The following is a 56777-nucleotide window of genomic DNA, read 5'->3' on the forward strand; positions in this document are numbered from 1 at the left end:
CTAACAATGAAAAAGAACATAACAAGGATTGTTTATGCTTTTAGAACTCTCACTTTTATTCATTGCTGGCGTAATTGGTGGGATCATTAACTCCATAGCGGGAGGCGGAAGCTTTATTACTTTTCCGGCTCTATTGGCAGTTGGTGTTCCTCCTATTATGGCTAACGCAACAAACACATATGCTTCATGTGCGGGTTACATTAGTGGAGCCGTCGGGTTCAGAGAAGAGATCATGAAGAACAAGCATGAACTGCTGTTCACAGTCTCATTCAGTTTAGTCGGCGGCGCTGTCGGAGCATATCTGTTGCTCAACACGCCAGAATCGCTATTTATGGAAGCCATCCCTTGGTTACTCTTATTTGCCACCGTGCTTTTTCTCACCGGTTCTCGTTTAACAATGCTAATCAAAACTGTCGCGAAAGAGCACAAACATGCTGGCATACTCGGAGCAATCGCGTTGGGTTTACTACTTGTTGGTGTCTCTGCTTACGGTGGTTTTTTCAACGCAGGTTTAGGGGTTATTGTTCTGAGTTATCTGGTAGTAGCTGGTCACCAAGACATTAATTTAATGAACGGTTTGAAATTGCTCGTATCTACGTGTGTTTCACTCATTGCTATCGTGATTTTTGTTGCCAATGGCTCCATTGATTGGCACACAGGTAGTGTTGTTTTGGTCGGTACGTTGGTAGGTGGGTATCTTGCAGCTCGTGTATCTCGTCAACTGAATCCCAATCATGTTAAAGGGTTTGTTGCTCTTTCTTCTATTCTCATCACTATCTACTTTTTCATTGATGTTTATGTTTAAGCAAAACTTGTACAAGTGGATAACACTCCTACAAAAACACCAGCGCGAAAGATTAATGCAGATAGCTTAACGATTTTTTGTGTCACTCCAGCGAGGTTAGGAATCTAATAGCACTACACTGAGCGGCTAATGAAACCATTTTGATCACAAAGTGCTCGGATAGAAGATCCTGTATCACGCTCCTTCGTCGCTGTACAGGATGACGAGAAATAGAAATATGCCACTCGCGGTTAAACGAGTGGCATTGATCGAGAAAGATGGCGTTTTACATCAATAATAAGAGAAAGTAACGCTTACTTAATCAGCCCTACTTCTTTGTAGTATTTGAGCGCACCTGGGTGAAGAGGCGCAGATAAACCGTCTTTTACCATTTCCTCTTTCTTCAAGTTTGCAAACGCTGGGTGGAGACGGCGGAAATCATCGAAGTTTTCAAATACCGCTTTAACCACGTTATAAACCACATCTTCTGGTACCGCAGTAGAAGAAACAAACGTCGCGCCCACACCAAAGGTTTGAACATCACTATCTGTGCCACGATACATACCACCTGGGACATTTGCGACACGATAGAAGCTGTTGTTTGCAACCAGTTTTTCTACATTAGGTCCAGCTACCGTTACGATATTACTATCACACGACGTAGTGGCTTCTTTAATCGCTCCACTTGGGTGACCAACGGTATAAATCATCGCATCAATTTTGTTATCACAAAGTGCTTTTGATTGCTCTGCTGCTTTTAACTCAGAGACAAGCTTAAAGTCGTCGTTACTCCAACCATACTGGTTCATTAGCACTTCCATAGTACCTCGCTGACCAGAACCAGGATTACCAATGTTAACGCGCTTACCTTTCAAATCATCAAAAGTTTTGATGTTCGCGTCTTTACGTGCAACGACAGTAAACGGTTCTGGATGAACGGAGAATACGGCGCGTAGCTCTTTAAAAGGCCCGCTTTCTTCAAACTTACTGGTTCCTTTGTAAGCATGATACTGCCAGTCTGATTGCGCGATACCGAGGTCCAATTCACCAGCACGAATAGTGTTGATGTTATAAATCGATCCCCCAGTACTTTCTACCGAACAACGGATACCGTGATCTTCTCGCGATTTGTTAACCAAGCGACAAATAGCGCCACCAGTCGGATAATAAACCCCTGTTACGCCACCGGTACCAATCGTGACAAACGTTTCCTCCGCAGACGCAGAAAAGCCTGTTGTGAGTGCCGCCAAAGAAGCCGCAAGTGCGATTTGCTTAAACTTAAACATTGAACATCCCTTTTACTTGTGTTGATGACCGTTTAAGTATAGCAACCGTTAACAATTTGATAACGTTTGAGTTCTCATCCTTGGAGGTTGATTTATAGATATATACTTTTTTATCAACTTAACCTGCTGATAAATAGCGTTTATACTTTTATCCCATAAAAAAAGCGTTGTATAAACAACGCTTTGTAGTTAGTGAAACGGATGGTTACACCGTTGGGACTGATGCTCGCCACGCTTGGTTCTGGCTATCTGAGATAGATCGGAACAAGTCACGTAGTTCTTTCAATAAGCCTTCTTGGAAACCAATGTTTTCATCGGCTTTCTGTTTGGCTGCTTGTGCGCGAGTCGCTTGTACTTCATCATCTTTGCTGCGCGCTTGCGCTTTGGTTTGCTCTACATTCGATGCTGAGTTTGCCATCTGGCCCAAAGCTTGAAGAATCGCGTTCTTCGCTTGGTTTGAGCTCATCAACTTATCGAACTTACGGCCACCACTTGTCAGCTGCGCTGTCGTGTCTGCGATATTGTCTTTCGCTAGTGAGTGCGCACGCTTAACCTGATCTTGCTGCGTTTTAGACAAGCTATTGTTATTTAATAACTCTTCTGCTTGATCGAAGCCAGCTTTTTGCGTTTTAAGTACATTATTGCTCGCCATTTCATTCTTGATTTCTTTCCCTGCTTTGAAAGAACCAAGGGCACCAATAATTGCGGTAGCACCCGCTAGTACACCCGAAACGACTGCCATCGCGATCATCGCGCTTGCCGAGTTGTTTAGTTCTGCCGCTTGGCTTTCTAAACTCGCGACGTTTGCTTCAACAGCAATTTCACGTTGTAGCACTTGTTGCTCACGGCTCAGCTTTGATACTTGATACAACAATGTTAATAGCGTCAACGATTGTGATACCGCATCTGATGGTGACTTGATCACCTCCTCACCGTTAAGCGCTTTCATCGTTGTGCTCATTAATGAGCTCACCGTCGGTGCAAGAGCGCTCATTAGGTTTGCAACAACTTGAGCTTGGTTACTCACTGTAGGAGCTTTAGGTGTCTCTAACTGGTAGCGTGCTGCACCAGAAACACCTGACTCACTTTGGCTTTTAACGGCGCCCGCTTCAAGCTTTGTTTCCGGTGCTTTTTCTGCTTTGTTGGTTTTAATGGTATCGCCTAAACCGTATAGTTCACCACGACCCGTTCCGCCTACTTTATCTAGCATAATAAACTCCTTATACCGTTGCAGGACGGCTTAACACCGTTTGCATAGTTTCACTTTTCGCTTGAATCATTTGCATGATGAGGCTCATCAGCTCTTGGAAGTCTTCCATCAACTTACCAATCTCTTCTTTGAGCTTATCAATGACAGCCTGGCTTAACGTCATTTTGGCTCGAAGGTCTGTGATATCAGCCTGAATCTCTGTCACGTGAGCATTGTTAGCAGCGTGGACACTGTCCGTTGCGCCTTTACCCACGTTGACGGCAAGATCGACGGTTTCTGCGCCATAACGAATCGCTTTCGCTGTTGTTGTCGCAGCTTTTGTGCCCATATCCGCCACTTTCGCCATGTTTGCAGCGGCTTTCGTAGCGATTTCCGTGACCTTTTGAGCTACCTTACCAGCACCTTTCGCTGCAAGTTTCGCGATACCGCCAGCTGCTGCACCACCAAACGTCACAACAGCTCCGATAACCGCGACGGCGATTTCTAATGCCATTACGACTTTGTTTAGCACATCGACATTTACGCCCGCTTCTTTTAGCGCATCTTGAACGGCTGGCTCTTGCAACGCCATGCTCACTGCTCCCATAACGCCACCAGCGATCATAAGTGCACCGGCTGCTGCACCAACACCCGTTGCCACCATTACGGCACCAACAACAATAGAAACCACCGCACTGATCCAACCAAAGATCTTCGCTGCTAAGCCTGATTTTTGGGCTTCTTTTGCAGCGGCTTCCGATTCTTTGATTTTGTCTTGGTTTTCCACCATCTCTTTTTCGTGTTTAGCTTTTGCGACCTTCACTTCCTGAATTTTCAGCTCGTTTTGAGCACTTTTCAGTTTATCCGTGATAGCAGCAAGCTCTACTTCAAAATCATCAGCAGATCCTGCGATGATTTTGACGGCAATCGAACCTGTTTGGTCTGCAACTGCATGGAGAGATTTTGCAATGGTATCGACGATCTTTTGCAGCTGTGCCATGGCTTTTAGCGTCAAATCATTCACTTTGTCACTAACAGCTGCGTTAGGTGCATCTAACTGAACTTTTACTTTTCCGGTGTTCAGTACATCTGCATCTTTACTCTTCACGTTTTCTACCGTCACAGAAGGCGTCGCTGTAGACGCCGTTTTCTGCACATTATCTAACGTGGCTTGGCCAGATTCAGGGCTATAAACCTGTGTCTGGATGCGGTCAAGTGCAATAGAACTCATAGTCTAATTACTCCTTTTTATTTCTCACCGCTTCTAACATGATGCCTGCACGCTCATGCAAATCTGCATATTGTGATTTTCCGGCAGACATCTCCTTCGCGCTATAAAACCCACTCTCTGCTTCTGTCAGTTGTTCCAGTTTCAGGTGACATTCAGCAGAGTGAAAAGGTGGGCGTGGATCATTTACGTCCACTAGCGCTGCGTAGCTGTAGGCGTCTATTGCCTGCAGATACTCACCCAACTCCTGACGAGCCGCGCCAAGGCCAATGAAAAATCGCGCCTGATAATGATCAAGCATGCTGAGTAATTGAAATACTTTCGCTGCTTGCTCAATCTTTCCCGATTGGAAAAAGTTGTAACCTACGGCATAAATGTGTTCGATGGTGTCCTGAGACACATCGTGCAACATTTTTAGCGTGCCTCCCTCTTCCAGAAAAGACAGCAGCTCTTCTGCTTGCATTTGGGATGGATCGGTCGCGTTTGTTTTAGTCATGGTTGGTTATCCTTAAATGGCTCGTAGGATTTCTTGTAAAATACTGTGGTACTTCTGAACAAACTTGTTCATCGCTTCAACGGTCGAGTTGTATTGAGAACTGGTGTCGTTCAGCTCAGTGGTTTTGATTTGCACTTCATCGTTAAGCAGCTTGGATTTAGCACTGACAGAACTAGAAAAATTAGACAGTTTTTTCGACTTCTCTTCGTCTTGGTACGACGCACCATCACCGATAGTAATACCTTGTGTTTGAAGGAAGTCTCGATGGTTGGTTATCTTATTATCCGTCAAATACTTGTACTCAGGTGAAGCTTCAAAATCCGTTTGATTGCTGTAGTTAAAGTCACTCGCTTTGAAGTTACTTTCTGGATATCCCGGTTTATAAACCCCATCAACACTTTGCGTAGAGTGAATTTTTGATTGCACAACACCAAAAACTTTAAGCTGTATTGTGAGATCCTCTAATGCCTCTTTCTGGTCATTACGTTTCTCTAAACGGTTAACACGACGCTCATTTAGTGCAAGCAGCACTTGCTCATCAAAACGGTCTCCAATGCTGGACTCAACAACGGCCAACAAATCACGAGCCGTTAGAGAGTGTTCTGCTCTCACCTCGCGATCCGCTTTCTCTTTGTCGGTGATATTGAGTAGACGCTCTTTCAATGCCCCTAAGTTTTTGCGCAATGCCTCGTATCGCTCAGTAAATGAAGCCCCGGTAGATTCACCTTTTACTATTTTTTCAAACTGTAATCGGATATCTCGTTCGGTGTTTTCTTTGATCAAATTAACTTGAGCTGCCGTTATTTGTGTCTTTTGGACATCGGCTATCGCGCTGTCCTGGTAAAAGTCGTCGATTTCTATATTTGTTAAACTCACCGCGAAGTTGGCGAACAGACTAGAAAGGGTCAAAGGCTCAGTTCCACCAATGACAGTATTAAGTGCTGCTTTTAGATTGTTCGTTCCACTCGCCTCACCATAAGCTGCGCTATATTGGCCTTTCACTTGAGCGGCCATTTCATCTAACGCTTCTTTAAGCTGCTGTTTAGAAATACCAGGAGTCCAGGTAATTCTGCTAGCTAGCGCACTTGCGTCATCGGTGCTTAAAGTAATACCGATGCCTTGAAAACTACTTTTTAATTGAGCTGAGACTTGAAGAGCGAAACTCTCTTTAGTCAACAGAAAATCCGAGCTCTTCAGTTGCGCGAGATTAGCGGAACCTAAGCTACTAAAGGCATTGCGAAGAAAAGAAATAGAAGCATCTCTCACTTCACGGGAGCCCATTTGATTAGCAAGCTCTGCAACAAAAAGAGAAATTTCTTTGGTGGCATTAGCCAGACCTGTCTCGGAGAGGTTGGCGATCTGCTCCGCTTGGTTACTCTGAGTGCCCAGATTAAATTGACTAACAAACTCAGTAGACAACGAGCTATCTACGTTTTCCGTCAGTAACTTACTAAACCAAGCCTGAAACTGATTTGATAGCGTTTGGTTTGTTTGAGCATTAAACTCGGCTGCGGTTAATTCGCCATCTGAGTTAGCACGTTGTAGCGACTTTATCCAAACAGATGCGGTGTCGGTCAATGATATACCAGCAAACGCGTTATTTTTCGCTTTTAGGCTTTCAAGTGTATCAACATAAAGCGCGATGCTTTGTGATTCCGTTTGTCCCGAGATAGTTGGCAATGAAGAGATTAGAGAGGCAAGTTGCTGAGTCTCTGCTTCACCCAGTACAGGGGGACATGCCTCTATCAAGTTTTGTTGGAAAGTGGGTAATGGTGCACTACTCGCAGCTGTGTCTGTTGCTCCTGTCGTAGAGCCAGTCGTTTTCATATTCGTCATTTCCAAACCTCTAAATCATCATGCCGCGCATCACTGTGGGACGCTTTCTGCGTTTACCTGACGTACCTTGTAGCTGAGTTTGTTGTTGCCGGCGGCGCTGGACTTCGTCTATTAGCTCTTGCTCTGCACGTTTCATGGTATCTACTGGTGCTTTTATGCCGCCAAGTAAAACATCACCCGCAACAGGACCAACACCTAAGCCTTCCAATAGCTCGTTAAAAATATCGGTTCTGTCTTCAGCTTTTCTAATGGCAAGCTCAGCGTTCTCAATCGCATCGGTAAACGGTTGCTTCATCTTGATTCCTATCTTAAAGCGGGTCATCTCATCGGTGCTGTCAGTAACAGTCGCGAGTTTTTACTTTTTCAACTTTTTCAAAGGTCTATAATCTGCTAGGCGTAAACAGTACCAGTCTTCTAGCTCATCATGGCTTGCACCGCATGCTTTTAGATAGAACTGTGCCAATCGCTGGCTGCTCATGTTGCTACCACGTAACACATCGACGTTGCCGCGAATGACCCAATCGGAGGGATAAAGTTGAATGGCATGTTCAGCCAAGAGAAATAAGCCGGAAAAGGGGTTACTCAACCCCAATTTTGGACGAACGCGTTTCAGAAGAACGATGATGATTTCACCGTCCTCCACCCGAAAAACGAGCTCTAAGCCCTCAACTTCAATTCGATAACCAAGTTGAATTTCACTTTGTTGCCAAAAGTATGGCGTCACTTCGATCCCCGCTTGCGCCAGCGAGAGTATTAGTTTTGTTTTCATTACATCCCCACCCTTCCAAGTGGCTGAATATTGATTTGCTGGGTTAGTTCTTGAAATGACAAAACGGGCAGATCGTAGTATTCCGATTCAATAAGCTTTCGCACATATCGGCGTACATCCATAGACACAACTAGCACAGGTTTATTCGGCATGCGGCTTAAGTCACCAATGGTCTGTTTCACATCACTGACAAATTGTTGCGTTACTGACGGGTCTAACGCCAAGTAACTCCCTGCTGAGGTTTGACGAATACCGCTGCGTATTGTGTCTTCGAGATTTTGATCCAATAAGTAAGCGGGCAACATGTTTTGTCCGCTTGCGTATTTGTAGCAAATGTAACGTTTTAAGCTGGAACGAATGTACTCCGTCAGCTGTACAACATCTTTCTCTTTTTGGCCCCACTCAACCATCGCTTCCAAGATCACGCGAAGGTTTCGGATAGAAATGTCTTCAGAAACCAAGCGTTGCAAGATTTCCGTCATTTTTTGCAACGGAACAATACGCTGGGCCTCTTTGACTAGCTCCGAATAACTGCCTTCCATCTGCTCCAACAGATAACGCGTCTCCTGAATACCAATAAAGTCTTGTGCGTACTCCTTGAGAACATGAGACAAGTGGTACGTTAAAATCCTGTCGGGTGTGAGAAAACCGACATGACTGGCTACGAGTTTTTGCTCATAACTCTGCGCCACCCAAATGCTAGAAATACCAGGTAGAAAATCTTCATCTTGCTCATAAGGCACGCCTAATAAATCGATCTGTTCATTCCCTTCTGTCACCAAGAGTTGGTCTTTAACAATTCGTCCTCGTGCAACCGGGACTTCTTGTAACTGAATTAAGTACTCGCCATTTTGCATCCCCTCGTTAAAGCGCAGGTGGATGCCTGGGAAAGGCACGCCTAGGTCAAGATATAGTGCGCGTCTAACCCTTGCTAGCTCTTCATTTAATGCGACCGCTTCCAAGCTTTCCTGAAGGCTCGCGTCAAGATCAATCAACAGCGGGACCGTCATGGCGAACTCTTCTTGCTCACCTAACTTACCTTTGCTGTTTCTAGAAGGCGTGGGTTTGCTTGGCTTCGCTGCTGGCGAACCGGCCCCTTGCGAAACAAAGCTTGATAAGTCGGTGCTATCTGATTCCGCTTGTTTTTTCTGTTGATAGAAAAGGAAGAAACCACCACCACCAACCACGGCGGCCAAGACCAGAAAAGTGATTTTTGGAAACCCAGGGATGAGTGCGAACAGCACCAAAAGCACACCACCAATAAGAAGTGCTCGTGGCTGAGCAATCACCTGCCCACCAATATCCGATCCAAGATCAGAAGAGTCTTCATGAGAAACACGCGTCACGATAATACCGGCGGTAATCGCGATAAAGAGTGCCGGGATCTGCGACACCAAACCATCACCAACGGTCAAAATCGCAAATAACTCAAGTGCTTCAGAAGCACTCATGCCTTTTTGCGTTACCCCGATCGTGACGCCACCTAAGATGTTGACCACAATGATGACCAGACCCGCAATGGAGTCGCCTTTAACGAACTTCATCGCGCCATCCATCGAGCCATACATTTGGCTTTCTTTTTCAATCAGTGATCGTCGGTGCCTAGCTTCGTGTACGTCAATTACTCCAGCACGCATGTCACCGTCAATACTCATCTGCTTACCAGGCATCGCATCGAGTGAGAAGCGCGCACTAACTTCTGCTACCCTTTCTGAGCCTTTGGTGATCACCATAAACTGAACAATGGTAATGATCAGGAACACAACAATACCGACCACTAAGTTACCGCCCACAACGAAGTTACCGAATGTATAAACGATTTGACCAGCATCGCCTTGTAGCAAGATCAAGCGGGTTGTCGTGATAGATAAAGACAGACGAAACAATGTCGTGATCAATAGCACCGCAGGAAATGCAGAGAACTCAAGTGGCGTGGTGATGTAAATCGCTAACATAAGCAGCACCACCGCAATGCTCATGTTGGTGCCAATCAGCACATCCACCAGTGCGGTAGGAAGTGGCAATATCATCATAAAGACGATCGCGAGTAACATCACCGCAAGCATGATGTCTTTGCGTTGCCCTACTTTGTTTAGAATATCGATCAACTTATTCATGTGATTCACTATTTAAAGATTGCAGATAGCGTCGGTGCGCTTGGCGTGCCCCATCGACGTCATTTTGTTTCCAACGCGCTTGGCTTAAACAAAACCAGAGTCCTGCCGAGTCAGGATGAAGGTCGGATTTTAATAAGTGCTCACACACCTCAATCGTCCGGGTATATCGACCACTTTGTAAACACGCCACAGCAAGTGTTTGCATCGCCTCTTTGTGATGCGGTTCTATTTCTAGAACCGCATCGAGAATAGAAATGGCATGCTCTGGCTTTTGGTATTGAACTTGTAGCGCAGCGTGAACAAGTAAGAGTTCAATGTCTTTGGATCTCAACATGTTGGTTAGACCTGGATAAGGAGATTGAGCGCCATAGTGAGGTAACGCTGATCAAGTTGTGTACTTTGTAGCGTTTCAGATGCTTTGATAAAAGAAGCGGAGCCTGAATCCTGTGCAAGAACTTGCAGCTGAGCTAACGTTTCATCAAATTGTTGACGGTATTTTTCTGGACGCAACAACTCTGAGTGCAGCAGCTTGGGCTTAGTTAACGCGATGAGATATTGGTCTGAAGGCCGGAGGTCATAGAGCTTCTCTAAATGAGTAGCGACCGCCTGACCATCAGGAAGCAATTGAAATCGCTCTGGGAAATCGGCCTTAACTTCACTATGAGTAACATGCGTAAAGGCTTCGATGCCTACGTTTAAAGTGCTGACTCGAGTCATGAGCCTGCCACATCGTTATGTAGACGAGCCAAAAGCGTAAACGCTTGCTCTAAGGTCGGAAGTGTTACTTCTTCTCCTTTTAGCCTTGCTGAAAAAACCAGAGTTTGTTCATCTAACAAGCCGGTTTTAATTTCGAAAGGCCAGCCTTGATCGGCATGACACAAACACAGTGCACTTTGAATAATGTCACTGGTTTGATGCCAAGATAACGCTCGAGACAACATCAAGAATAACTGCTCACCCTGTCGCTCAATATGCAGCGTACCACTTTGCTCAAAATCCAGCTGCACCCGTCCAGCTGATGAGAAATCGACGGCATCGAGCCCCATTCCTCGGCAAAATTCATCGACGGATGCATCAATCCAACTCATCTTCCCACGCTTCCTCTTCTTCTATATCAATGGCTTCGTCTAGCGCCTTTTGTACCGCTTGGATTAAATTCTGTCGTTGTTCTTCATCGGCGAATACGTCAATTGGGATTGCGCGAACTAACTTATGGAACTCTCGAAAAAAATCGATTTTTTGTTCTACCGCCGTCAATTCCATTGCGTTGGCGACTTTCCATATCTCATCACTGCTTACCCATCGCTGCTCTACCAACGCAATCACATCAGCCATCAAATTAGAAACTTGATAAGCCATAATTCGTCCTTTCCGGTTTAAACATTTGGAACAGCTGATTCACACGATCTTGCAACGTATTTAGAGTTTTGAGTTTTTGCATATCGGACATCAACCACTGCAACTTAACCGAATCGATACTGCTACCTTGAACACTAAGATCTGCACTCATGCCTTGCAGCATAAAGTCAACAGCAGTCGATACCTCCTGCTCACCAAAGCGCGCCACTACATCTTGATAAGCCGCGCCGAGCCCTTGATAACTATGAACGGTATCGCGGTAGAAGCCGCGCAGCTGATGCAAAGAGCTAAACTCTTGCTCTTGGCTGTATTCATCAGCAAAATTTGAGACACGGATTTCCGTATCAATTTGAGACCATGTATCTGGGTTTTGCTCGATTCTTAGAAGTGCTTGGTCAATCAGCGCTAGTAGGTGTTTACTTTCTGGACTCGCACTCAAAAACTTTTTAACGGCTTTTAGGGCGAGGTATTGATGGCTTTTCTCCTCGGAAAACCCATTCAAGTAGGCTTGTAATTGCGCGATGGTCGAGATATTTCCTCCCGCCATTTTTGTAGCCAAATCTTTGATCTTTTGATTCTTTTCAAGATCAGGGACTTTTCTTAAATAGTCCGAAACGAGTTCATGTGCTTCATTAACTCGAACACCACTGTCTTTCACTTTGCGCTTGGTCAGATCTTTCTCTGCTTTTTCGGAACCGAGTGAAGTGAGTTCTTCCATCGCATCAAAAAGTGATTGTGTGGCATTGTGAACACGGACGGTTTCACCGCGATAATTGCCTTTTTGTGAAACGTCGGGGCGAGACGATTCCAACCCGTTTTGGATAGACGCATCAAACTTTGGATTTGTTGCGATATGATTGTTGATAATACTCATTCACTTGCACTCCTTCCGCACAATACAGGCGAATTATAGGAAGTGCGCTTTTTTGAAGCTGTCAAAATCAGACGTGTTTTTTTAGTGCGCTTTCAGTTTTCTAAAAACTCCCGACTGATATTCACTATAAATTGATTCTTATACTTTCTATCCTCTCAGCATCAATCATTGCGCATATTTTTACCTTGAACGATTTCTCATACATCACTGATATCCAACAATCTGCGATTAAACAGACGCGTTTGATCCAAATTCGCGGGCGCGTTACACAAGTCACCGGCACCATTATCAAAGCTGTCGTCCCTGGCGTTCGTGTAGGTGAACTGTGTGAGTTGCGTAATCCCGATCAAACTCTGTCTTTGTTAGCGGAAGTGGTTGGCTTCCAGCAGCATCACGCTTTGCTCACCCCGTTAGGAAATATGTTTGGGATTTCCTCAAATACAGAAGTAAGCCCAATGGGCAAAATGCACGAAGTGGGTGTTGGCGACCACCTGTTAGGTACAACGCTTGACGGGCTTGGGCGTCCTTTCGATGGTACGCAAAGTCAGGAACCAAGTGCTTGGTATCCTGTTTATCGCGATGCGCCACCACCAATGCAACGTAAACTGATTGAAAAGCCAATCTCTCTTGGCGTTCGATCCATTGATGGGCTACTGACCTGTGGTGAAGGTCAGCGCATGGGTATTTTTGCAGCGGCTGGCGGGGGTAAAAGTACCCTACTGGCAAAACTGATTCGCTCCGCAGAAGTTGACGTGACCGTTCTCGCTTTGATTGGTGAACGTGGACGCGAAGTGCGCGAGTTTATTGAGCATGACCTAGGCGAAGAAGGAATGGCCAAATCGGTTTTAGTGGTCGCTACCTCTGATCGCCCAGCAATGGAGCGCGCCAAAGCCGCCTTTGTTGCCACTTCTATCGCAGAATATTTTCGTGACCAAGGTAAACGCGTGCTACTGCTGATGGATTCTGTAACGCGTTTCGCCCGCGCACAGAGGGAGATTGGACTAGCCGCAGGCGAGCCACCAACACGACGTGGCTATCCGCCTTCTGTTTTTGCCGCTTTGCCAAAGCTGATGGAACGAGCTGGACAATCAGACAAAGGATCAATTACGGCACTGTACACCGTGTTGGTGGAAGGTGACGACATGACGGAGCCTGTCGCGGATGAAACTCGCTCAATTTTAGACGGGCACATCATTCTCTCGCGCAAACTTGCGGCAATGAACCATTATCCCGCCATTGATGTACTTCGCTCAGCAAGCCGAGTGATGAATCAAATCGTTGAATCCGATCATCAGGCGTCTGCTGCTCATATTCGCGAAATGTTAGCTAAGTATGAAGAAGTTGAACTGCTAATCAAAATTGGCGAATACCAACATGGCGCAGATAGCCGAGCGGATATGGCCATTGCACAAAGTGATGATATACGCGCCTTTTTACGCCAAGGCACTCATGAACTAAGCGATCTTGATGGCGCTATCGCTCAACTTAAAGGGATGGCGAAACAATGATAGAACGCTTATTAGAAATCAAAAAAATTCGCGCTGACCGTGCGGATAAAGCCGTCAAGCGTCAAGAATACCGAGTGTCAAACGCCGCAGCACAGGTTCAAAAGGCCGAACGTTCTGTCGCGGACTATCACGTTTGGCGCCAGGAAGAAGAAGAGCGACGTTTTGCTAAAGCAAAACAACAAACGCTCGTTCTTAAAGAGCTGGAAACATTAAGACAAGAAATCGCGTTGTTAAGAGAGAGAGAAGCCGAACTTAAACAACGTGTGGCCGAGTCAAAAAAAGCGCTTGAAATCGAACGCTCGGCACTTAAAGAAAAGCAAAAAGAGGCGCGACAAGCCCATAAAACCAAAGAAAAATTCGTTCAGTTGCAGCAACAAGAAGTCGCGGAAAAATCGCGAGAAAGGCAATACCAAGAAGAACTCGAACAGGAAGAGTTTCGCACTGTCGACATTATCTAAAGGTTCACTATGCGCATTACCCCAACAACTGAAACATCGAATACGCTGCACAAATCAACGCCGGAACAAGCGCCTCTCGAGAAGGAGGCCGAGCTTCAATCACAATTCGAGCATGCAATGACGAAGAAGCCTAGCAAGGGAAAGGAGTCTATCGTTGGGAATCCCCAAAAAAATCATACTGGCGAAGAAGACATACCGCTAAGGCATAAGACATCTCAAGGTCTAGATAAGAAACTTAACCTATCGAACCAAGAAGCCAACGCTGACAAAAACATCTCCACTTTAAAAGGTCAAAGTGACGTCGTCAGTAAGAGAGATATAGAGAAATCGCAAGACGACGCAGCAAATAGCGAAGAAATAATTAGCAAAAACAATAAATTGCTTAAACATGATGGAAAAAGCGATGGCGACACAGTTCTAAGCTCCCCTTCTACCGAGCGTGTTGATCCTCACTTTCAAGCTCATTTGAAAGATGATAAACCGACGCCGATGGATAAACATACCTCGCCGGAGTATCTCTCTACGCTTGAATCTGGCTTGCTCCCCCAAAATGCGACAGCGACAGAGCTCGCTCAAGATGGGATTAACATTGTTGGCTTAACGAAAAGGCAAACTGAAAAAACGCACAATAAGCGTGCAACTCCGCCGCTACAGAATACAGGCAAACGATCAGACCAAACTGGTGGCCTGCCTGAAACCAAGCCTCTTGAAAAAATCGTGACGAAAAGCGCACTAGTCGCCGTTAAAACGGATGAAGAAAAAGTGCCTTCTCAACCCCTTGCAAGTGCGGTAACACAAGGCGATGTCATCCTAAAAAGTGTTGCTTCGCAGGCTCAACCAAGCCCAACGCGAGACGTAAACCAATTACTCCAGCAATTGGTGGATAAAATCTATGTTGCTCTGCCAACCGCATCGGACAACAAAGAGGTTCGGCTGTTTCTAAGTGAAGGACAATTAAAAGGTGGCGAAATCCACATCAAGTTGGACGCTCAAGGGTATAGCGTGACGATTCGACAAGAGCATGCCCTTTCCATTATTAGCCAGCAAGCTAGACAAGATCTTGCTGAACGGCTAAACCGATTCGGTGGTGAGCAGCCACTTCGCTTAGCGATCAGCGAACAAACTCAACAGCTCGATCAACAACAACATGAACAACAACACTCACGCCAACAACGCAGCGTGTATGAAGAATGGCAAGCGGAGAATGACCTATGACACCGTTAATAATACCCAAAGTGGATGCAGAAAGTATCGCGCTCAGCAATCAACTTTGTGCAAAACAGTGCCACTTCCAAGGGACTGATGGTCAGAGCGTATCGATTACTGTTGCTCAAATCCCTTCATTTGAAGGGTTCCGTTTAACCACGTTGATTGGAGGGCAAACCCTACAAGTAGACTTTTCTCGTGCGCAGCTCCAACATTGGCTGAAATCGACCTTAAATGCTACTGCGTTTGAGTCCCTGCCTAACTCCCTCCAGTTAGCACTTTTGAGCTCACAGATAGAACCGCATAGTGAGGCAATCAAAGCGTTATTTGGTCAGTTACCCATTCTTAGTCAACTACAGCCGTTCGAGGCGAGCCCGGCCCAAGAGCATACTTTAATGTTAACCCTCAATAAGCCTAACGGCTCTCTTTGTTTGTGGGTTAGCGAAGGATCAGACGTGTTGTTGGATGCGCTACCAAACAGCGCTGCTCTACAAGCTCGACACCTCGCTTTACCTGTGTGGTTAAGTCTTGGAAGGACCCATTTGACGTTAAGCGAATTTAATTCGATCGAGCTGGGAGATGTCATCTTTTTTGACGATGGTTACATCGCCAAGCAACAAGCCATTTTTCAAGTATCTAACCAGAATCTCTGGCGCTGCCAACTGGATGACCAAACTCTTCACATTATGGAAAAAGAAACCAATATGAATGACGTAAACACTTCAGAAATGTTAACCGACCACCAGCAACTGCCTGTGGAACTCACGTTTGATATCGGCCATCAAACCATCACGCTAGAGCAGCTTAACCAGCTTCAGCCAGGGTACGTATTCGAGCTAAACCAGCCTGTATCTAAGCCGGTAACATTGCGTGCCAACGGCAAAATCATTGGTGAGTGTGAACTGGTTAATGTTAACGAACATTTAGGTGTGCGCGTACTGGAGCTGTTCGGTGGCACGCAGGAGCCAGCATGATCCAGTTACCCGACGAGCTCAATCTCATTGTCAGCTTAGCACTGCTGGCACTGATCCCATTTATCGCCATGATGGCGACGTCGTTTGTGAAACTCGCCGTTGTATTCTCACTGTTGCGTAACGCTCTCGGTGTACAGCAAATTCCGCCGAATATGGCGCTTTACGGATTGGCTATTATTTTGTCAATTTTCATCATGGCTCCCGTCGGGTTTGAAACCTACGACTATGTAAAGCAGCATGATATCTCCCTTGAAGATTCTGCAAGTGTAGAAGGCCTCATTGAAAGCGGTTTACAGCCTTATCGAGAATTTTTGAAAAAGCATATTCGGGAAACCGAAGCCATATTCTTCACTGATGCTGCACGCACATTGTGGCCACAGAAGTACGTAGACCGTTTAGAGTCGGACAGCTTATTGCTCTTACTGCCCGCATTTACCGTCAGCGAGCTTACTCGCGCTTTTGAAATTGGCTTTCTGTTGTACTTACCGTTCATCGCTATTGACCTAATTGTGTCGAATATCCTACTCGCGATGGGGATGATGATGGTATCGCCAATGACGATTTCCCTCCCCTTCAAATTGTTGCTTTTTGTCTTGCTTGACGGCTGGACAAAGCTCACCCACGGCTTAGTGTTGAGTTACGGTTAATCACGGAGAAAGTATGCATTCTGCTGAAATCATTCATTTCACGACTCAAGCATTAACCCTAGTGTTGTACTTGTCATTACCGCCGATTTTAGTCGCAGCATTGGTTGGTACATTGGTGTCGCTTATTCAGGCGTTAACTCAGGTCCAAGAACAAACGTTAGGCTTTGTGGTCAAGCTTATCGCGGTCATTATTACGCTGTTCGTCACAACGCAATGGCTAGGGGCAGAGCTCCACGCCTTCGCCTCGCTTGCTATGGATAAAATTCCTCAAATACGATGAGTTATCACGACTTACACCAGGCTTTATTTTTGTACAGCCTGACGTTACCTCGGTTAATGGCATGCTTCATCTTTTTGCCTATTTTGAGCAAGCAAATGTTAGGCGGCACCATGGTGAGAAATGGTGTGCTTTGCTCACTCGCACTGTTTATATTTCCGATGATTAATCAGCAAACCTTGCCTGCAGAAACCGACGGCATTTGGCTGATAATGATTTTGGGTAAGGAGGTATTAATTGGGCTATTGATAGGGTTTGTTGCTGCTATCCCCTTTTGGGCGATAGAAGCGGCCGGTTTTCTGGTCGACAACCAACGTGGGGCTGCCATGGCAAGTATGTTTAACCCAACGCTAGGCTCACAATCCACACCAACAGCGGTATTACTAACCCAAACGCTGATTACCCTGTTCTTCTCTGGCGGTGGCTTTGTCACTTTTATCTATGCGTTATTCAAAAGCTATACATCTTGGCCGATCGTGGACTTTTTCCCAACCGTTAGCGACGCATGGGTTAGCTTCTTCTACGCGCAATTTGAACAGCTTATGTGGCTTGGTGTGTTGATGTCCGCTCCACTAGTGTTGGCAATGTTTCTTGCTGAGTTTGGTCTGGCGCTTATCAGTCGTTTTGCACCGCAATTGAATGTTTTTTTCCTTGCCATGCCAATAAAAAGTGCCATCGCGAGTGTTTTACTGATCGTGTATCTCGGAATAATGATGGATCACTTTGAAGTACAGTTTTACGGCATTACCCGATTCGCAGAACAACTCAATACCATTTGGCAATAACGCTTAGGATTCTTTATGAGTGCAGAAAAAACAGAGCAACCCACCGCAAAAAAGTTACGCGATGCTCGACAGAAAGGTCAGGTTGCCAAAAGCCAAGAAATCGTATCGTCTGCATTAATTTTGGCGCTCATAATTGTACTGTTTGCGTTCGCCGATTATTACATGTCGCACATCTCAGCGCTTATTCTCCTACCAAGTAAGCTTGCTTATCAGGGTTTCCAAGATGCGCTAGTCGATGTCGCTATCGCCATCGCAAAAGAAATTGCCTATCTACTCGCTCCGATTATTCTGGTTGCTGCACTCGTCGCCATCTTTTCCAATATGGGGCAGTTCGGGTTCCTATTTAGTGGTGAATCCGTTAAACCCGACATCAAAAAGATCAATCCCGTCGAAGGGGCCAAACGCATTTTTTCCCTTAAGAGTGTGATTGAGTTTATCAAGTCGATCCTTAAAGTCTCTCTTCTTTCCTGCATTATCTGGGTGACATTACGCGGTAACATCAACGCTTTAATGCAAATTCCAACTTGTGGGCTAGAATGTGTCCCGACCATTACTGGCGTCATGATTAAACAATTAATGATTATCTCTTCGGTAGGCTTCATCGTCATCGCTGCCGCAGATTTTGCGTACCAGAAGTTTGATCACACGAAAAAGCTCAAAATGAGCAAGGACGAAGTGAAGCGCGAATACAAAGAGATGGAAGGCAGTCCAGAAATAAAAAGCAAACGTCGTCAGTTACACCAAGAGCTACAAGCCTCTAATCAACGTGAAAACGTTAAACGTTCTAATGTATTAGTTACAAACCCAACACATATCGCGGTTGGCCTTTATTACAAGAAAGGCGAAACGCCCCTGCCCGTCATCACTTTGATGGAAACCGATGCGGTAGCCAAACGTATGGTCGCAATCGCTAAAGAGGAAGGCGTGCCTGTGATGCAAAAAGTCCCTCTTGCTCGTGCACTATACGCCGACGGTAACGTCGACCAGTACATCCCAAGCGATCTTATTGAGGCAACTGCGGAAGTGCTTCGTTGGTTGGCTTCGTTAGAGTCCGAGGCGGACTAACAAACCACATCCCATTCAAGATCTGGGCTTACAACTGCCCAGCTTTCAACCTCGATACTTTCAACGCTATAATGCGGTATCCTTTAACTGTATGTTGTTTTTATGAAATCTAGCTTAAGCATTCGCTCCTACACGAAACGTATGAGCCGACATACTCATAGTGATTATCATCAACTGGTGCTTCCTCTCCAGGGCAACATACATATTGATATGGATAGCTATGTCGGAAAGGTGGCGGTTGGCGACTGCATAGTCATCCCCAAAAGTTGTGCTCACGGGTTTAATGCCGAAGAGTCATCACGCTTTATTGTTGCGGATATGACCACTTTGCCCACTCATTTGATGGATAATAGTGTGGCTGTGTTTTCGATTAGCCCGCCTCTACTGAGCTTTATCCAGTTTGTCGAAAAGCAACTTGAGTATCAGGTTAATGATGAAATTGAAAACTCAATGGTTGCAACCTTCTATCTGTTGCTGGAGCAGCAAAAGCGGTCTCGCTCCGTGGATTTGCGTATTCGAGATGTACAGGTTGTGATCGCGGAGCAGCTTGATCAGCCACTCACCATTGCCTCATTAGCGAATGCCGCTTGCTTGAGTCCGACGCAGTTTAAAAAGCTTTTTAAAGAGCAGCTAAAAGTGAGCGTCCATAAGTACATTACACTACAACGTATGGAAAAAGCCAAAGCACTACTGACTCATACAGACCTTCCAGTTCAGTTGATAGCTGAACGAGTTGGTTATAGTGACCTTTCCGCGTTTAGTCGACGGTTTTCAATGCATTTTGGTATGTCTCCTAGAGAGTTTTCCCGATAGTCACTAAAATAGTCTTCTGGAACAAGTATTCCGTCTTTTCAGCACAAAAATCTCTATCGCTTTCTTTTATTCTTTCTACCCTAAAACAGCCATTCACTAGGTAGAAATTACAGTGTTAAAAAAACATTTCACCGACTATCAATTAGGAACTTTATCCATACTTTTTGCTTCAACCCTGTGGGGAACGACGGGCACCGCTGCCAGCTTGGCACCGGATGTCAGTGCTCTCGCCATTGGCGCATTTTCTATGGGTATTGGTGGGTTTATGCAAGCATGTCTATCTGCGAAGTCACTGAAGAGAGATTTTCGAAAAGTCGTACATAAGAAGAAAACGTTACTGATTAGTATTATCGCCTTAGCCACCTACCCACTGGCTTTTTATTCATCAATGCGATTCGCTGGTGTGGCTATTGGTACGGTTATTTCTATCTCCACTGCTCCTTTCTTTTCTGCTTTGTTAGAGTGTCTCTTTAGCCGAAATCAGACCATAACCAAGCGCTGGATGATGAGTTTCGCAATCGGGGTCATTGGCATTACCTTGTTGCTGGCTTCTGAGTCATCCGCAAATAGCTTATTTGATCAGGATATGAAGCATTGGGGTGTATTACTTGGCCTATTGGCAGGTTTGACGTACGCCATTTACTCATGGGGAGTAAAGGCTATGATTGACCACGGCATTGAATCGCAAACGGCCATGGGAAGTGTTTTTGGTATTGGTGGAGTTTTGCTTCTACCAACACTTTTCATCACGGGTGATAATCTATTTGCATCGTCAACTAATACGGCGGTCATGCTCTACATGGCCTTGATTCCAATGGGGTTAGGTTACGTCGCTTTTGGGTTTGGGCTACGGTTTGTTACAGCCAGTGGAGCTAGCATACTCACGCTATTTGAACCTGTTATCGCAGCAGCACTAGCAGTTGCGATTGTTGGGGAAGAAATTTCTTTCATTGGTTGGGTTGGTATAACGTTGACACTTGTGTGTTTGTTTCTTCAGTCGAAAAGTTAAATTAAACCGATATTAGCCAGCCCCAAAAAGGAACGCTGACGGTAGATAAAGTAAGGAGCAGCACCTACTCCCTACTTTACCATTTGAAATTACACCCAGCCTTCTGCCAAGTACATCAATCGCAATTGACTTGGTGAGCCTAGTTTTTCTAGCGCATCTAATTGGACGTCACTCAGGTTTGGGCATTTATCAAGATAAACTCGTCCGTTTGCTGCATCTAGGGGGAGCTTGTAGGTTAGCTTTTCGTTTATTTTACTTGCTTCCCCTTTATCAATCGCTCGAACAGCTGGCATGAGCCAATCCCAATCTTCTCCTAACAGTTTTTTAAACGCCCCGTTAGCAATAGACTCGGTTTTACTTGGTGCATCCTCTGGGCTTAGCTTCAAGATAGAGTCTACGTCAGGAACCAAGTGCTCACTTGGTTCTGAACCCAACATCTTTTTCAGTGTTAATCGAGCGGCTTCCATCTCTTGTGCCTCTTTAGGCGCTTGAGGAGAAGTCATTTCAGTATTCTCCTTAGGACCAAGGTACGCCATTAATGCGCGGACAGAAGCCGGATCTTGCATACTAAAGGTAAAGTCTCCTTTGGCATTAGAAACTTCAAGCCTTGGTAAAACACCAGACATCTCACCTTGCATGAGTTGTTCTTTGACTTCTGTATTTAGTCCGTATGCTCCAGCTTGGTTCGCAACAAAACCACCACCACTCATGATAGCAGTCGTTGCCGCAGAACCGATTGCCTCTTTTGCTATCGGTGTGACGCCCACCGTTGCTACAGAGCTAACACCGAACGTGCCCAGGCTCCCCGTCGCCATACCTAATGTAGCTCCAATGCCACCTTCAGCCGACAGTATCGCATGACCTTGAGCCAAGGTTTGCTGCATCGGCATAGAAAGACGTTGATCTCGCCCTGGCAGCTGTGAAATTTGTTCTAACTGATGATGGTAAGCCTCAGCATCACCATTTACGGCCGCTTTGTGCAGCTCTCGACCTGTAGAAATCAATAAGCCAACGCCAGGTAATGCCAAGTTAATAACGGCGTTAACACCAGAACCTTTTAGCTTTTCTTTGCCCATCTGCAGCAGTTCAGCAGCAAAGCCATCCATTTTTCCCGGATACTGGGCTTCTAAGCTCACCTGCATACGCGGATCTTTGCTGATCGCATCAAACGTATTTTTAAGCTGCTGGTACGTATCGCTGCTCACTTTTATTTCATCCAATAGGCTGACAACTTCTAAGATTTTACGCTCAGTAAGTGGCTCACCGCGATAGCCTGAAGGACTCACTAGGGAGTAAGCCAACAGCGCAACCTCAGGTTTTTCTTGCTTAAGTAGCGCTTGTTTTAAATCAAGGTGAGTTTTGATGTTTTCTTGGAAAAACTTAGTGTATTTGCTTCTCAATACGCCTTCGTGAATAGAAGCAAACTTGTGACCTTTGTGGAATGTGGAAGGTTCTTTTACTTCACCTCTTTTACTGATCACTCGGTCATCTTTTTGCGCAGCAACTGCACGAAACTGCTCTAGATCAGGTACTGGGCTTTGGCTGATTTTTTGTGTTGTATTAACCATTTTTCTCTCCTACACACGAAGTGATTGAACATGAGCTTGTTCATGATTAGAGGTGGTTGGAATCGCTTGATCCAACATTGCGAAACGCGCTTGCCACAGCTCGGCCTGTTCAATAACTTCGTGAAACCAAGCGGTAAGGTTCGTCGTATTTAGATGCTCAACGGGTTTACGTCCTGCTAAGACAAGCTGTCGACCGTTTGGAGCCAAAGCAAGTGCGAGGTTGCCACTACCAATTCCTTGATAGTTCGCATGAGCAAGAAGCTCTAAACCTTTTAGTCGTTGTTCACCGGATTTTTCTAACCCTCCGAACGTTACAGACAACATCAAATCATCCGTATCTGTCGCGATGAAATACAACATGTAGCGATCATCGACCAGTAGCTGACAACGTTCATTTTCTTCAAAATTCAGTTCGGGCAACTCATTGAGTTGGCAAAACTCCAAGAGCAGTTGTTGAATCGTGTTCATAACTTTTTCCTTTTGTTTCAATAACTCTATTGAACAACGATTGCAGATTGAACGATGTCGGTAATGGCTTTATTTTTGTCACTTTTTCGCCTTCATTGTGAGGTTTTCCGCAGAAATCTCGCTCTAAAATCGAGTTGCCAGAGTAATAAAAAAGAGCAGCTCAGAGCTGCTCTTTCAATAAAGGTTAGATGCTTAGCATGGTGTATTTGCTCACTTCTTTTGCAGAGTGACTAACCCAGTTTATGGCTATCAAAAATGACTTCTGTTGGCGGGAACATATTCGAAACAGGTGGTCGTTGTGCATCTCCAAACATTGGTGCACCGAATGCAGATGTCGCCCAAGGGTCAACAATTTTCACATCCTTACTCCACGTTGATGGATCTTTTATGTCGCTCCCCTCTTGTCGACCAACCAGTACATAAAGGTGTGTACCTGAATGACCCTTTTTAAACGCAACCACTTCTACTTTGGGTTCACTTTCAGGTGTTCCTGACATGCCTTGAATCATCTCAGCGGCGGCAGCAAAGGCAAATGTAGTACAGCAGCCGGCTTTCGCGGTTTGTACTGCCTTAGCAATGTTCTGTAGAGTGCTTAATTGCGGTGCGGTTCCTCTTTGTGCTGCAGCTTGAACTCCGTTTGCGGACATCGTCGCTCTGTGATCTTGCATGATTCGCGCTTGATCCGCGTGAAGCTCTTTTAGTCGTGGCTTTCCTTTTGTTTCATAAAACTGTGACCCCTTAACACCGAACGTATTTAAGTCCGTACAGGCAAAATCACCAAGCTTTTGAAGGTTGGCTTTATGTTCGTTGATAAGCGCGACACTCGATGAGGCTTTATTGGTTTTGGAAGAAGAGGCTGCCGTTTGTACAGTGGGCCAATTTGAGCTAGGACCAGACGACAATCTCTCAAGATTTTTCAGGCTCCCAAGCGTTAACTTGTTTTCACCGTTCAACACATTTTTCAGCATGAGCTTCGCAACATCTTTAGGAATACCCTGCTTAGTAAGCAGGTTCACTACAATATCTTTCGCTTTATTCTGGTGGCTAATACGCGCGCTGATACTTTTATTTTTTGGTGCGCCCTCTTTAACAAAAATATCTTTACCGTTGTGTGCTCGAACCTCTTTGTCGTCAGCTTGATTTTGTGTCGCCAAATGTGACGTTAACTGACTCAACGAGTGCATTTGCGATGTATTAATATTGACCATGTGTGATGCCTTAAACTTGAATAAATGCGTGTACGTCTGTTTGGCTAAAATCTACAACCGTGTTGTTTTGAAATAACTGTCCCCAAGTATCAACTAATTCGTTCAACTGAATGATTAAGTTAGCAATGTTGGTGAGTTCACTTCCAGTCGCGATAGCAACTTGAAGAACAACGTCTTTGCGTGTTGGATTCACACAAAACTGCACACCACCTGTTTCTCGATACAAAAAGTTGTATTCAAGTAAAACTTGAAGTTTATCTAGCGTAATATCATCTTGTTCTATAAGCAGGTTTTTGGAAATCAATAACTCGCCTTTTTCCTCTACGAGCAGAACATCGACACTGTTGTTTTCAGCAAAATGCAGTGACCACATTTGATCGTCATACGCTGTCACGCGCTCAAGGTTCAGCACTTCTCCTAGCTCAGAGAGAAGCATATTAATCTTTCCTGTATCCATGTTGTGTCCTGTCTAATTTATTATAACTAAGTGACATCGATATATTTATTGCAGCGAAGCCACTTGGGTATAACGGCTCATTTAAATAAGCGAATAAGGATAAAAGAGATTTTATGGCGAGATAGAAACCGACACTTTATTTCAACGTCTCATTTTTATTGCTATTAGCCGTTTTATTGAGAAGAAAAATTAAGGTTAAGCTGGAAAATAAAAGAGCGGCAATCGCCGCTCCAAAAATTAAATAGAAGTAAAAAATCACTTAATACCGTGAAGGCTATTTTCTGCATCCATAGCTAAAGGATTGAACGAGTCGTTACGAAGTTCTGCTATCGCGTATAGCATGCGACCCATGCGACCATTTCCATCGGTAAAGCCATGGTACCCGATAACTCCGGCGAACAAATGCTTACCTAAGTCTTTATCTTCTACAGGGTTCTCTTTCAAAAAGCCTTCAATGTGCTGCTTTAACATGCCCTCACCGCCAATACTTGAAGGCAAAGTGCCACCCGAAATATTTGGCCCTCGGTAATCACGCTCAACATTAGGCACCAATCGAGCGTGTAGCTCTTTTAGGTTTTCCATATTCAATAAATCTTTACCATTAGACGCGTACTCTTTAAGTAAAGACGTAATATTTTCGGCATCGTTTCCTTTAGAGTTAGAAGCATTAATGATCCACGCCGCAGCTCTTTCAACATTATTGGTTACGCCACTTTTGTTAAACGCATCCTCTGCCAGTCCTTCAGCGTATACACCTTGGCTTAGATCGGTGCTTGCTAGACCTTCGATATGACGTTGCGCCGATTTAAGATGCATCACCTCCATATCAAACACCGCTTGCATTTGATTAATGCTACCTGCCGGGTTTTTCTGCGCTGCAGATACACCACCGCCGTAGTCTTTTACTACACGTCCAGCAAGCGACTTCGCTGCACTTTCGCCAATCAGTGATGTGAGGTTTTTACCAGAATCGGTTTCTAACATTGCCTCTGTCATCGCTCGCTCTGCTAACTGGTTTAGCTCAGCAGAGTTCGACTGAACTGATTTACTGTCTAACTTCGCAAAGGCATTTAAGACATCTGATGCGGTTTTTATGCTTCCATCTTTGAAGAACATTTGTCCATGCTCAACAGAAGAAGCAGCTTGTAAACGCTGAGCTTGTCCTTGCTCATTATCAAATACGGCTTTTGTAAGGGCTTTCGCTACCGATTGTGGGCTACCTTCGCGAAACAGTTTTCCTGTCGCTTCAAAAAATCGCGCTACCGCACCATTCGTAGGATTGGTACGAGTAAATTCTTGGGTCGCTGCGTTGATTTGGTATTCTTTGCCACCAATACTCAGCTTACCTTCGTTAAGTATCTCGTTACGAGCTTGCGGCATGGCGGCCTGCAACGCGCTAACACTTCCAAAACTGATCATGTTTTAAACCCTTAATGTGGAAAAATGAGTGGTATTCGTTTCCGGTACTTCGGTTGTTTTGTTGGTTACTTCTTGTGTATTCGCACTTTTTAACCACTCGATGAAATTCGCAAATGACTCATCGAAAAAAGATGCAGTTAGCAGTTGCTGAGGCAGGTGTATGAAACCGATGTATCCGGTCTCTTCCTCCCAGCATACCGCTGGAGAACCTTGCGTTAAGGCATCTTTCATATGTTGATGCAAAATATCAGCACTCGGTTCATCACCTGAAATCAGCCCGATAAGCGTCACACGATCTTCTTGTGCACGAATTGTGATTGCTGTGTTTTGCTCAACGAGTAGATGGCAACAATCATCTTCATCAAAAACCAACGGCTCCAATTGGCAGCGGCTGGCAAAATCTGTCAGTAAAGAAGTTATAAATCCATTAGCCATTCGACTAAATAATCCTATTTTTGTTGTTTTAGAGGCGCTGCTTGGTTGCAACACTTATCAACTAAGCAGCTTTCTTAGGTGTATTCTTAAGGATTTATGGCAGTGAATATTTTAGAAATGGTCGGATTTTTTTTGTTTAAAGGCATTAAAATGAAAAAACTCAGCAAGTGCTGAGTTTTTAAGGTTTATTCATGAATCGTAGTTTTACGCTCGCTGAGCTGCTTCACCATAGCTTGCTTTAACGCATGCAGCTGTCCATCAATACTGGCGTCGATGATCCCAACTTCTGTTTCCAAAATGCAGCCTCCATTTTTCAAGCGCGCATCTGCTACCACGTCAACGTAACCGACTTCAGGGAAATCACTTAATACTCCAGCCACCTTTTCTCTCACCTCAACAACCTGCTCTGGGTGGACATGTAAAATGACCTGCTTTTGGTTACTCACCAGTTGCAACGCTTCTCGAACTACACTCACCGTGGTATCGACATCATCGAAGGTATCGATGATCTTGCGTACTGCTTCTAACACCACACCTGTCATTTTTTCTTCGACTTGCTGATAGTAGTCATTACAACGTGCTAAGGTTTCAACCATCGTTTGCGCATTTTCAATCTTGGCTTGTGCAAGGCCATCTTGATAACCACGTTGTTTTTCGGTTTCGTAGGCTTGCTGGGCATTAGCAATGATGCTTTCAGCTTTGGAGTTCGCGGCTTCAACTAAGTGTTGCGAATCCAGATAACTGGCATAATCTTTCGCTTTCAGCACCTTTAAGCCAGGTGCCAGCTGCAAATTGTCTGTTTTTATTTCAACAAATGAAACCATTGAGGAATAACCTGTTTTGCGATTTTTTTTGTGAGTCGATACGCCAGATCTCGTTGATCCGCTTCCAACCAGTTAGCTGTTTCCGCGTTTTCGCTAAGTTGCTTTTCTAATTTGAATTGCCAACGAAGAACAACATCTTCCGGTGAGTTAATCAAAATAAACCTCATCCAAAAATATCCCAGCGCCCTCATGCTTGCTTCAACAGACCTTTCATCCAGTAGTTCTGGTAACGAACGCTGCCAGCCTTGCGGCCAGCTGGATAACAGCATAGGCCCGTTTTGAATTAGGAACCGAGCGCCTTCCAAACCAAATACGTTGTTCAGAACCTGTTTAGGATGTTTTAAAACAACGCCTCGCATTGCCACACAATGTAAAGCTCCGCCCACCATCAATACGAGTTGGTTCAACGCATCCGCTGGGAGCAACGCCAAGCTATGGCAAGGTTTGTTAAAAGCCGTCTCAGGAACGGGAGATAACGCCCACTCATTTATGCACCATTGGTTAAACATGGGGTTATCTCTCCAGCCTTCGATATTTAGTAACCAAGGCTGCTTTTGCTCTATCCAACTTCTATGGATGTACTGGCAAGGCGCATAGTTAAACTGGTGTAGTACCTGCGCGAGTGGTGTTTCTGGTTTAACCACGCTTCGTGTTCCTACGACACCATGTAAAAGTAGCGATATTCGAGCCGATGAGTGCCGCTACCAAGAACACCAAAATGGCGATAAGATTATTCGCCGTCTCTTTGGTGACCTGAACCGACAAAATGCTTTTAAATTGATTGTTTTGAGTAGCAACTCGAACCTCTGATGAGGGTACCATCACTACGCTGATTCGATCGTAGTTCAGCCCCTCAATGCTATTGTTCACTAATAATTTGATCTGCGGAACATATGAATCAAGCGCAATATCTGCTGCGTGTTTAATAAATACGGAGGCAGAAGCTGGAGTTGGGCGCTCTCCTGGACGCAGATCTTGATCTTCCAAAACAACATGAACACGTGCCACTAGCACGCCATCAATCTGAGATAAGGTTGAGGAGAGCTCCTGAGATTTCGCGTATACCAAACGTGCTCGTTCTGCTAATGGTGACGAGATCAAATCGTCTTTGGGAAACACTTCTTTCAGTGTGGAAAACTGCTCTCTTGGATAACCTTTTCGCTTTAGCGCGTCTACCGCGAAGGCGATTTGAGAACTGTCTACCATTAACTTGACGGTGTTGTCTTTGTCAGGCTCTTTTGTTGCAACGACACCTTCGGATAGTAAGATCGACAACATCTCATTACCCTCTTTCTGAGTAACGTTGGTGTATAACTCGGTCTGACAACCTACCAGAAACAACGTGAGCATGATGAAAACTGCTCTCATTTTATTCATCATCACTATTGTGCCTTCAATAAGGTTTCTACGTTTTGTGTGGTTTTACCCACGGTTTTCGCGATCAGCTCTTCTTGAAAAGTAATGCGTGTCAGCGCCCACTGCATTTGCAGTAATTGCGCCGGATCATCACCCACCATCTTCATGTTGTCTTGCAGGTTACTTTTCGCGTTATCGATAGTGTTTTTCAACTCGCTGATGTTTTCTAGCAAACCTCCCTCCAGGCCATTATTCGCCTCGGGAACCGACATAGCTTGCTCAAAGCGTTCGCTTAAACCGTCTTCGACTTGCGCATCCTGCAACTTATCAATGTTGGTTTGCATCACCTCGGTGTACTGCGTGTTTATCATATGTACTCCTAAGATAAATCTAACTTGTGACTGTGAGTCATGATGTTTTTCACCATCGCATTTTTTTGGATCATGAAGCTAAGTTCATCACGAACCATGTCCAGTGTTGATGCCATATTAGGTAACGACTTCAACTCTGCCCAGCAATGCCATAAGGCTTGTTCTTTCTGGGCACCCAGTGGAAAATGCTGCGCTAGCATTGCTTTTAGTGCTGTTTTATCAGCAGGTGGTTCGGCAATAAGCTGTCCCGAAAAATTCCCTAGTAACTCCTGCTTCAACACCTTTAACAAATCAGATTGTGGCTGTTCGTTGCCTTTTGCACTCTTCGCCTCATGAAAGGCGTACCACATTGCCTCTCGTTTAACTTGAGGGTCGGAGAACGCTTCATTTAACGATGATAAGACACTTTGTTTACTGACAACCTCTGCGTCTTTTAATGATTCGTACCACGCTTTAATCTCCGCCAGTTTGGCTTCTGTTTTCTCTAGCGTCTCTTTTGGAGAAACATGTGAAACTTTCTCTTGCTTGTCACTTCGCTCCATGAGTGCTTTCATCTTGTCTTCATCGCTCCGCTCATAATGGCGCGACTCCGACTGACGCAAAGATTGGTGTTGAAGACTTAGGTTGCTTGAATCAATGATCATCCAAGATTCCTAATGTCCTGAGAAAAGCTCGCAGCAAATGCTTGGCTTTCTTCGCTTCCTTGTGACGCAAGTTCTACCCAGCTTTCCGCTTTGCTCAGTAAACCGGCTTTGGCAGAAGCAAGAGCCGCTAAGCTGATCAGATCTGGATAGGCGTTACAAAGTGGTTCGAGTAATTGATGAGCCTCTTCATACAAGCCTTTATTCATGAGGCTCATTGCACGAATCATCGCAACGGTCTCTTCAGAACCTGAGCTTGCTTCAAGGCCATCTGCAATCGTGTTGGCTTCTTGATGACGATGCATACCTGTTGCCATCAGCGCGATTTCAGCCAGCAGTTGGCGCGTTTCTCGTTCCATGCTTTACACCTTCTGGAGAATCGACTGCATCACATCTTTAATCGCACGAGTGGTGGTCGCATTGATATTGTAAACAACAGACCATTTGTTGATCGCGTGCTGAAGCTCGGCAAGCTTTGATGGATCATCGGCATTGGTTTCTAGGTTCTTGATGGCTGCCGTCACTTCTGTGTTGGCATCTTTCGCTTGTTGTTCTAACTTAGCTTTAACATCATCAAGGTTTACACTGTTACTAGCATCGTAAAATGACATAAGACTTCCTCGTATTTTTTAGTTAGCTTCGTATGATTCAACGACCGCATGGGCGGCTGTGTAAGCTTCATACTGTTTGAGTAGCAATTGGTACTGCTGTGGTGAGCACCCTAAATCCAACTGACGTTTCACCACCGCTTGTGCTTCTAAGAGCTTGCTCTTAATCTTGTGCACTTCCGCACCGTTTGTGTCGTTATTTAGAATTTGTTCAAGATTTGTCATTGTTCGTCTCGCCTTCATATCCAAGTTCTATTGTTATCACCCGCCCGCCTTTAACCAACTCAATACCAGCAGGTGTAACACTGGATATTCGGTAGCCCTGAGGCGTTCTTGCACCGACCATATAGCGAACGTTATCGGTCAGAATCACATATGGAACCTGGCCAAAGTTAACGCTACGAAACGGGAAATCGATGTTGGTGCCTTTACTCACCTTAGGTATGGATTTCAAAACTAAGTACGGCTTCTCACCATATTGTTCCCGGAAGTCTCGGGTCACACCGTAAAATCGAGTCGTTTCGATATCATCAAGCTCACCACGAACTTCGATGCGATCACCGCTGGTGACCAACTGGACTTTTTTCAGTAGCTCCGCATCCGTTAATAACGCTTTTAGCGTATCCATGTAGGCACCCGCTCGCTGCAGTTCAACCTTCCACGCAATAAGACCCGGCACGTCTCGCTCCAAGATTTGTTCAACTTGGTTCCAGCGGCTTGCATCATCGATATAGCCCGTCAGCAGCAGTGTGCCGGTCTCATCGCCATTTTCGACTTTCACTTGGTGATAGCCGAGGTTGCGCAAAATAAATCGAACCCCGCGACGGATTTCTTCCATCGTTCTTAAGTCACTTTTGTAATTGATGCCCAATACATCAATTCGACCAAGCAGATCGAGTTTCTGTGTTCGGTCTTCAACATAGCCCTCTAGGACTGCTTGGCGTGCGGCGGCATTCCATTCCACACGAACGTCGCTAAGTTTGAGCTCGCCTAAGATGTTGCGTACCAAAACAATGGGTTCTGCTTCTGTAACAATTTCATTGTTGCTTCCGTTAACTTGGCTGTACCACATACCAGCAAAAATGACACTCGGGACAAAACTACAAAGCAAAGCGATGAGCGTTGTTTTTTTCCAGCTAGAGCGTTGCACAGCAACCACAGGTGTATTCTGTTGGCTAGATTCGTCGCTGACGTTACTCACAATTAACGCATCTTCCGCGTATCCCAGAGCGAACTTCACAACGCCGACCGAGACAACAGCATGGCGTGACAACTCGATACCATCACCTGCAACAGCGATGTCTTCACTGTTAATATTTGCCTCTTCGCAGCCTCGTAAAATGACCGAGTCTTGCTGGCAAACGAGGGTGAAATGGTTCGCTTCGACCCCAGCATCAGACAGTACAAGATCAGCAATAAAGTCGTCACTGCCAAGCACGAGAGCACCTTCAGGTAAGGTGACTTCTACTCCGGTATGCACGCCTGATAAAATACGAATTTTCCATTGCTGCATCGCGGTTAAGACTCCTCTGAAGGGCGCACACACTCACTTTGTGAGTCATCACATTCCAATACTTTCACCCGCCAACCCTTTTGCCCTGTTGGTAATCGGCACTGCGTTAATTGAGACGACTTTTGCTGTGACAATAAGTCTTGTTGATAGCGCTCGGCTTGAACCCTCGATGTGCAGCTATATACTTCCACTACCGATTTAAATTCAGCGCTATTGTTGGAGATGTTGTTAAGCTTGCCGATACTTGGTCGCAAGTCATATTCGTTGCCAATCAACACACTATCGCCAATACCATCCACAACAATTCGAGGTTCTAAAATAAACATTCGTACTGTGCGGCGCTTAGTATTGGTATTACTTCTAAACAGCGCGCCTAAATATGGGATGTCTCCTAGCAATGGCACTTTACGTAACTGATGGCTCACTTCATCTCGGTACACACCACCGATAAGTAAGCTTTGCCCTTGTTTAACCGTCGCTAAGGTGCTGATTTCAGTTTTACGAACGGAAGGAAGATCATCGACGCCACCATCAGCGATCTTTGCACCGTCTTCGAGATGAAGGCTCAGGTTAATTTCAGGTCGTGCAGCAAATCTATCACCAACGATACGTGGGACAATTCTCAGTAACGTGCCATACGTGACCTCTTCCAGCGCTGCGGTTTCTTTACCAACCAGCTTGACGTAAAACGTGCTGCTGTTGTTCAGTACCGCTTCGACATTTTCCTGAGTTAACAATGTTGGTCTTGAAACCACTTGAGCACTGCCTTTGGATTCCAATAAACGAATTTGAGCCAGCAAGTAATTTAGGTTGGTTGAATCAAGCAAGGACTTAAAGTTCTGTCCACTGCCGAGCGTCACATCCCCCGAATTCACATCACCTGTTGTTTTGATATCGACAATGCGGTTGTTTCCGACAGACACTCCCGCTCGCCAATCCACGCCTAACTGACTTAAATCGTTGGCACTGATATCGACAATCGATAGCGCGACTTCAATTCTTGATTGCGGCTGGTCTAATTGCGCGACCAGTTTACGATAGAGCGGTAATCGTGCTTGAGTATCACGAACGATAATTGCATTAAGGCCCGGCTCTGCTTCAACTGTTGCGCCACCATGAACTGAGGCGGTTTTATTACTTTTTACAGGCTTATCTGAACTGGTAACTTCTTTGCTAGACGCACTCGTCACTTGAGTTTGAACACCAGACACGACCCGTTTTAACACCGATGCGATGCCAGGGACCGTAATTGTCTGATCTCGATATGCAATTTCTCTATCCGTTGCAGAAGCGTACTTCAAAGGAATTATCTCAACGAATAATTCGTCGGTTGAATTCGATTTCTGCAGCAAGCGCGTTTCCAATGCCTCCGCCGTTTGTACCACTAAGTCGACATAACGTGGAGGACCCGCAAGATAGACTAACCCTTTGCTCTCAGCGGCTCTCCAACCATAACGAGAATCCCAAACGCCGGTGGAAATTAACGTACTGCGTAGCTCTCTAGCCGTAAGTAATTCCAATTGAAGTAAACGTGAGCGAGTTTCTGTCGCCTTATAGACATGTAAGACGGCACCATCGAAATACCACATCAAGTTGTACACTTGCGATAAGTAATCGAGGAATTCCGCCGGATCTTCAGGGGTAAAACGCCCATTCACTCGATCGTTGACTTTGTCACTAACAGAAACCGAGACACGATAATTTGCACCGAAGTTATTCAACAACTCTTTTAATGAGTCGTTATCTGCATAGTAGCGGAACGGTTGTTCAGGCCAGTGTAAGTCTGTTGCTTGCGCATATCCCAAAGGAACAACACTCACTGCGCATAACAATGCCTTTGTTGCAGCACGTCTAATGTTGGGAAAGATTTTTTGCATCATGGTAACCACACTGTATGGTTGATTGTGTGGTTCACGCGTTCTTGTTCCAATAATGCAATGTAACGTTCACATAGATTGACGTGCTTAGAAAGTAAAGTAGAGAACCGTTCCACCGAACAGTCCTCAACCCTTACTTTACTTTGCAAAATCAATTGCTGATCATCATTGGTTGTCAGTACGCCGCCATCCTCACGAATGGTTTTTAATGAGAGCTGCATGCAACGTTGTAACGCTTGTTCTTGTTGATAATCTAGATGCTCTTTAAACTGGAAGGGTAACGTCGCTTCCCATAAAATCCATGACGCATGTTGCTTGATGGTCAGTGATAACTGGTCAACCTCGATGTTGTAAGAACCATTTTCTGAGGCAATAAAATCCCCTACCTTTAGCGCTTCCGCTAAAGATTTCATCATCTTATCTAACATTTAACGCCCTATTTAGATCTGGCTGAGGTGATTGCAAGCCTGGCCGCACTGACCACTTTGAGTATCAAAATAGTAGTGATCGATATCACCAACAGTTTGCATGTTCTTGAACCATTGCCATACTTTCGCAACCGCATTTTGGTCGTTGTAAACCACATCGCATGCATCCCAAACTTCGTTCAGCTCAGGGGCTTCAAGTCGCACTTCCGAACACCAATTTTTCCACTCAGAAATAAATTGTTCGGTTGTCGAGGTGTACTCCGCGAACCCTTTCAGCTCGTCTAAAGACGGTTGCCACTTGTCAATTAACGAACGATGACATTCAATCACTTGCAACTGTTGTTCGCTTAACGTCCCAAGTTGCTTTTTAAGTTGATGCTGCTGGCTCTTAATAAGATCGAGTTGCTGTTGAACAAAGACGGCACTGGTGTCTTCCCCTGATAGCTTCGACCAATATTCCTTCTGAATATCGAGTTGATTGATAAGTTGTTCAACTTTAATCGAAGCATGAAGAGCACTTTGATCGACTTGTCGGTTAATCCACTCGTTGAGTGATAAATGGAAACAAAGCATCAACGTTTTTGGGACAGCCAAATTAAAGCGAAAGCCCAGACGAGAGTTGATGTAGTCCAGCCTTTGTTCGAACGTTGTGATTGTGCTGCTATCACTGAGCTGCGATCCAATTTCCAAAAATAAACGCATGGCAAACCGGTCTATCGAAGCACCAAGTTTTTGATACGTTTTAACTAACTGGCTAGCGCATAGGCTATCGACGACATTTCTATCCAACAAGCGTTGAAGTAAAGATAACTGCTCATAATTTATGACGCCTTCACTCAACAATTGTCGGTGATTGACGTGCACAACATTGAGATCCTGCGTAGGTTTCGAGGCGCTTTCATAACGAGCTCCTCTTTGTAAAACAGTCACTTTCCGCTGTGTCACTATGCTGTCTGGAAAAAGCGAACGGCGTCGCCAATGCTGCTTTTTCATTTATGTTCGTCTCCGCACCCCTTTCGAACAATCCAGAAAGAAAGAGATGTAATAATTTTTAATCGTTCGTTGTTACACGATACATAATAGAATTTACACTGGTGAGTGACTTTCAAAATTAGTCAGAAAATTTTAGTCCCAAGTCATTTCATTTCGCGATAGCCACTTGATCGTCTCCCGAACGTACGCGGCTTGGGGTCGTTCCAAAACGACGACGGTAACTCTGCGTAAAGTAAGACTGACTGGAAAACCCTGCCTCCATCGCCACATCTACGATGCTCATCTTGCTCGTCAACAGCAGTTTATGAGCATGCAGTAGTCGACGCTCACTGATCCAAGCTCTTGGAGAAATGCCATAGTGCTCATTAAAAAGCTCTTTAAAAGTGGTTAAGCTGGCACCAAACTCCTGCGCGTAGTCTGTCAACTTCCATTCTTTTAAGTAATGCTGTTCCATAAATCGACGTAACCGTTCCGACGTACGGTTTGTTTGTTGTGACAGCAACGCATACAGTGATTCTCCTCCTTTGCTGTGTAGCAAGAGAATGAGTAGTTCTTCGTATTTTAGGCACATAATGGCATCAGGGTACGCTTGTTGCTCAAGCGTCTGCATGCTAGAAAGCACTTGTTCAACGAGTATGTTCAAACCAAAAGTAAACAAACCAGAACAAACTTTGTCTACCTTAGGCAGCATCATCAAGAGATCACTGTGTTTTTGCAGCAACTGACTAACGAGTTCATTGTCGTAGGCAATAATCGACGCTTTGTATGCCCCATCTAGCGGAGAGTACTCTAACAAGTAATCCCCTTGAGATAGAAATACCCCATTTTCTGCAGCAACATCGATTGTGCAATCACCTGTTTGAACTCGAAGCTGACCATTGTGAACGACAACAATGTGAGACTGGTCTGAGTGAAATACTTCGTCAGATTTTTCATAGCAGGAAAAACTACGAATTTTTCGTGAACTCGAGTCGACCCTTTCTGAGTTTAGTTGGCCTGACACATCCATTTTCTACCCTTCATTATTTTGAGTTTCTCAGTGCAAATGTTGAGAAACTTTCAAAGCACTACTTTGATTGTTGTTATTTCTAAGTACTGCTGTATGAATTAAAGAAGCAAAGAAAAGAGCATAGAAGTTCTATCACTTACCATACCCCCCGAATAATTAGCGAATAACCCAAGCATTACCTTTACCTAAAGGTAAAAGTTTGACTTAGTAAATTTCTGCTGTCCGTCTTTATTATTTTTATCAGATAGCGTTTATCATTAGCCAAAACTTAAATATCATTTCGTTATTTAAGTTTGGTTGTTTTGTTATACATTAGAATACAATTAAATAGATTTCGGCATCGTTTCGAGAGCAAAATTAAATTTCCAAAATCATAAAAATGTATGTTTTATAGCCTAAACGCCAAGCCAACGTGTTCAAGGAGCGAGATATAATCATAAAAAATACTGTTTTTGCAACAAGTATGAGTCTAAAAAACAACTGACCCGATGACTTCAAAGTCATGTAATTAATGTTTATAAAAGACAACAAATCTTTCACAACAGGAAAGATATAGTCTTTATTTTTATAAATTAGAAAATTCTAATAAAAATGTAGTACTTAAAATTTTATCTGTTTATTTTTGGAACAAGAATCAAGTTTTCTTGTTTATTTCCCTCTAAAAATAAATAGTTCTTTTCTTTTTCCGCAACGAGATCACCGTTTGAATAAAGCTTTCCAATAATCTTCATTTTTCCTTCACCAGCTTGAATTGGTGCAATTAAAAACGAATACTGCACAGGCAACTGAACGCCTTGGTAGCTCTGAGATGCCGATTTAAAACATTGATTATCAATAACTTTACATATTTCCACCTCAAGAGAAGTAATCGAAGGTGGAAAGTAGCCGTCGACAGAAACCCAACCATAGACTGATGCCTGACTCTGTGTATCAAAGCCATCCACCCCATTGACGGACACAGTCTGACTGCACCCACTCAGTATGAATAACCCAATAAAACCAGCCCATATAGAATTGTTCATTATGACCCCATAAACGTATTTTATATAATCTAGCTCATTTGAAATTCACACAATTCTTTATGTAAAAATATAAAAGATCAACTTATATTTATACTACAAGCGGACAATAAATCGCATTTTTCAACAACACGTAGTTAACATGGACTGTAATTTCAAAAACAGTTTCTGCTCTCTTTCATTCCTTCCTTAATTGAAGTTCATTAGAGAAAAGTGATATTCATATATATCATTGCCATCGAGATATGCATCTGAACACACTTACTTTTATCTTTCTATTTATCTCAACACATTTAAAAGCCAAAATATAATAACAACCGACTAATATTGATAAACATGAAGAGATACATCTAATATTTTCCTTGATAAAATTTCAAAAGGGACTATTCCTATGTCAGCACGCCAAACTATCGATGAGATTTTGCTAAAGTTTGCTCATCAAATAGGCTTGCCTGCACTGCATCTAACGGAAAATGAAGTAAGCTTAGCCTTTGATGATAATCTAAGGGTGCATATCATCTTTCATCCTGAATCGACAACTTTGCAGCTCGAAGCTGAGATTGTTGGCCTTCAAATTGTAAATTCCGATCTCTATCGCTCTTTCTTGGCCTTTAATTATCACTGGCCTGAGCACCAGTTATTTTTTAGTTTAGATAACCACCGACATGTCCTATGTTTAAACCGACTCATTAACATTAGGCGACTGGATTACGAATATTTTGAAACAGCTTTAGCAGAATTGCTGACGCACAGCGAGTCGTGGGAAGCGTTATTGTCTTCTCATGTAACCATTGATGAGGCACCACCGATGCCACAAACTTTAGACTTGAGAGTTTAGGTGTCTTTATGTCCAATGACATCCAATCCACATACACCAATTCATCGGTTCATGACGTTCAACAAGCGCAGCAAAGTGATGCAGTGCCGCAAGGAACGTTTCATGGCCGTAAAGTCACCCTACTCTCCTCATCAGAAAGCAGCATGACGCGAACAAGCTCTAAAAGAGAGCTTGGTGAATGTTTAAATCAATTTGCCAGTCTCGAATCTTGCAATCGCGTTTTGGACTTTGATCCGCAACTCAATATTGACAAGCAAAACGCCGCCGTAGAAAAGCTTATGGAACGAAAAGTGGCGATAATTCAACGTTCCTGATATCACAATATAAGCAGGTTAAACACCTAAGTTACCCTTTAGCCGACAAGCTCACGCTAATAAAAAACCCCGAAGATTCGGGGTTTTGATTCATACTGCTTTTTCTTTATTAATTACTTAGTTTCACTAGAAGAAGCCTAACGGGTCGATGCTGTAGCTAATCAGCAAGTTCTTCGTGTTCTGGTAGTGATCCAGCATCATCTTGTGCGTTTCGCGCCCGATACCCGATTTTTTGTAACCACCGAACGCTGCGTGTGCAGGGTAAGCGTGGTAACAGTTAATCCAGATTCGACCAGCTTCAATATTACGGCCCATACGATATGCGACGTTCGCATCACGTGTCCAAACACCTGCACCTAAGCCATATTCGGTGTCGTTTGCGATTTCCAACGCTTCAGCCTCATCTTTGAATTTGGTGATAGCAATCACTGGGCCAAAGATTTCTTCTTGGAAGATTCGCATCTTGTTGTGGCCTTCCAACATGGTTGGCTGAATGTAGTACCCCTGGTTGATAGACTCTGGCTGTTCTGACACTCCACCACCAAAGACCACTTTTGCGCCTTCTTCACGGCCGATTTCCAGGTAACTTAAAATCTTATCAAACTGTTCTTGAGAAGCCTGAGCACCGACTTGAGTATCGGTATCGAGCGGATTACCTTGTTTAATCAGATGTGCGCGTTCCGTCAGTTTCTCTACAAACTTGTCATAAATCGCTTCATGAACCAGTACGCGAGATGGACAGGTACAAACTTCACCTTGGTTGAAGAAACCAAGTAACGTACCTTCGATACACTTATCAAGATACTCATCTTCGTAATCGAAGATATCTGAGAAGTAGATGTTTGGAGATTTACCACCTAACTCAACTGTCGATGGGATCAAGTTGTCTGCTGCACATTTCAGAATGTGGTTGCCAACTTGCGTAGACCCGGTAAACGCGAGTTTCGCAATGCGGTTGCTGGTTGCTAATGCTTGACCCGCTTCAGAACCATATCCGTTTACAACGTTGATGACACCAGGAGGAAGAAGGTCACCGATTTTTTCCATCAGAACCAGAATGGATGTTGGGGTTTGCTCTGCTGGCTTCAATACCACACAGCAACCCGCCGCTAGTGCCGGTGCTAGTTTCCAAGCCGCCATCAACATTGGGAAGTTCCACGGAATAATTTGACCAACCACACCAATCGGTTCTGGGAAGTGGTAGCTTGCGGTGTGCTCATCCAGTTCTGCCGCACTGCCTTCTTGCGCGCGAATACAGCCAGCGAAGTAACGGAAGTGATCCACTACTAAAGGTAAATCTGCCGCCAAGGTTTCGCGAACTGGTTTGCCGTTTTCCCAAGTTTCTGCAACTGCAAGCTCTTCTAGATGCTGCTCAATACGGTCAGCAATTTTCAGCAAGATGTTCGAACGTTCTGTCACGCTGGTTTTGGCCCATTTTGCTCTGATGTTGTGCGCGGCATCCAGTGCTAAATTAATATCTTCCTCGCCAGAGCGAGCAACTTTACAATACGCTTGTCCGTTGATTGGTGAGATATTGTCAAAGTACTCACCACCCGTTGGTTTTACCCATTCCCCACCGATAAAGTTATCGTAATGCGATTTAAAGTTAACAATGGCATTTTCACTACCTGGCTGTGCATAGATCATAACTCTTCCTTTTGTTTCTCGTTCAATGTGTTATTGCAGTGTCGTATCGCACTGTTCACAAAGAGCATTACGCAAGTCACACGCCAACTACACCACACTTGTTGTTAATTAAATGTAAAACTATGATTACCAAGCGATAACAAACCAAGTGAGCGACGTTTGAGCGGATGTATGGTGTGAACACCAATGTTCAAGTGTTCCAAAATGGCACACCCTCACTGTGACAAAATGGTACAGTCATGGAACTTCAACATATTAGCGATAACAATTGGCTTTCAACTTCATGGGTCAGAAGTGAACAAGCGGGTTTAAAACAGCGTCGACGCCCTGAAGATATTCGAGTAACGACAGCAACGCTCCAAAATAGGCGTCACCAACTCAACTTTTTGCTAGAGGCAGTCACTCAATTTGCGCTCCCTTTGTTTAATCAGCTATTTGCTCATAGCGACAGTCGCTTAATTTTGACGGATTCAGATGGTGTCATCATCGGCAGTTGGGGACAGCCTAGATTTCGTGAGAAGTTGACGGAAATCTCGCTAAGCTCTGGAGCATGCTGGCAAGAAAAGGTCAAAGGCACCAACGCGATTGGTACAGCCTTGGTTGAAGCAAAGCCCGTTTCTGTTATTGGTGATCAGCACTTTATCCAACACCATCGTTTTATTAGCTGTTCGGCTAATCCTATTTTCGATCATCTTGGTAACCTCATTGGCGTATTAGATATTACGAGCGAGCAAAAGAGACATGACTTCTCAACGCAAGTACTAGTACAAAACATGGTCCAGCAAGTGGAGAATCAACTACTTAACTTGATTCCACAAGGGCATATTCGTGTGGATTTAGCGTGCGAAAAAGGTTTACTGAATAGTGGTTGGCAAGGAATTATCATTGCAAATGAAGACGGACAAGTTTTGGCTCACAATCAAGTAGCTTCTCAACTTTTTGCGCAAAAAAGTATCATTGGGCAATCCTTAGACGACATTCTATCCACTCGGGGAAATGAGCACCCTTTCGTTTTCAAAACAAAACCGCTTACCGATAAAGATAGCAAGGTCAAGTCTCGTGCTGTAGCGGCGTCCAATGATCTTCATTATGGCGACTCCGCTGTTGAGCACTGTTGGCAGCAAGCCAATCGCGTCATCGATAAAGACATCAGTTTGTTGATTCTCGGAGAGACTGGTGTTGGCAAAAACGAGTTTGTGAAAGCGCTCCATAAAAACAGCCAGAGAAAAACGGGACCGTTGGTTTCCGTCAACTGCGGAGCGCTACCAAAAGATCTGGTTGAATCTGAATTGTTTGGCTACGTAGCCGGTGCCTTTACTGGCGCAAACAGCAAAGGCTATCAGGGAAAAATTCGCCAAGCGCACAAAGGGATTTTGTTTCTGGATGAAATCGCGGATTTACCCTTGGAAGCTCAAAGCCGATTGCTCCATGTATTGCAAGATAAAACCGTGCTTCCCGTGGGTTCCAACCAAAGCATTCAAGTCGATACGCAAATCATTGCAGCCACGCATAAAGATCTGGAACATTTGGTCAGCGAAGGATTGTTCCGCCAAGATTTGTATTATCGCCTTAATGGCTTGATCATTGAGCTACCTCGCTTTGAGGAGCGTGAAGATAAACGACAACTGATTGAGAACATTCATCGGCGTCACGCCGAATCTGAACAACAGCTTTGCCCTCACCTACTTTCTCTGATGCTGTCTTACTCATGGCCAGGAAATTTGCGTGAACTCGATAGTTTAATCAAAGTATCCGCCTTAATGGCGCAAGGTGAAGAAATATTGGAACTCACACACGTCCCAGCCCACCTAAGTAAGAAACTCAGCCAAGCTCAAGAAGGAGTAGTATCCGCTGAACCAACTTCAGAACTGCGTGCAACCGTCGAAGATAAGTTGCTCAAAACATATCAAGCCAACCGGGGGAACATTAGCAAAACGTCTCGTATGCTTGGTGTGAGCCGAAATACCATTTACAGAAAATTGAAAAGCCTTGGCATATTAAGTTAATTCTACGACCTCAGATACAAAAAGAGCACCGTTGCGGTGCTCTTTCTCTTTGAAACCTAGCTTACAGGCCGCCTTGTTGTTGTGCCTGTTTTACTAATGCCTGACGTTGAGTTTCCTTCTCAGAGATCACTTGATTGTCCTTGTGCATTTCCTGTTCCAATTCTGCTGGAATGAAAACAAAGTACTTGTTAAGAGTCATCTTAGAACCTCAATTTGCTGTGTTAATTACCTTCTTGGTCGACGTAAACAAAACCAGAAAAACATGTTTTACTGGATCCTTGTTGCTAGTTTCAAAAAATAAAGGATGTTCATATAATAAACATCCTCCATGTGGGCGCTAATTATAGGCGTAGTTTAAAGGCTTACCTAGCACTCTTTTTCACCTTTTGTGCAATCTGAGTTTCGATCGAAAAACGGATTTAATTGCCCGTAATTACTAAGGTATTGTTAAAAAGAGAAAAAAGCTTTTACTGTAACTGACGACAGGGATGAGCTTACGAGTGTAGGTTCACTTGCAATTGTGTATCGTAGAGTTCGAATACGATAATAATAACGCTACATGCCCTTAATCTGCGTAGTTAAAAACTTTGAAGTGATAGACAACCGAAGTCATATCTGTGCAACTCAGTTTAACGATTTGTCTACCAGTTCAATATTTCACCTTTTTTGAGAAATCTTTAGCCACTTTTTTGTGTGAAACGTCCCAAAAGAGCAGACAATTAAAGTGTGGTATATGACCACAATTGTCTATTCCCACTTAGCTTCGGGAGGCGTTTATGAAAAGTAACAAACTTGGCCATGTGATGTCTTTCAGCAGGATGTTTTCCTTCATTGCATTCTTGACGGCCACATTCGCATGGATTCTCAGCATGTACGCCCTATTTACTGTTTCTTTAGTGGCTCTTGTGGTCAGTGCAATTCTCTACCTAAAAGACAGGTTTTATCAAAACAAGAAAACGACCACTGAAAAGAGCGCCTAGGCGCTCTTTTCTATTGGATGTCATTTCCGTGTGACTTGATATAGTTATCAATCCGTTCGAGTTCGTGAAAATAACCATACATACCAATACGATTAATTTCTGGTTCTATACAGTATTTTTCTTCTTTTACCATAGCTTCTACAAACATTCCGCTTGATGCAATTGTGAAAGGTGGACACGCTGAGTAACCATTACTTTCTGCAATATACTTCAATCGCCCAAATTCAAAAATTTGACCTGGAATAGCAACGATAAGGGACAAGACAATTGTTATAGTTATCACTTTAATCGGCACTTTGACTAACTGAGTCATTCGATCAAATAAAATATAGACCAATAATGTAGGGCATAAGAGTAAGCTTGCGATACTTAAAACATATGACGCATCAATGTAGAGCACTTGAAAACCACTACTGAGCTGAAGCGGTAGAGATTCGAAAACGAAATGATGATAAAGGCGATAGATAGAGTAAGTAATCAGTAATATGAACATAAGCAACACGAAAGCTGTGTGAAATGGATGCTTCTGTTGTGTCATTTCTATTACCTTATAGTTGAGGAGACGGCAGAGAGCTGCTTAGCTTCACTCTTCGAAGAGAAATATTAAACTGCTAGCAAATGCATGCTCTCCCATTTCTGAGAAGTGCGTGACGAATCAACGTTTAATGTAACTTTTAAATCTACCAATATCTTACAGACACAAAAAAGGATGCCACTTGGGCATCCCTTTATATCTTTATATTTAGTCGGTTTACTTAAAACGATTACACGTCGTAAGTTGTAGACGCTGTGTCGCCGCCTGTACCAGTCCAGTTAGTGTGGAAGAATTCACCACGTGGACGGTCAATGCGCTCATAAGTGTGAGCACCGAAGTAGTCACGTTGAGCTTGAAGCAGGTTCGCTGGTAGACGAGCTGTTGTGTAACCGTCTAGGAAAGATAGCGCAGAAATCGTACATGGCATTGGGATACCAGACTCTAGAGATTTCGCTGCTACTTTACGCCATGCTGCTAGGCTGCCTTGTAGGATGTTTTTGAAGTACTCATCAGAACCAAGGAATGCGATGTCTGGGTTCGCTTCGTACGCATCACGGATGTTGCCTAGGAACGCAGAGCGGATGATACAACCACCACGCCACATTAGTGCTACGTTACCGTAGTTTAGGTCCCAACCGTTCTCGTTCGATGCTTCGCGCATTAGCATGAAGCCTTGAGCGTAAGAGATGATCTTAGAAGCTAGTAGCGCTTGACGTAGTGCATCAACCCACTCTTGCTTGTCGCCTTCAACCGGAGTGATTGTCTTACCGAATAGAGATTCAGCTTCAACACGTTGGTCTTTCAGTGCAGATAGACAACGAGAGAATACAGACTCAGAGATAAGTGTTAGTGGAATACCTAGGTCTAGTGCGTTAATACCAGTCCATTTACCAGTACCTTTTTGGCCTGCTGTGTCTAGGATCTTCTCAACTAGAGGCTCACCGTCTTCATCTTTGTAGCCAAGGATGTCAGCCGTGATTTCAACAAGGTAGCTGTCTAGCTCAGTCTTGTTCCAATCAGCGAATACTGCTTGCATCTCGTCAGCAGACATACCAAGACCGTCTTTCATGAACTGGTAAGCTTCTGTGATAAGCTGCATGTCACCGTATTCGATGCCGTTGTGTACCATCTTAACGAAGTGACCAGCACCATCGTTACCAACCCAGTCACAACATGGCTCACCAGCGTCAGTTTTCGCAGCGATACCTTGGAAGATAGGCTTAACCGCTTCCCATGCTTCAGCAGCACCGCCAGGCATGATAGATGGACCGAAGCGCGCACCTTCTTCACCACCAGATACACCAGTACCGATGAAGTGGATACCTTTTTCACGTAGTGCAGCAACACGACGGTTTGTATCTGGGTAGTTAGTGTTACCACCGTCAATAATGATGTCGCCTTTGTCTAGCAGAGGTACTAGCGCTTCGATGAACTTGTCTACAACGTCACCAGCGCGAACCATCAACATTACTTTACGCGGCGTTTCTAGCTTCTCTACTAGTTCTTCTAGAGAGTATGCACCGATGATGTTCGTGCCTTTTGCTGGACCTTCCAGGAACTCGTCTACTTTAGCAGCAGTACGGTTGTGAGCAACCACTTTAAAACCGTGATCGTTCATGTTTAGGATAAGGTTTTGACCCATTACTGCTAGGCCAATTACACCGATATCACCTTTCATTGTTTCTCTCCAATTTTATTTCATCGACGAGCAGCGTCTTAAGCAATTTTTGCTGCCGCGTCTAAATCTAAATACCATTCCGTTAGGCCCGATTTCGCTTGAATCTTAGCCGCTGGGTATGGCAGTGCGTGTGCTGGTGAACTGTTAATTTCTTCAACAATGTCCGCTTTTCCTGCACCAAGCACTAAGTAACTAATGCGTTTCGCTGCTTCTAATACGCGTGCGGTTTTCGACACACGAAGTTGGCCCGATTCAGGATGCGACGCCACAAGAGATAGGTTCGCATCATCATAATTCGTTTGGCCAGGGAACAGAGAAGCTGTATGACCATCTGCACCAACGCCTAATAAGATCCAGTCAAACACAGGTGTGCCGTTTTCACTCGGGATCACCTCTGCCATCTCTTTTGCAAAGCGCTCGGCTTCTGCTTTAGGCTCATCTTCGCCACGGATGCGGTGAATGTTTTCTGCAGGAATATTTACTTGGCTAAACAACAATGTGTTCGCTTCACCGTAGTTGCTTTCTGCATCGTCAGGGGCAACACAACGTTCGTCACCCCACCAAAAGTGGAGGTTTTCCCATTGAATGGAGGTTGCGTAAGCCTCTGAAGCCAGTAGTTTAAACAGCATTTTAGGAGTGCTGCCGCCAGAAAGAGAGATGTGAACAGGTCTGCCCATTTCGCTAAACGCTTTCATATCGTTAGCTAGGCTTTCAACTACCTGTTCTGCTGTTTGGTAGATCTTATGGTTGATCATAGTTCACAGTAATCCGTATCTGTTAAGTTTTTACATGGGAAACGCCAAGCGCGACCATCACGCTGTAACAAGTCATCTGACTCTTTAGGTCCCCAAGTGCCGCATGCGTACCCGAAGAGGGATTGTGGATCTTGCTTAAAATCTAAGATTGGCTGTACGTATTGCCAACACGCTTCCACCGCATCACTACGTGCAAATAGCGTAGCATCACCATTCAAAGCATCAAGTAGAAGGCGCTCGTATGCCGTTAGCATTTGCGTTTCTTGCAGGTCAGCGTAATGGAAGTTCATTTTCACTTCTTTCGCTTCAAAGCCTGCGCCTGGCTCTTTCAAGCCAAAGCTCATTTGAATGCCTTCGTCTGGTTGAATACGAATGATCAGCTTGTTTTCTGGTGCGTTTTGACCAAACACAGGATGCGGTGTTTGTTTAAAGTGAATAACCACCTCAGTAACGCGTGTTGGAAGACGCTTACCAGTACGCACGTAAAATGGCACGCCATTCCAACGCCAGTTGTTGATGTACGCTTTCAAACCGATGTAAGTCTCTGTACGAGAATCGTCTGCAACTCCCGGCTCTTCACGGTAGCCGCGTAGGCTTTGCCCACGAACTTCAGACGCCGTGTATTGGCCTAATACTAGGTCATTGCGCAGAGCGTTTTCGTCTAATGGCTTTAAGCATTGAAGCACTTTTACCACTTCATCACGCATCGAGTCTGCATTGATTTGCGCTGGTGGTTCCATACCTACCATTGCTAATACTTGTAGCAAGTGGTTTTGGAACATGTCGCGCACAGCGCCAGAGTTGTCGTAGTAACCACCACGCTCCTCTACGCCAAGGAATTCTGCGCCTGTGATTTCAACGTAATCAATGAAGTTACGGTTCCAAAGCGGCTCAAACATCGCATTAGAGAAACGAAGCACAAGTAGGTTTTGTACCGTTTCTTTACCTAAGTAATGGTCAATTCGGTAGATTTGATGCTCTTGGAAGTGCTCGTGAATTTCTTTGTCCAGAATACGCGCCGATTCAAGATCATAGCCGAATGGTTTCTCAATGATCAGGCGTTTCCAGCCATCCTCTTCACTGTTAAGACCATGTGCTGCAAGACTTGCAGGGATCACACTGTATAAACTTGGTGGGGTTGCTAAGTAAAAAAGCATATTGCGTTGCTCGAATTGATATTCGTCCGCAAGTTGGTCTAAGCGAGAAGATAGCTTACCGTAATCTTGTGTGTCAGAAGTATTAATTGCTTGGTAGTGCAGATGGTTAATAAATGCATCAAGCGTTTCTGGCTCAGTCTTTTCCATTTCCTGAAGCGATTTTTTCAGCTTCGCGCGGTAAGACTCATCACTGTATTCAGTGCGACTTACACCCAGAATGGCAAAATTCTCTGGAAGCTGCTTGTTCGCGTAGAGGTGGTATAAAGCAGGAATGAGCTTACGGTACGTAAGGTCACCTGAAGCACCAAAAATAACGATGCTGCTGTTTTCTGGTATTACCATCATCTTTCCCTTAAAAACGAGGTACTTATTGTGTGCCCGGATACGGCTAGAGAATGAGCCAACCCTATCAATGGCACCTCAAAATAGAAAATTGGTCTTACCTATTACGTTGATAGGTAAAGTCTATGGGCCCAAAGAACCTCAAGAAGTTGCATTTCCGATTCTTGGAAACACGACGTATTGAGGTCATTTAAGTCACTTATGTCTCAAAAGTACACACTGTACTCGCTGGAGGAGAGTCCGACACGGGGCAATATTGTCTACGACTATTTGATTTACATCAACACTTGCCAGTGCAAACGTTTAAATAAGTTGCACAAAACGTCATAAGCGATTGTATTTTATTGATAAAAAAAGTTTCATCTGAACGCTCCAAAATTTAAGCAAAAACTCTAATGTGGACAATAATCACTCATCCTTGCAATCCATTACAGTTTTATCGTGATCTGTGTTACTTACTTTTTATTTCATCATCCTATTGATAATGATACTCAATTAAAGATAATGAAATCACTATTAATGTGAAAGTAGAACGCCATGAAATCAAGCGCCATTAACCCACATCCCATAAACCGAATACAATCGGTGCTTGACTACATTCACACCAACTTAGACAGCACTCTGAGCGTAGATGAAATATCGAAAGCAAGTTGTTGGTCGCGCTGGCAACTGCAACGCGTATTTCAACAACACACTGGCGTATCCGTCGCTCACTACATCAGAGAGCTTAAACTTAGCCTTGCGGCTGAGCGCTTAATCCATACTTCTGACCGCTCGTTAGATATAGCGATAGAAATGGGATTTACATCTGAACACGCATTTAGCCGTGCGTTCAGGAATATGTTTTCAAAAAGCCCCCGCGAATATCGAAAAACGCAACAACTCTCCGGGTTGAGGCAACCTTTGACGCTGCGTAAGACACCAGAAGAAGAGAAAAAACATCAGCGCTTTATTGAAGTTCGAATAGAAACAAAACCGGCTTTTGAACTTGCTGGTTATCATGAACCTATTCACGGATTGTTTTCCGCTACGCCCGATTTCCAATCCAAAGTACCGTCACTTTGGTCACGTCTTTATTCATCCGAAAACCTTAACAATTCGGAAAGTAGTTACTTTGGCGTGATTGATGTGACTCAAGCGTATTCAAACAACCAACAACTTGAGTATTGGGCAGGTTATGAGTGCAGTCCAACAGCAAACGCACCAAGATCAACGAACTCTTCCAACTCGGGGTTAGACCTCTTGGCTGTTCCTGAGCAAACCTACGCCGTCATTACACACATAGGCAAAGCATCAGAGCTCGCCTCAACGCTGGAATGGTTTATTTTACATTGGCTACCCTACTCTAATTATCATGCTATCGATGGTTATGAGTTAGAGCTTTATCCAGAAGGTTATGATGTTGATAGCGAACAAGCACAAATGCAGTATTGGATTCCTGTCGAGCCAAACGACTCGCTATCTTTAAAACCTAAGAACAGAAGAATAAGTTCCAAAGATTAGTGTTTTGCACCAAATTGTTAACTTTTCCTATTTCTTTGAATATAGAATACAAATAACAATCATTATCAATAAATAGAAAAAGTAGTGGAATTTATAAATATGGAAAGTCCGATTCGATTTCATCGTTCAGCGGTTGCTATCGTCGTATCCGCATTGCTCGCTGGCCACGCCAATGCGACTGAGAGCGTATCCCAACACGAAACGATTACGGTGCTAGGAGAAACATACCGAAACACCGCAACTAAAACCGTTTTAGAACCGGAAGAAACACCGCAAGCGATCACGGTAATCACTAAAGATGACATGGACCTACGCGGCGTAAACTCGGTGAGCGAAGCATTGCGTTACGCGCCTGGCGTAAATACAGAATTGCGTGGCGGTGCCGTTTCCCGACTTGACCTATTCAATATTCGTGGTTTTATTAACTACACCAACTTTTATGATGGTCTTCCTTTGCTGTACAACGGTTGGAACCTTCAACCGCAGGTCGATTCCGTTGCTCTTGAGCAAATCGAGGTTTTTAAAGGGCCAACGTCTGTTCTTTACGGCAATATTCCACCAGGAGGTATGGTCAATATTATCGCCAAGGCGCCTCAGTCAACACCCTCACACTCTGTCTCGATTAGTACTGGGACTAACAGCCTAAAAGAACTGACGTTCGACACCACAGGACAAATTGGTGATTCTAATGTTGATTACCGTATCGTCGGCCTGGCAAAACAGCGAGATGGTCAAGCCGATACGTCTGAAGACGAACGTTATGTACTCGCCCCATCTTTCAATTGGCAAGCGACAGAAAGCACATTAGTGAACGTGAATGTTTACTATCAAAATGATCCATCAGCAGGTATCTACACGACTGTGCCTGCATCTGGCTCAGTGATTAAAAACCCACTTGGCTCGATGTCACCAAGCACCTATTTGGGGGATGAGGACTGGAACACTTACGAACGCGAAGTTCTGATGATGGGTTACAAAGTCCAACACGACTTTAACAACAATTGGCAATTTCTACAGAATGCCCGCTACATGACCGCCGATGCCTATCAGGAAAACACATATAACGGTGCACTTGAAGCGGATAACCGTACCGTTGGTCGAAATGCCTATTTAACCGATGAAAAGTCCAAATCCTTTGTGATTGACAACCAACTATCGGGCTACATTAAAACAGGAAATTTTGAACATAACTTATTGTTCGGGCTTGATTATCAGTATCTAGACTCAGATGTAAAATACAAAGACACGCTTGGGTATTCGCTAACTCAGGACATTTTTAATCCTGACCACAACAGCATTGATCGTAATGCACTGAATTTCCAATACAAACAAAACTTGGATATCAAAACGAAGCAGATTGGCGTTTATTTCCAAGATCAAGTTCGTTACGACCAACTTGTAATGATTGCAGGTCTTCGTTGGGATAAATACGATTCAAATACAGACGCCGTTAGCGATTATCTAGGAACAGTATCCAAGAGCAAGGAAGAGTTAGACGATACCAACGTATCTTTCCGAGTCGGTGGTTTGTATGAGCTAGACTTTGGTCTCTCGCCATACCTTACTTACTCGGAAAGTTTCGAGCCAATTGCGGGTGCCGACTCTTCTGGTAAAGCATTTGAGCCATCAACCGGTCATCAATGGGAGTTAGGCTTTAAATACGCCCCATTATCTGGTGATATCTCAGGTAACTTAGCACTCTTCCATATTACGAAGAAAAACGCGATCTTGACCGATCCGAATAATCCTTATGCACCGAACTATCAAGCGGGCGAAGTGGTATCACAAGGTATTGAACTTGAGGCAAAATGGCAAGCCACAGCACAAGCTGATTTCACTCTAGGCTATACATATACCGATATGGAGATTACCGAGGACAGTTATTACAACCAAGAAGGTAAAACGCCGGTTTGGGTACCTGAGCAAACGGCCTCTCTATGGGCAAATTATTTCTTTGAAGGAAATCTTTCAGGCCTTCGTACCAGTGCTGGCGTTCGCTATGTCGGAGAAGCACAAATTGATGCACAGAATAGTCAAAAAGTACCGGACTACACCTTGTTTGATTTGGCAGCAAGTTACGATTTCTCAACGGTATCTGAATCAATGAAAGGGGCTAGCGTCACGCTTTCTGCAAGCAATCTATTCGATAAAGAATACTATTCTTGTTACGACAAAAATAACTGTTGGTATGGCGCTGAGCGCTCTATCGAAGCGAAGTTAGAATACAACTTCTAACCTCTTAGAGCGGAACAGCAGTAATTTGTAAAGCGATGGTTTCTACAATAAGCCATCGCTTTTTATTTTGCATAGAGCATCAATATAAACGCTACCGTGTCACTTTTTGATAGCACCTTTCTGGCCTACCAACAGAGCCATAGTTTAAATCAGCCTCTAGTTCACCAGTGCTGATCAGATACTCCAAATAGCGCCTTGCCGTTGTTCGGCTCACTCCGATTTTTTCACCTGCCTCATCAGCGGTCAGCGCACTGCCATTTAGGAACAACTCTCTGATCTTGTCTAGGGTTACACCATCAATCCCTTTTGGTAATCGGTTCGGCAAGTTGTCTTGATTGGCGTGAGACTGCAGCATTTTATCAACGAGGTTCTGATCCAAACTCTCTACGATGTCTAGTTGTTGGCGTTGGGACACATACTTTTTCAGTGCGGCATCTAAGCGTGGAAACATCACTGGTTTTAACAGGTAATCGACAACGCCACCCCTCATCGCCTGTTGTAATGTATCGACATCCCTTGCGGCTGTAATCAAAATGACATCACACGTTTGGTTACTTGCACGCAGTGTATTTAGTATCTCAAGCCCTGTGCCATCGGGAAGATAGACATCCATCAATAGTAAATCTGGCTTAAGAATGTCGAGTTGCATTTCTGCTTCCATTCTCGTGGTCGCAATTCCAACCACTTCCAAACCTGTCAGTTGGCTTAAGTATTTGTGGTGCAGCTCAGCAATAGCCAGATCATCTTCAATGATCATTACGCGAGTCGCCATACTCATATTTGTTCTTCCTTGGGTAAGTACACCGTTATTCTTGTCCCATAATTTGTATTGGGTATCATCTCAACATGGCCGTGATATCGAGTAGCAAGCTGATTGACAAGGTGTAACCCAACACCTCGATTTTGACGAGATTTCGTCGAAACGCCTTTTGTAAATAATGTTTGTGGATCCACTGTTTTTGGGAGGCCACAGCCATGATCTATCACCTCAAGTATCACTTCATTTCCGTAATCGCTAACGGACACATCAATGTTTCTGCGTTCTGACGCAACATTTGATTCATCGCGAATTGAAGTTAACGTGGCATCGAAAGCGTTATCAATCAAATTACCCAAAATTGTGACAAGGTCTTCCGAATTTAGCCACTCAGGTAGGGGCTCCAGACGACTGCCTTCCTCAACCACCAGTTGTAAGCCTAACTCGCGAGCACGTTCAGTTTTTCCAAGCAACATACCTGCAATTAGCGGGTCCTTAACGGTATCTCTTAAAAACTCAATCATTGCTTGATAGTGTGCGGTTTCTTGTCCAATTAACTTTTGCACCGCATCAAGCTCACCCATTTGTACTAGCCCACTAATGGTGTTGAGCTTATTTCGATGCTCATGGGTTTGCGAACGTAACAAATCTGCATATTCCTTGGTTTGTGATAGCTGCTCGGTTAGATCATTAATTTCATCCCTTAAACGGAAACTCGATACCGCCCCCGCGATTTTTCCATCAACATAAATTGGAGAGCGATTTGCAATCAGGCGCTTATGATTAAGGAATATTTCAATATCATGATCTTCCTGCCCGCTTTCTAATACTGTATATAGATCGCTATCACGCAGCGTGTCAGTCAAAGGTTTATTGAGCGCTGATTCTCTATCAATACCGAGAATCTGGCAGGCACTACGATTTATCGAGCGAAGTATCCCTTGGGCATCAATGCTTAACACGCCCTCTTTGATGGTGCTCATCGTCACTTCTAATTCGCCGTACAACCGCCCTATCTCTTCAGGCTCAAAGCCTAAAATGGCGCGCTGAAACTTTCTCGACGCATAATTGGATACAATGGCATTAGCGACGACAACTACGATGACCATTAAAATCAAAAAGGCCAAAAATGGTTCGATGCGGTCTTGCAGTCGGTCGAGCAAATAGCCAACCGAAACCACACCAATGATGTTCCCTTGCTCGTCAAAAATCGCAGCTTTACCACGAACTGAATAACCTAACGAGCCCTGTGCCGTCGAAACATAAGACAATCCCCGTTCTAGCGCTCGACGATTGTCGCCACCTCTCATTGGCTTGCCCAACCGCTCATCAACAGGGTGGATTAAGCGTACTCCCTTATGGTCGCCAATAACGATGAATGCAGCACCTATGGCTTCGGTTAATTCTCGAAAGCGAAGTTGGTATGGCTGGGGGTTTTGGGTTTCGATCATTTCACGAACAACCGCTGAGTCCGCTAAAAAACGGGCAACACCCAGTGCTTTTTCTCCCATTTCTTGCTCTTGATTGATTTTGAGATAAGTGAACCCCGCGGCGACAAGCAATAACAGCTCTATCAACCCCGATAGCGTCATAATAATGAGCATCCGCTTACGAAAGCTGATGGTTTTCCAACTCATTGATACATCCTTGTGATTCACTCTTGAGCGTAACGTTAACACTCAGTTAACAGCATGACGTTGTCGCGGTGATAAATCTGTGAGGAAGGCAAACAAACCGCAGAGTTTACGGTTAATTAATCGACGAGCTGAAACATAAAATTACAACCATTCACCAAATTTAGCATTCCTCTCTGATACTCAATTCCATACATAAATTGCCCTTAAAATCATGATCGCGATCACATCGATTTTAGCGGTTTTTGAGGCGTTTTTAGACTTTACAACGTATAATTTTTAATCAACGAAACCAATGAGAGTTTCGGTTTGAAAGCAGTGAAGCTGGAAGTCTATTAAAAGCTCAACATTGACGTCAGTGGTTTGGACACAAATAAAACAAAATACAAATACTGACTATATGACAAACACTTAGACACCATCTGAAAACTGGAAAACTATAAACAGAGGTGCATTTATAGTTAGAAGGAACACCAAACATGGAACGCGATACCTTTGGAATATGCCTGAATAAGGCGATGCTGTCAGAGAATATGTATTCAACATTTACACACGTCAGGGCTTATGAAAAAAACGGAGGCGGTACTTCTGATCTCAAAGTCCTGTTATCGTTCCCTCAAATGAGTGGAAAAGATCTATTGAATACGATGCGAGGTTCTCGTCAGCTAGAGTGGAGAGCGGAGTTTCACTGTCCATATACGAAATAAATTTGTAACATCTCCCGCGCCCAGCACAAATATAACTGGGCGCATACTACTGCCCAATTTTCCCTCCTACTTAACACGCAGTTACGAATCCTTTATATTAGAGCTAATACTCTACGACAAAGCAGCCATTATGAAAAAAACAGGAAAGGTTTGGATACTGGGCTTACTTAGCAGCTCGATTTCCCTTGCCTGTCATGCGGCACCGATCACTTTTGATACCGCATGGCAGCTATTGCTAGAAAACAACTATTCTCTCAAAGCTCAACGCTCAAACGTCGAGAACTACCAATACCAAGAGAGTGCCACCAGCAATCTCAACTTACCTCAGGTTACTATTGGCGCGAATTACACGCGTTTAGATACCGATATCACGCTTTCGGGAAAACAGATCCTAGACAGCACAGGAGCACACATTAACGTACCTCCTGCTTTTCAGCCTATTTTTGGTGCCTTAGCTAATACCACTTCGACCATAACCGAGCGCGATATTTTCTCTTCGTCTATTCGTGCGATTTGGCCAATTTTTACTGGTGGTCGAATTTCTGCGGCTCAATCAGCAGCAGAAGGCAAAACGGATGAGGCGAAAAGTCAGCTTCTAATGGAACAACAAGCGCGTTTTGAAGATTTATCGAAGTACTACTTTTCTGTCGTACTGGCAAAGGAAGTACTCGCAACGCGGCAAGCGGTTGAAGCAGGGCTAAAAAAGCATCGAGATTTTGCCATTAAGCTTGAAGAGCAAGGACAAATCGCGCACGTTGAGCGCCTGCAAGCCGAGGCTTCTTTAGATAAAGCATCTGTAGAAACACGTAAAGCAGCCAGCGATTTGAGTATCGCTCAGGCTGCATTAGGTAAATTACTCGCACAAGATGATGCCGTAGAGCCCGCTGAATCTTTGTTTATCAACGACAGTCTTCCCCCTCTTACTGCTTTTGTCGATCAAACGTTGCTTACCTATCCGGGGTTAGAACTTCTGAGCGCTAAACACAAACAAGCCTCTAGCTTAATCAAAGCAGAAAAAGGGAAATACTACCCTGAAGTTTATCTTTACGGCGACTACAGCTTGTATGAAGACGATTCTCTCGCAAGCCAAATGAAGCCTGACTGGTTAGTTGGTGTTGGTGTCAGCATTCCACTGATTGAATCATCAGGGCGAAGCGAAAAAGTCAAAGCCGCTCAAAGCGTCGTCTCGCAGGTCGACTCATTAAAGTCCCAAGCCAAACAAGACTTATCGCTGTTAGTCCAAAAGACATACTTGGAGGCTCAGCAAGCCATTGATGAAGTACAAGGGCTCGCATCTAGCATTGAACTCGCTAACGAAAATCTGCGCTTGCGTGAAAAAGCATTTACTCAGGGTCTGTCGTCTTCTCTGGATGTTGTGGATGCACAACTTTATGTCGCGAGTATAGAAACACAACGTTCAGCGGCGCGTTTCCGCTATTTAATATCTTTAACCAAGCTACTCGCATTGAGCAGTGAAATGAACAGCTTCGAACAATATCAAAATACCGCTTATATCCCTGCTTCAACATCCAAAGAGGTGAAATAAATCATGGCAGCTAAATCACTAAAACCCGTTTTACTCTCACTTTGTGCTTTGGGTGTTGCCTCTTGGGTTGGGTATCAATTTTACCAAGCCTATCAACCAGAACCGATCCGCTTACAGGGATTAATTGAAGCCCAGCAATACAGCATTTCCTCAAAAGTCCCAGGGCGTATTGATGAGGTCATGGTACGTAAAGGCGACGATGTAGAGAAAGGTCAGCTTATTTTTACCCTTCATAGTCCTGAAATTGAAGCGAAGTTAGAACAAGCAAAAGCAGGTGAAAAAGCGGCGGACGCCTTAGCTCAAGAAGCTGAGAAAGGCGCACGTGAGCAACAAATCCAAGCAGCAAAAGATCAGTGGATGAAAGCCAAAGCCGCTGCGAATTTAATGGAAAAAACCTACAATCGTGTGAATAACCTTTATAACGATGGCGTGGTTGCAGAACAAAAACGCGATGAAGCTTTAACTCAGTGGCAAGCAGCGAAATACACAGAAAGTGCCGCGTTTCAAATGTACGAAATGGCAAAAGAAGGCGCTAGAAGTGAAACCAAAGTGGCTGCGGCGGAAAAAGCGCGCATGGCATCAGGTGCCGTAGCCGAAGTAGAAGCGTACGCGAAAGATACTCAGATCTACAGCTGGTTTGACGGCGAAGTCTCTCAAGTTCTACTTCAAAGTGGTGAATTAGCACCTCAGGGCTTCCCGGTTGTTACTGTGATAGATACAGAAGATGCCTGGGCGACACTTAATGTGCGTGAAGATTACCTTCAACACTTTAAAAAAGGAGCAACCTTTGATGCCTATTTGCCTGCCTTAAACAAAAATGTTGAGTTCAAAGTAACGCATGTTGCCGTTATGGGTGACTTTGCAACGTGGAGAGCAACCGATGCTTCTCAAGGTTTTGATCTTCGTACCTTTGAAGTAGAAGCTCGTCCAGCTCAACCCGAACCTGAACTGCGTATGGGAATGAGTGTTGTCGTTGAACTTTAATCACAACCACTAGGTTAATGCTATGACGATTAAGATTTCACAGCGGCATATCTTACGACGAGACAAGTGGTTGCTTTCGTGCCTTACTTGGATACCGATTTTGCTCGCAATGATGATTTGGGGAGTGTTCTCTGCGGGCATTGCCCGGGATCTGCCAATCGGTGTGGTTGATCTACAACATTCCCAACTTTCTCGAAAGCTCATTCAATCTTTGGATGCGTCGTCGAGTCTGGCTGTTAACTATCACTACACCAGTACAAGCGAAGCAAAAAATGCGATGATTGA

62 protein-coding genes (1 of these 62 only partly in view) are annotated in these 56777 nt (G+C 44.4%); 21 read left to right on the forward strand and 41 right to left on the reverse strand.

All coding sequences use genetic code 11. The annotated features are described in order from the left end of the window. The first annotated feature begins 34 nt into the window (after positions 1 to 34). Positions 35 to 805, forward strand: coding sequence for a sulfite exporter TauE/SafE family protein (locus tag R7P64_RS19570; protein ID WP_047102688.1), 771 nt, complete (start codon positions 35 to 37; stop codon positions 803 to 805). A gap of 293 nt (positions 806 to 1098) precedes the next feature. On the opposite strand, the gene R7P64_RS19575 is transcribed toward R7P64_RS19570, so the two are convergent. The 13 genes from R7P64_RS19575 to sctW all read right to left on the reverse strand — a co-directional run bounded on the left by R7P64_RS19575 (position 1099) and on the right by sctW (position 11938). Continuing rightward, positions 1099 to 2070, reverse strand: coding sequence for a TAXI family TRAP transporter solute-binding subunit (locus R7P64_RS19575; RefSeq protein WP_017821698.1), 972 nt, complete (start codon positions 2068 to 2070; stop codon positions 1099 to 1101). A gap of 205 nt (positions 2071 to 2275) precedes the next feature. Beyond that, positions 2276 to 3280 carry a type III secretion system translocon subunit VopD gene (gene vopD, locus R7P64_RS19580; RefSeq protein WP_005377262.1) on the reverse strand — a complete coding sequence of 335 codons (1005 nt, stop codon included), beginning with the start codon at positions 3278 to 3280 and terminating at the stop codon, positions 2276 to 2278. Between the two features lie 10 nt (positions 3281 to 3290). Next, positions 3291 to 4490, reverse strand: a complete 1200-nt coding sequence (gene vopB, locus R7P64_RS19585; protein WP_005377260.1) for a type III secretion system translocon subunit VopB — start codon at positions 4488 to 4490, stop codon at positions 3291 to 3293. 7 nt (positions 4491 to 4497) lie between these two features. Then, positions 4498 to 4983 carry a SycD/LcrH family type III secretion system chaperone VcrH gene (vcrH, locus tag R7P64_RS19590; RefSeq protein ID WP_005377258.1) on the reverse strand — a complete coding sequence of 162 codons (486 nt, stop codon included), beginning with the start codon at positions 4981 to 4983 and terminating at the stop codon, positions 4498 to 4500. A gap of 12 nt (positions 4984 to 4995) precedes the next feature. Further along, positions 4996 to 6819 (reverse strand): virulence-associated V antigen, encoded by a 1824-nt coding sequence (locus R7P64_RS19595; RefSeq protein WP_318119132.1) that lies wholly within the window; start codon positions 6817 to 6819, stop codon positions 4996 to 4998. A 10-nt stretch (positions 6820 to 6829) separates the two neighbouring features. Then, positions 6830 to 7114 (reverse strand): LcrG family type III secretion system chaperone, encoded by a 285-nt coding sequence (locus R7P64_RS19600; RefSeq protein ID WP_005377254.1) that lies wholly within the window; start codon positions 7112 to 7114, stop codon positions 6830 to 6832. Positions 7115 to 7174: 60 nt separating this feature from the next. Next, a complete protein-coding gene (locus R7P64_RS19605; protein WP_318123860.1) occupies positions 7175 to 7588 on the reverse strand; it encodes an LcrR family type III secretion system chaperone in 414 nt (137 codons plus the stop codon). Further along, positions 7588 to 9714, reverse strand: a complete 2127-nt coding sequence (vcrD, locus tag R7P64_RS19610) for a SctV family type III secretion system export apparatus subunit VcrD (RefSeq protein ID WP_086013006.1) — start codon at positions 9712 to 9714, stop codon at positions 7588 to 7590. The genes R7P64_RS19605 and vcrD overlap by 1 nt, the downstream gene beginning before the upstream one ends. Continuing rightward, positions 9698 to 10039, reverse strand: coding sequence for a type III secretion system chaperone VscY (gene vscY, locus R7P64_RS19615; protein ID WP_158156522.1), 342 nt, complete (start codon positions 10037 to 10039; stop codon positions 9698 to 9700). Before vscY ends, vcrD begins: the two co-directional genes overlap by 17 nt. Before the next feature lie 5 nt (positions 10040 to 10044). Next, complete coding sequence (gene vscX, locus R7P64_RS19620) at positions 10045 to 10422, reverse strand: type III secretion system protein VscX (RefSeq protein ID WP_005377246.1); 378 nt, start codon at positions 10420 to 10422, stop codon at positions 10045 to 10047. Then, positions 10419 to 10793, reverse strand: coding sequence for a type III secretion chaperone SycN (gene sycN, locus R7P64_RS19625; RefSeq protein WP_005377240.1), 375 nt, complete (start codon positions 10791 to 10793; stop codon positions 10419 to 10421). The genes vscX and sycN overlap by 4 nt, the downstream gene beginning before the upstream one ends. Beyond that, positions 10780 to 11064, reverse strand: a complete 285-nt coding sequence (locus tag R7P64_RS19630; protein ID WP_005377239.1) for a TyeA family type III secretion system gatekeeper subunit — start codon at positions 11062 to 11064, stop codon at positions 10780 to 10782. The genes sycN and R7P64_RS19630 overlap by 14 nt, the downstream gene beginning before the upstream one ends. Next, entirely contained in the window at positions 11045 to 11938 is an 894-nt protein-coding gene (gene sctW, locus R7P64_RS19635) for a type III secretion system gatekeeper subunit SctW (protein ID WP_005388156.1), read from the reverse strand. Before sctW ends, R7P64_RS19630 begins: the two co-directional genes overlap by 20 nt. A gap of 185 nt (positions 11939 to 12123) precedes the next feature. Here sctW and vscN point away from each other — a divergent pair, with 185 nt between their 5' ends. The 10 genes from vscN to R7P64_RS19685 all read left to right on the forward strand — a co-directional run bounded on the left by vscN (position 12124) and on the right by R7P64_RS19685 (position 20680). Beyond that, on the forward strand, positions 12124 to 13446 hold the full coding sequence (gene vscN / locus R7P64_RS19640) for a SctN family type III secretion system ATPase VscN (protein WP_318123862.1): 1323 nt from the start codon (positions 12124 to 12126) through the stop codon (positions 13444 to 13446). Then, a complete protein-coding gene (locus R7P64_RS19645) occupies positions 13443 to 13904 on the forward strand; it encodes a type III secretion protein (RefSeq protein ID WP_005377236.1) in 462 nt (153 codons plus the stop codon). The genes vscN and R7P64_RS19645 overlap by 4 nt, the downstream gene beginning before the upstream one ends. Positions 13905 to 13913: 9 nt before the next feature. After that, positions 13914 to 15119, forward strand: coding sequence for a type III secretion system needle length determinant (locus tag R7P64_RS19650; RefSeq protein WP_033906162.1), 1206 nt, complete (start codon positions 13914 to 13916; stop codon positions 15117 to 15119). After that, positions 15116 to 16084, forward strand: a complete 969-nt coding sequence (gene vscQ / locus R7P64_RS19655) for a type III secretion system cytoplasmic ring protein SctQ (protein ID WP_213963032.1) — start codon at positions 15116 to 15118, stop codon at positions 16082 to 16084. The genes R7P64_RS19650 and vscQ overlap by 4 nt, the downstream gene beginning before the upstream one ends. Next, positions 16081 to 16731, forward strand: a complete 651-nt coding sequence (gene vscR, locus R7P64_RS19660) for a SctR family type III secretion system export apparatus subunit VscR (protein WP_005377232.1) — start codon at positions 16081 to 16083, stop codon at positions 16729 to 16731. The genes vscQ and vscR overlap by 4 nt, the downstream gene beginning before the upstream one ends. Positions 16732 to 16744: 13 nt before the next feature. Continuing rightward, complete coding sequence (vscS, locus tag R7P64_RS19665) at positions 16745 to 17011, forward strand: SctS family type III secretion system export apparatus subunit VscS (RefSeq protein ID WP_005377227.1); 267 nt, start codon at positions 16745 to 16747, stop codon at positions 17009 to 17011. Further along, the gene (gene sctT / locus R7P64_RS19670; protein ID WP_005387128.1) at positions 17008 to 17793 is read left to right on the forward strand and encodes a type III secretion system export apparatus subunit SctT; all 786 of its coding nucleotides are present in this window, start codon (positions 17008 to 17010) and stop codon (positions 17791 to 17793) included. The genes vscS and sctT overlap by 4 nt, the downstream gene beginning before the upstream one ends. Positions 17794 to 17808: 15 nt before the next feature. After that, positions 17809 to 18858, forward strand: a complete 1050-nt coding sequence (vscU, locus tag R7P64_RS19675) for a SctU family type III secretion system export apparatus subunit VscU (protein ID WP_005387129.1) — start codon at positions 17809 to 17811, stop codon at positions 18856 to 18858. Positions 18859 to 18960: 102 nt separating this feature from the next. After that, the gene (locus tag R7P64_RS19680; protein ID WP_021707757.1) at positions 18961 to 19671 is read left to right on the forward strand and encodes a helix-turn-helix domain-containing protein; all 711 of its coding nucleotides are present in this window, start codon (positions 18961 to 18963) and stop codon (positions 19669 to 19671) included. Between the two features lie 106 nt (positions 19672 to 19777). Next, positions 19778 to 20680 carry a DMT family transporter gene (locus tag R7P64_RS19685; RefSeq protein ID WP_373417447.1) on the forward strand — a complete coding sequence of 301 codons (903 nt, stop codon included), beginning with the start codon at positions 19778 to 19780 and terminating at the stop codon, positions 20678 to 20680. An 89-nt stretch (positions 20681 to 20769) separates the two neighbouring features. Here the strand turns inward: R7P64_RS19685 and R7P64_RS19690 are convergent, their stop codons facing one another. The 20 genes from R7P64_RS19690 to R7P64_RS19785 all read right to left on the reverse strand — a co-directional run bounded on the left by R7P64_RS19690 (position 20770) and on the right by R7P64_RS19785 (position 36877). Further along, on the reverse strand, positions 20770 to 22248 hold the full coding sequence (locus R7P64_RS19690; RefSeq protein WP_017821337.1) for a hypothetical protein: 1479 nt from the start codon (positions 22246 to 22248) through the stop codon (positions 20770 to 20772). Positions 22249 to 22257: 9 nt separating this feature from the next. Then, positions 22258 to 22716: a CesT family type III secretion system chaperone gene (locus tag R7P64_RS19695; RefSeq protein WP_005377211.1), complete on the reverse strand. Its 459-nt coding sequence runs from the start codon at positions 22714 to 22716 to the stop codon at positions 22258 to 22260. Between the two features lie 230 nt (positions 22717 to 22946). Further along, positions 22947 to 23924 (reverse strand): type III secretion system effector VopR, encoded by a 978-nt coding sequence (gene vopR, locus R7P64_RS19700; protein ID WP_065646418.1) that lies wholly within the window; start codon positions 23922 to 23924, stop codon positions 22947 to 22949. A 10-nt stretch (positions 23925 to 23934) separates the two neighbouring features. Next, positions 23935 to 24381: a type III secretion system chaperone gene (locus R7P64_RS19705; protein WP_025768119.1), complete on the reverse strand. Its 447-nt coding sequence runs from the start codon at positions 24379 to 24381 to the stop codon at positions 23935 to 23937. A 255-nt stretch (positions 24382 to 24636) separates the two neighbouring features. Beyond that, a complete protein-coding gene (locus R7P64_RS19710; RefSeq protein ID WP_137282059.1) occupies positions 24637 to 25800 on the reverse strand; it encodes a VopS family T3SS effector adenosine monophosphate-protein transferase in 1164 nt (387 codons plus the stop codon). Between the two features lie 3 nt (positions 25801 to 25803). Next, complete coding sequence (locus R7P64_RS19715; RefSeq protein ID WP_239945628.1) at positions 25804 to 26235, reverse strand: type III secretion system chaperone; 432 nt, start codon at positions 26233 to 26235, stop codon at positions 25804 to 25806. A 185-nt stretch (positions 26236 to 26420) separates the two neighbouring features. Further along, a complete protein-coding gene (locus tag R7P64_RS19720; RefSeq protein WP_213969890.1) occupies positions 26421 to 27059 on the reverse strand; it encodes an HrpE/YscL family type III secretion apparatus protein in 639 nt (212 codons plus the stop codon). Next, positions 27038 to 27703 carry a SctK family type III secretion system sorting platform protein VscK gene (gene vscK / locus R7P64_RS19725; RefSeq protein WP_318119128.1) on the reverse strand — a complete coding sequence of 222 codons (666 nt, stop codon included), beginning with the start codon at positions 27701 to 27703 and terminating at the stop codon, positions 27038 to 27040. Before vscK ends, R7P64_RS19720 begins: the two co-directional genes overlap by 22 nt. Next, positions 27696 to 28442 carry a type III secretion system inner membrane ring lipoprotein SctJ gene (sctJ, locus tag R7P64_RS19730; RefSeq protein ID WP_086012989.1) on the reverse strand — a complete coding sequence of 249 codons (747 nt, stop codon included), beginning with the start codon at positions 28440 to 28442 and terminating at the stop codon, positions 27696 to 27698. Before sctJ ends, vscK begins: the two co-directional genes overlap by 8 nt. After that, the gene (gene vscI / locus R7P64_RS19735) at positions 28442 to 28786 is read right to left on the reverse strand and encodes a SctI family type III secretion system inner rod subunit VscI (RefSeq protein ID WP_005377202.1); all 345 of its coding nucleotides are present in this window, start codon (positions 28784 to 28786) and stop codon (positions 28442 to 28444) included. The genes sctJ and vscI overlap by 1 nt, the downstream gene beginning before the upstream one ends. An 8-nt stretch (positions 28787 to 28794) precedes the next feature. Beyond that, positions 28795 to 29430: a YopR family T3SS polymerization control protein gene (locus R7P64_RS19740; protein ID WP_318119127.1), complete on the reverse strand. Its 636-nt coding sequence runs from the start codon at positions 29428 to 29430 to the stop codon at positions 28795 to 28797. Beyond that, positions 29427 to 29786, reverse strand: a complete 360-nt coding sequence (locus R7P64_RS19745; RefSeq protein WP_005377200.1) for a YscG family type III secretion system chaperone — start codon at positions 29784 to 29786, stop codon at positions 29427 to 29429. Before R7P64_RS19745 ends, R7P64_RS19740 begins: the two co-directional genes overlap by 4 nt. 3 nt (positions 29787 to 29789) lie before the next feature. Continuing rightward, positions 29790 to 30038 carry a type III secretion system needle filament subunit SctF gene (sctF, locus tag R7P64_RS19750; protein ID WP_005377199.1) on the reverse strand — a complete coding sequence of 83 codons (249 nt, stop codon included), beginning with the start codon at positions 30036 to 30038 and terminating at the stop codon, positions 29790 to 29792. Positions 30039 to 30056: 18 nt separating this feature from the next. Then, positions 30057 to 30260 (reverse strand): EscE/YscE/SsaE family type III secretion system needle protein co-chaperone, encoded by a 204-nt coding sequence (locus R7P64_RS19755; RefSeq protein WP_005377198.1) that lies wholly within the window; start codon positions 30258 to 30260, stop codon positions 30057 to 30059. Beyond that, complete coding sequence (gene sctD, locus R7P64_RS19760) at positions 30247 to 31548, reverse strand: type III secretion system inner membrane ring subunit SctD (protein ID WP_318119126.1); 1302 nt, start codon at positions 31546 to 31548, stop codon at positions 30247 to 30249. Before sctD ends, R7P64_RS19755 begins: the two co-directional genes overlap by 14 nt. Before the next feature lie 5 nt (positions 31549 to 31553). Then, on the reverse strand, positions 31554 to 33428 hold the full coding sequence (gene sctC / locus R7P64_RS19765) for a type III secretion system outer membrane ring subunit SctC (RefSeq protein ID WP_250154654.1): 1875 nt from the start codon (positions 33426 to 33428) through the stop codon (positions 31554 to 31556). Next, positions 33425 to 33853 (reverse strand): YscB family type III secretion system chaperone, encoded by a 429-nt coding sequence (locus tag R7P64_RS19770; protein WP_054575043.1) that lies wholly within the window; start codon positions 33851 to 33853, stop codon positions 33425 to 33427. Before R7P64_RS19770 ends, sctC begins: the two co-directional genes overlap by 4 nt. Before the next feature lie 12 nt (positions 33854 to 33865). Further along, the gene (locus R7P64_RS19775) at positions 33866 to 34846 is read right to left on the reverse strand and encodes a T3SS regulon anti-activator ExsD domain-containing protein (protein WP_318119125.1); all 981 of its coding nucleotides are present in this window, start codon (positions 34844 to 34846) and stop codon (positions 33866 to 33868) included. Between the two features lie 148 nt (positions 34847 to 34994). Further along, on the reverse strand, positions 34995 to 35855 hold the full coding sequence (locus R7P64_RS19780; RefSeq protein WP_005377191.1) for an AraC family transcriptional regulator: 861 nt from the start codon (positions 35853 to 35855) through the stop codon (positions 34995 to 34997). A gap of 608 nt (positions 35856 to 36463) precedes the next feature. Further along, positions 36464 to 36877 carry a YscW family type III secretion system pilotin gene (locus tag R7P64_RS19785; protein ID WP_213912361.1) on the reverse strand — a complete coding sequence of 138 codons (414 nt, stop codon included), beginning with the start codon at positions 36875 to 36877 and terminating at the stop codon, positions 36464 to 36466. A 388-nt stretch (positions 36878 to 37265) separates the two neighbouring features. On the opposite strand from R7P64_RS19785, the gene exsC reads away from it, so the two are divergent. Then, the gene (gene exsC / locus R7P64_RS19790; RefSeq protein ID WP_005377174.1) at positions 37266 to 37712 is read left to right on the forward strand and encodes a type III secretion system regulatory chaperone ExsC; all 447 of its coding nucleotides are present in this window, start codon (positions 37266 to 37268) and stop codon (positions 37710 to 37712) included. Between the two features lie 8 nt (positions 37713 to 37720). Next, positions 37721 to 38026, forward strand: a complete 306-nt coding sequence (exsE2, locus tag R7P64_RS19795; RefSeq protein WP_005377171.1) for a T3SS regulon translocated regulator ExsE2 — start codon at positions 37721 to 37723, stop codon at positions 38024 to 38026. Positions 38027 to 38152: 126 nt separating this feature from the next. On the opposite strand, the gene R7P64_RS19800 is transcribed toward exsE2, so the two are convergent. Further along, on the reverse strand, positions 38153 to 39673 hold the full coding sequence (locus R7P64_RS19800; RefSeq protein WP_104975362.1) for an aldehyde dehydrogenase family protein: 1521 nt from the start codon (positions 39671 to 39673) through the stop codon (positions 38153 to 38155). Positions 39674 to 39912: 239 nt separating this feature from the next. On the opposite strand from R7P64_RS19800, the gene R7P64_RS19805 reads away from it, so the two are divergent. Beyond that, entirely contained in the window at positions 39913 to 41679 is a 1767-nt protein-coding gene (locus tag R7P64_RS19805) for a sigma-54-dependent Fis family transcriptional regulator (protein ID WP_222712729.1), read from the forward strand. A 61-nt stretch (positions 41680 to 41740) separates the two neighbouring features. On the opposite strand, the gene R7P64_RS19810 is transcribed toward R7P64_RS19805, so the two are convergent. Next, on the reverse strand, positions 41741 to 41878 hold the full coding sequence (locus R7P64_RS19810) for a hypothetical protein (protein ID WP_005377165.1): 138 nt from the start codon (positions 41876 to 41878) through the stop codon (positions 41741 to 41743). Between the two features lie 577 nt (positions 41879 to 42455). Between R7P64_RS19810 and R7P64_RS19815 the strand changes: the two genes are divergently transcribed. After that, positions 42456 to 42659, forward strand: a complete 204-nt coding sequence (locus R7P64_RS19815; protein ID WP_005377162.1) for a hypothetical protein — start codon at positions 42456 to 42458, stop codon at positions 42657 to 42659. A 10-nt stretch (positions 42660 to 42669) separates the two neighbouring features. Here R7P64_RS19815 and R7P64_RS19820 read toward each other — a convergent pair whose 3' ends face one another. The 4 genes from R7P64_RS19820 to zwf all read right to left on the reverse strand — a co-directional run bounded on the left by R7P64_RS19820 (position 42670) and on the right by zwf (position 47126). Then, entirely contained in the window at positions 42670 to 43197 is a 528-nt protein-coding gene (locus tag R7P64_RS19820) for a hypothetical protein (protein WP_033906174.1), read from the reverse strand. A gap of 226 nt (positions 43198 to 43423) precedes the next feature. Next, complete coding sequence (gene gnd, locus R7P64_RS19825) at positions 43424 to 44872, reverse strand: decarboxylating NADP(+)-dependent phosphogluconate dehydrogenase (RefSeq protein WP_005377160.1); 1449 nt, start codon at positions 44870 to 44872, stop codon at positions 43424 to 43426. 38 nt (positions 44873 to 44910) lie between these two features. Beyond that, complete coding sequence (pgl, locus tag R7P64_RS19830; RefSeq protein ID WP_017634562.1) at positions 44911 to 45627, reverse strand: 6-phosphogluconolactonase; 717 nt, start codon at positions 45625 to 45627, stop codon at positions 44911 to 44913. Then, on the reverse strand, positions 45624 to 47126 hold the full coding sequence (gene zwf, locus R7P64_RS19835; RefSeq protein ID WP_064368465.1) for a glucose-6-phosphate dehydrogenase: 1503 nt from the start codon (positions 47124 to 47126) through the stop codon (positions 45624 to 45626). The genes pgl and zwf overlap by 4 nt, the downstream gene beginning before the upstream one ends. A gap of 537 nt (positions 47127 to 47663) precedes the next feature. Between zwf and R7P64_RS19840 the strand changes: the two genes are divergently transcribed. Continuing rightward, positions 47664 to 48629, forward strand: a complete 966-nt coding sequence (locus R7P64_RS19840) for a helix-turn-helix domain-containing protein (protein ID WP_005387160.1) — start codon at positions 47664 to 47666, stop codon at positions 48627 to 48629. 99 nt (positions 48630 to 48728) lie between these two features. Then, on the forward strand, positions 48729 to 50864 hold the full coding sequence (locus R7P64_RS19845) for a TonB-dependent siderophore receptor (RefSeq protein WP_318123868.1): 2136 nt from the start codon (positions 48729 to 48731) through the stop codon (positions 50862 to 50864). A 91-nt stretch (positions 50865 to 50955) separates the two neighbouring features. On the opposite strand, the gene R7P64_RS19850 is transcribed toward R7P64_RS19845, so the two are convergent. Together R7P64_RS19850 and R7P64_RS19855 are read right to left on the reverse strand one after the other, a co-directional pair. Further along, a complete protein-coding gene (locus R7P64_RS19850; protein WP_258457713.1) occupies positions 50956 to 51642 on the reverse strand; it encodes a response regulator in 687 nt (228 codons plus the stop codon). Beyond that, positions 51639 to 53258: a sensor histidine kinase gene (locus R7P64_RS19855; protein WP_318123869.1), complete on the reverse strand. Its 1620-nt coding sequence runs from the start codon at positions 53256 to 53258 to the stop codon at positions 51639 to 51641. Before R7P64_RS19855 ends, R7P64_RS19850 begins: the two co-directional genes overlap by 4 nt. Positions 53259 to 53734: 476 nt before the next feature. On the opposite strand from R7P64_RS19855, the gene R7P64_RS19860 reads away from it, so the two are divergent. The 4 genes from R7P64_RS19860 to R7P64_RS19875 form a co-directional block, all read left to right on the forward strand. Next, the gene (locus R7P64_RS19860) at positions 53735 to 53962 is read left to right on the forward strand and encodes a hypothetical protein (protein WP_005377125.1); all 228 of its coding nucleotides are present in this window, start codon (positions 53735 to 53737) and stop codon (positions 53960 to 53962) included. Positions 53963 to 54092: 130 nt separating this feature from the next. Beyond that, a complete protein-coding gene (locus R7P64_RS19865; protein ID WP_104975368.1) occupies positions 54093 to 55508 on the forward strand; it encodes a TolC family protein in 1416 nt (471 codons plus the stop codon). Positions 55509 to 55511: 3 nt separating this feature from the next. Continuing rightward, on the forward strand, positions 55512 to 56492 hold the full coding sequence (locus R7P64_RS19870) for an HlyD family secretion protein (protein WP_005377122.1): 981 nt from the start codon (positions 55512 to 55514) through the stop codon (positions 56490 to 56492). A 22-nt stretch (positions 56493 to 56514) separates the two neighbouring features. Then, positions 56515 to 56777: the 5' portion of an ABC transporter permease gene (locus R7P64_RS19875; protein ID WP_318123870.1), read on the forward strand. Its footprint extends 904 nt past the window's final position; only the first 263 of its 1167 coding nucleotides appear in the window; the start codon lies at positions 56515 to 56517; its stop codon lies beyond the right edge, outside the window.

Source organism: Vibrio sp. 2304, assembly GCF_033339475.1.
Taxonomy (GTDB): domain Bacteria; phylum Pseudomonadota; class Gammaproteobacteria; order Enterobacterales; family Vibrionaceae; genus Vibrio; species Vibrio alginolyticus.

Bases quoted from the DNA above. Each gene is read 5' to 3' on its own strand.
- R7P64_RS19570 (WP_047102688.1), top strand. From the start codon at position 35: ATGCTTTTAGAACTCTCACTTTTATTCATTGCTGGCGTAATTGGTGGG.
- R7P64_RS19575 (WP_017821698.1), bottom strand. From the start codon at position 2,070: ATGTTTAAGTTTAAGCAAATCGCACTTGCGGCTTCTTTGGCGGCACTC.
- vopD (WP_005377262.1), bottom strand. From the start codon at position 3,280: ATGCTAGATAAAGTAGGCGGAACGGGTCGTGGTGAACTATACGGTTTA.
- vopB (WP_005377260.1), bottom strand. From the start codon at position 4,490: ATGAGTTCTATTGCACTTGACCGCATCCAGACACAGGTTTATAGCCCT.
- vcrH (WP_005377258.1), bottom strand. From the start codon at position 4,983: ATGACTAAAACAAACGCGACCGATCCATCCCAAATGCAAGCAGAAGAG.
- R7P64_RS19595 (WP_318119132.1), bottom strand. From the start codon at position 6,819: ATGACGAATATGAAAACGACTGGCTCTACGACAGGAGCAACAGACACA.
- R7P64_RS19600 (WP_005377254.1), bottom strand. From the start codon at position 7,114: ATGAAGCAACCGTTTACCGATGCGATTGAGAACGCTGAGCTTGCCATT.
- R7P64_RS19605 (WP_318123860.1), bottom strand. From the start codon at position 7,588: ATGAAAACAAAACTAATACTCTCGCTGGCGCAAGCGGGGATCGAAGTG.
- vscY (WP_158156522.1), bottom strand. From the start codon at position 10,039: ATGTTGAGATCCAAAGACATTGAACTCTTACTTGTTCACGCTGCGCTA.
- vscX (WP_005377246.1), bottom strand. From the start codon at position 10,422: ATGACTCGAGTCAGCACTTTAAACGTAGGCATCGAAGCCTTTACGCAT.
- sycN (WP_005377240.1), bottom strand. From the start codon at position 10,793: ATGAGTTGGATTGATGCATCCGTCGATGAATTTTGCCGAGGAATGGGG.
- R7P64_RS19630 (WP_005377239.1), bottom strand. From the start codon at position 11,064: ATGGCTTATCAAGTTTCTAATTTGATGGCTGATGTGATTGCGTTGGTA.
- sctW (WP_005388156.1), bottom strand. From the start codon at position 11,938: ATGAGTATTATCAACAATCATATCGCAACAAATCCAAAGTTTGATGCG.
- R7P64_RS19645 (WP_005377236.1), top strand. From the start codon at position 13,443: ATGATAGAACGCTTATTAGAAATCAAAAAAATTCGCGCTGACCGTGCG.
- R7P64_RS19650 (WP_033906162.1), top strand. From the start codon at position 13,914: ATGCGCATTACCCCAACAACTGAAACATCGAATACGCTGCACAAATCA.
- vscQ (WP_213963032.1), top strand. From the start codon at position 15,116: ATGACACCGTTAATAATACCCAAAGTGGATGCAGAAAGTATCGCGCTC.
- vscR (WP_005377232.1), top strand. From the start codon at position 16,081: ATGATCCAGTTACCCGACGAGCTCAATCTCATTGTCAGCTTAGCACTG.
- vscS (WP_005377227.1), top strand. From the start codon at position 16,745: ATGCATTCTGCTGAAATCATTCATTTCACGACTCAAGCATTAACCCTA.
- sctT (WP_005387128.1), top strand. From the start codon at position 17,008: ATGAGTTATCACGACTTACACCAGGCTTTATTTTTGTACAGCCTGACG.
- vscU (WP_005387129.1), top strand. From the start codon at position 17,809: ATGAGTGCAGAAAAAACAGAGCAACCCACCGCAAAAAAGTTACGCGAT.
- R7P64_RS19680 (WP_021707757.1), top strand. From the start codon at position 18,961: ATGAAATCTAGCTTAAGCATTCGCTCCTACACGAAACGTATGAGCCGA.
- R7P64_RS19690 (WP_017821337.1), bottom strand. From the start codon at position 22,248: ATGGTTAATACAACACAAAAAATCAGCCAAAGCCCAGTACCTGATCTA.
- R7P64_RS19695 (WP_005377211.1), bottom strand. From the start codon at position 22,716: ATGAACACGATTCAACAACTGCTCTTGGAGTTTTGCCAACTCAATGAG.
- vopR (WP_065646418.1), bottom strand. From the start codon at position 23,924: ATGGTCAATATTAATACATCGCAAATGCACTCGTTGAGTCAGTTAACG.
- R7P64_RS19705 (WP_025768119.1), bottom strand. From the start codon at position 24,381: ATGGATACAGGAAAGATTAATATGCTTCTCTCTGAGCTAGGAGAAGTG.
- R7P64_RS19710 (WP_137282059.1), bottom strand. From the start codon at position 25,800: ATGATCAGTTTTGGAAGTGTTAGCGCGTTGCAGGCCGCCATGCCGCAA.
- R7P64_RS19715 (WP_239945628.1), bottom strand. From the start codon at position 26,235: ATGGCTAATGGATTTATAACTTCTTTACTGACAGATTTTGCCAGCCGC.
- R7P64_RS19720 (WP_213969890.1), bottom strand. From the start codon at position 27,059: ATGGTTTCATTTGTTGAAATAAAAACAGACAATTTGCAGCTGGCACCT.
- vscI (WP_005377202.1), bottom strand. From the start codon at position 28,786: ATGATAAACACGCAGTACACCGAGGTGATGCAAACCAACATTGATAAG.
- R7P64_RS19740 (WP_318119127.1), bottom strand. From the start codon at position 29,430: ATGATCATTGATTCAAGCAACCTAAGTCTTCAACACCAATCTTTGCGT.
- R7P64_RS19745 (WP_005377200.1), bottom strand. From the start codon at position 29,786: ATGGAACGAGAAACGCGCCAACTGCTGGCTGAAATCGCGCTGATGGCA.
- sctF (WP_005377199.1), bottom strand. From the start codon at position 30,038: ATGTCATTTTACGATGCTAGTAACAGTGTAAACCTTGATGATGTTAAA.
- R7P64_RS19755 (WP_005377198.1), bottom strand. From the start codon at position 30,260: ATGACAAATCTTGAACAAATTCTAAATAACGACACAAACGGTGCGGAA.
- sctD (WP_318119126.1), bottom strand. From the start codon at position 31,548: ATGCAGCAATGGAAAATTCGTATTTTATCAGGCGTGCATACCGGAGTA.
- sctC (WP_250154654.1), bottom strand. From the start codon at position 33,428: ATGATGCAAAAAATCTTTCCCAACATTAGACGTGCTGCAACAAAGGCA.
- R7P64_RS19770 (WP_054575043.1), bottom strand. From the start codon at position 33,853: ATGTTAGATAAGATGATGAAATCTTTAGCGGAAGCGCTAAAGGTAGGG.
- R7P64_RS19775 (WP_318119125.1), bottom strand. From the start codon at position 34,846: ATGAAAAAGCAGCATTGGCGACGCCGTTCGCTTTTTCCAGACAGCATA.
- R7P64_RS19780 (WP_005377191.1), bottom strand. From the start codon at position 35,855: ATGGATGTGTCAGGCCAACTAAACTCAGAAAGGGTCGACTCGAGTTCA.
- R7P64_RS19785 (WP_213912361.1), bottom strand. From the start codon at position 36,877: ATGAACAATTCTATATGGGCTGGTTTTATTGGGTTATTCATACTGAGT.
- exsC (WP_005377174.1), top strand. From the start codon at position 37,266: ATGTCAGCACGCCAAACTATCGATGAGATTTTGCTAAAGTTTGCTCAT.
- exsE2 (WP_005377171.1), top strand. From the start codon at position 37,721: ATGTCCAATGACATCCAATCCACATACACCAATTCATCGGTTCATGAC.
- R7P64_RS19800 (WP_104975362.1), bottom strand. From the start codon at position 39,673: ATGATCTATGCACAGCCAGGTAGTGAAAATGCCATTGTTAACTTTAAA.
- R7P64_RS19805 (WP_222712729.1), top strand. From the start codon at position 39,913: ATGGAACTTCAACATATTAGCGATAACAATTGGCTTTCAACTTCATGG.
- R7P64_RS19810 (WP_005377165.1), bottom strand. From the start codon at position 41,878: ATGACTCTTAACAAGTACTTTGTTTTCATTCCAGCAGAATTGGAACAG.
- R7P64_RS19815 (WP_005377162.1), top strand. From the start codon at position 42,456: ATGAAAAGTAACAAACTTGGCCATGTGATGTCTTTCAGCAGGATGTTT.
- R7P64_RS19820 (WP_033906174.1), bottom strand. From the start codon at position 43,197: ATGACACAACAGAAGCATCCATTTCACACAGCTTTCGTGTTGCTTATG.
- gnd (WP_005377160.1), bottom strand. From the start codon at position 44,872: ATGAAAGGTGATATCGGTGTAATTGGCCTAGCAGTAATGGGTCAAAAC.
- pgl (WP_017634562.1), bottom strand. From the start codon at position 45,627: ATGATCAACCATAAGATCTACCAAACAGCAGAACAGGTAGTTGAAAGC.
- zwf (WP_064368465.1), bottom strand. From the start codon at position 47,126: ATGGTAATACCAGAAAACAGCAGCATCGTTATTTTTGGTGCTTCAGGT.
- R7P64_RS19840 (WP_005387160.1), top strand. From the start codon at position 47,664: ATGAAATCAAGCGCCATTAACCCACATCCCATAAACCGAATACAATCG.
- R7P64_RS19845 (WP_318123868.1), top strand. From the start codon at position 48,729: ATGGAAAGTCCGATTCGATTTCATCGTTCAGCGGTTGCTATCGTCGTA.
- R7P64_RS19850 (WP_258457713.1), bottom strand. From the start codon at position 51,642: ATGAGTATGGCGACTCGCGTAATGATCATTGAAGATGATCTGGCTATT.
- R7P64_RS19855 (WP_318123869.1), bottom strand. From the start codon at position 53,258: ATGAGTTGGAAAACCATCAGCTTTCGTAAGCGGATGCTCATTATTATG.
- R7P64_RS19860 (WP_005377125.1), top strand. From the start codon at position 53,735: ATGGAACGCGATACCTTTGGAATATGCCTGAATAAGGCGATGCTGTCA.
- R7P64_RS19865 (WP_104975368.1), top strand. From the start codon at position 54,093: ATGAAAAAAACAGGAAAGGTTTGGATACTGGGCTTACTTAGCAGCTCG.
- R7P64_RS19870 (WP_005377122.1), top strand. From the start codon at position 55,512: ATGGCAGCTAAATCACTAAAACCCGTTTTACTCTCACTTTGTGCTTTG.